Origin of the sequence: Bordetella sputigena (genome assembly GCF_965137885.1) — a bacterium.
Lineage (GTDB): Bacteria > Pseudomonadota > Gammaproteobacteria > Burkholderiales > Burkholderiaceae_B > Bordetella_C > Bordetella_C sputigena.
Window position 1 is genome coordinate 425,463 of sequence record NZ_CBCSCA010000002.1, and the last position, 57,671, is coordinate 483,133.

Genomic DNA, 57,671 nt, shown 5'->3' on the forward strand with positions numbered 1-57,671 from the left:
CGCCGCCAACTGGTCGACAAGATCAAGGAGTATGGTGCCCAGCAGAACTTCGATTTCGTCCTGCAGCAGCGCGGCATGTTCTCCTACTCCGGCCTGACCTCGGCCCAGGTGGATCGGCTGCGCGAAGAACACGGTATTTATGCCGTCTCCAGCGGACGGATCTGCGTTGCAGCGCTGAACAGCCAGAATATCGATGCCGTGGCCAAGGGTATCGCGCAGGTGCTGAAAGGCTAAGCCGATCATCCCGGTACGTCTGGGCACGCGCGCTTGGGGCTCCTTCGGGAGCCCCAATCTTTTTTGCGGGATATTCGGCCGCGAGTGCTCGCCCACCCCCTTGCGTTTTGGAGCTACGTCCCCCAAAATTCGATCCTGTATATCCATACAGGGAACAGGATCGCCCAATGGCCAGCAAACTTACCGAACGGCAACAGCAGATACTCGACCTTATACGCCAAGCGGTCGCGAGCACGGGATTCCCGCCCACCCGCGCTGAAATTGCGGCAGCGCTCGGATTCCGTTCGCCCAACGCAGCGGAAGACCATCTGAAGGCGCTGGCGCGCAAAGGCGCCATCGAACTGACCGCCGGCGCCTCCCGCGGCATACGGTTGAAAGAAACGCGGGCCGAAAACAGCCAGGCCATGCTCCCCATCCCATCGCTGGCGCAGCTCATGTTGCCGCTCGTCGGCCGCGTCGCGGCGGGCAGCCCCATCCTGGCCGCCGAACACGTCGAACGCGATGTCGGCGTCGATCCCGGCCTATTCGCCCAGCGGCCGGATTACCTGCTCAAGGTCCGCGGCATGAGCATGCGCGACATAGGCATCCTGGACGGCGATCTCCTGGCAGTCAAAAAAGCCAGCGACGCGCGCGACGGCCAGATCGTGGTGGCTCGCATCGATGAAGACGTCACCGTCAAGCGCTTGCACCGCCAAGGCGGCCGCATCGAACTCCTCCCGGAAAATCCGGAATTCGAGCCCATTCTGGTGCGGCCCGGACAGGAATTCGCGCTGGAGGGCATCGCGGTGGGTTTGATCCGCACCCAGGCGCTGCAATAAGGCTCCAGCGGGCGGCGGCCAGCCGGCGACAGGTGCTTGCCAGACAGCCAAACGAAAAGGCCTGGAGCTCGCGCTCCAGGCCTTTTTGCCAGGCTTGTGACTACGACCGCGTTTAGTGCTTGATAACCGGATCGGCCGATTCGGAGGAAGCCGCCGTCGGGGTCACCATCGGCTTGTCCTTCGCGTCCTCTTCCGAGATCGGGTCAGGCATACGCTCCAGTGCCCGCTCCAAGACCTTGTCGATCCAACGTACCGGCACAACTTCCAGCTGGTTCTTGACGTTGTCGGGGATTTCCGCCAGATCCTTGACGTTTTCCTCGGGAATCAACACGGTCTTGATGCCACCACGGTGCGCGGCCAGCAACTTTTCCTTCAAGCCACCGATCGCCAGTACTTCACCACGCAGCGTGATTTCGCCCGTCATCGCGACGTCCGCCCGCACCGGAATACCGGACAGCGCGGACACCATGGCGGTGGTGATCGCGATACCCGCGGACGGACCGTCCTTGGGCGTCGCGCCTTCGGGCACGTGCACGTGCATGTCGCGTTTTTCGAAGACGCTATCGGCGAATCCCAACCGACGCGCCCGCGAACGCACGACCGTGCGCGCCGCTTCGACCGATTCCTTCATCACGTCGCCCAGCGAACCGGTGCGCTGGATAGCGCCCTTGCCCGGCATGTCGGCGACTTCGATGGTCAGCAGATCGCCGCCCACTTCGGTCCAGGCCAAGCCGGTCACCTGCCCCACCTGGTTTTCCTTTTCCGCCATACCGAAGTTGTAGCGGCGTACGCCCAGGTATTCGTTCAGGTTCTCCGACGTCACCGCGATGACGCTGGCGGTGCCATTGGTGTCCGCGGCGGGCTTGCCTTCGCGCTCGGTCAACAATTGCTTGACGACCTTGCGGCATACCTTGCCGATCTCGCGCTCCAGCGCCCGCACACCGGCTTCGCGCGTGTAGTACCGCACGATGTCGCGCAAGGCGGATTCGTCTATCGACAGCTCCGTTTCCTTCAGGCCGTTGTTCTTCAACAGCTTAGGAATCAGGTGATCGCTGGCGATGTGCACCTTTTCGTCTTCCGTGTAGCCGGACAGGCGAATGACTTCCATCCGGTCCAACAGGGCCGGCGGAATATTCAGCGTGTTGCTGGTCGCGACGAACATCACGTCCGACAGGTCGAAGTCGACTTCGACGTAGTGATCCTGGAACGTGTGGTTCTGCTCGGGATCCAGCACCTCCAGCAGCGCCGACGAGGGATCGCCACGGAAGTCCATGCCCAGCTTGTCGATTTCGTCCAGCAGGAACAGGGGGTTGCGCACACCTACCTTGCTCATGTTCTGCAGGATCTTGCCCGGCATGGAGCCGATATACGTGCGACGGTGACCGCGGATCTCGGCCTCGTCCCGCACGCCGCCCAGCGCCATCCGCACGAACTTGCGATTGGTTGCCTTGGCGATCGACTGCCCCAGCGAGGTCTTGCCCACGCCGGGAGGACCGACCAGGCACAGGATGGGCGCCTTGACCTTATCGACGCGCTGCTGCACGGCAAGATATTCGAGGATGCGTTCCTTGACCTTTTCGAGACCATAGTGGTCATCGTCCAGGACCGTTTCGGCATTGCCTATGGAATTGTTGACCTTGCTCTTCTTGCGCCACGGCAGATTGATCAAGGTATCGATGTAGTTGCGCACCACCGTCGCTTCGGCGGACATGGGCGACATCAGCTTGAGCTTCTTCAGCTCGGCATCGGCCTTTTTGCGCGCTTCCTTGGGCATATGCGCCGCGACGATCTTCTTTTCCAGCTCTTCGATGTCGGCGCCTTCTTCGCCCTCACCCAGCTCCTTCTGGATGGCCTTTACCTGCTCATTCAGGTAATAGTCGCGCTGGCTCTTCTCCATCTGCTTTTTCACACGGCCGCGGATCCGCTTTTCGACCTGCAGGATGTCGATTTCGGTTTCCAGCTGCGTGAGCAGACCTTCCAGGCGTTCGGCCGTGCCGAAGATCTCCAGCATCTTCTGCTTTTGCTCGAGCTTCAGCGGCAAATGGGCGGCGATGGTATCGGCAAGCCGACCGGCATCGTCGATGCCCGCCAGGGACGTAAGGATCTCCGGCGGGATCTTCTTGTTGAGCTTTACGTACTGCTCGAACTGGGCCACGATGGCCCGGCGCAGGGCTTCCGTCTCGGAACCCTGGATGGGGTCGAGCTGGATGGGCACGACTTCGCAGGTAAAGTGCGATTCGACGTCATCCACCCGCGTGATGCGGGCGCGCTGCGCCCCTTCGACCAATACCTTCACGGTGCCGTCGGGCAGCTTCAGCATTTGCAGGATGCCCGCCACGCAGCCGATCTCATAAACATCCTCGGGCGACGGATCATCCTTGCCGGCGGATTTCTGCGCGACCAGCATGATGCTTTTACCGGCCTCCATCGCGACCTCGAGGGCGCGTATGGAGCGGGGGCGTCCGACAAAGAGCGGGATGACCATGTGCGGGAACACCACGACGTCGCGCAGCGGCAGCAACGGCAGGTCGATGGGTTCGGAAGGCAGGGTCTGAGTGCCAGACATAAAGAATTCCTTGGGATGATCAACGTAACGGCGATGCGGCGGAGTCAGTCAGCAATCCCGTCTATCGTCAGTTACGTCTGATATGGGAACAATAGCCGAAAAATCAAGTTTCCGGCCGGCGACCGCAAAAACGGTAAAAACCCGCCACGCCGGACGGGTCTTTCCGATTACGCGGCGGCGTCCCTGACCTCGCCCCGTTCCGGCTTGGATGCCTGGGCAGCATCGTCCGCATAGATGAGCAAAGGCTGACCGTCGCCTTCGATTACGTTGTCTTCGAGTACGACACGGCTGACATTGCCCAGCGAAGGCAGTTCGTACATCGTGTCCAGCAAGGCGGATTCCAGGATGGAACGCAAACCACGCGCCCCCGTCTTGCGCTTGAGCGCCTTGCGGGCGATGGCGCGCAAGGCGGCCGGACGCACGTCGAGCTCCGCCCCTTCCATCGCGAACAGCTTCTGGAATTGCTTTACCAAGGCATTCTTGGGTTCGGTAAGGATCTGGACCAGCGCGGCTTCATCTAGCTCATCCAGCGTCGCGACCACGGGCAGGCGGCCCACCAATTCCGGGATCAAGCCGAACTTGATCAGGTCTTCGGGCTCCGCTTCGCTGAACAGCTCGCCTACACCGCGTTCGGACTTGGCTCGTACCGACGCCGAGAATCCGATGCCCGATTTTTCCGTACGATCGCGGATGACCTTTTCCAAGCCATCGAAGGCGCCGCCGACGATGAACAGGATATTCGTTGTATCCACCTGGACAAAGTCCTGGTTGGGATGCTTGCGGCCGCCTTGCGGCGGCACCGACGCCACCGTACCCTCGATCAGTTTGAGCAGCGCCTGCTGCACCCCTTCCCCGGATACGTCGCGGGTGATGGACGGGTTATCGGATTTGCGCGAAATCTTGTCGATTTCGTCGATATAAATAATCGCGCGCTGCGCCTTTTCAACTTCGTAGTTGCAGTTCTGCAGCAGCTTCTGGATGATGTTTTCGACGTCCTCGCCGACATACCCCGCTTCGGTCAGCGTGGTGGCATCGGCCATGACGAAGGGCACGTTCAACATGCGCGCCAGGGTCTGGGCCAGCAGCGTCTTGCCGGAACCGGTCGGCCCCACGAGCAGAATGTTGCTCTTGGACAGCTCGACCTCATCGCCCTTGAGTTCGCCGTGGCGGATGCGCTTGTAGTGGTTGTACACAGCGACCGCGAGCGTGCGCTTGGGCGTGTCCTGGCCTATGACGTACTGATCCAGGAATTTTTTGATTTCAGTCGGGGTAGGCAGTTCCGAGCGAATAGCGGCGCGCGCCGTCGCCTGCGCTTCTTCCCGAATGATATCGTTGCAAAGATCGATGCATTCGTCGCAGATGAACACGGAAGGCCCCGCGATCAATTTGCGGACTTCGTGCTGGCTCTTGTTGCAGAAAGAGCAATGCAGCACCTTCGCGTCTGCCGATCCCTTTTTTTCAGGCATATATATCTCTGGTGACGATGGATGCCGCGCCTGCGCGCGCCACCCATCCTACGCTGGCTCGAAATAGCGGCGGTTCGGAACCAGGCCCGCGGACGCCTTAGCGATCCTCGGAGCGCGAGGCCAGGACCTTGTCCACCAAGCCATACGATACAGCATCTTCCGCGGACATGAAGTTGTCCCGCTCGGTGTCCAGGGCGATGCGTTCGACGGGCTGGCCGGTGTTCTCCGCCAGGATAAGATTCAGGCGCTCGCGCAGGTCAAGGATTTCGCGAGCCTGGATCTGGATGTCGCTGGCCTGCCCCTGGGCGCCACCCGACGGCTGGTGGATCATGATCCGGGAGTTGGGCAGGGAGTAGCGCTTGCCCTTCTTGCCCGCCGCCAGCAGGAATGCGCCCATGCTGGCCGCCAGACCGGTGCACAGCGTGGACACATCGGGCTTCACGAAATTCATCGTGTCGTAGATGGCCATGCCGGCATACACCGAACCACCGGGCGAGTTGATATAGAACGAAATGTCCTTGTCCGGATTTTCCGACTCCAGGAACAACAATTGGGCAACCACGAGATTGGCCGAATTGTCGTTCACCGGTCCGACCAGGAACACCACCCGCTCGCGCAACAACCTGGAATAAATGTCGTAGGCACGCTCGCCGCGTCCGGACTGCTCGATCACCATGGGGATATACCCCAGGGCGGTCGGCGTCACGGACTCGCCGCCGTACATGGAGGCGTAGAAATCCGTAAATCTATTCATCAAGCCATCCCCATCAACTGGTCGAAAGGCACTTGCTCGTCCGTGACCTTGGCCTTGCCGAGCACATAGGAAACCACATTGTCTTCCACCACGAGCGCCTCGATTTCCGCGCGGCGCTGACGGTCGGAAAGATAATAGCTGACCACCTGGGCCGGCTCTTCGTAATTCTGGGCGAACTCTTCGATGCGCGCGCGGACCTGTTCGGGCTTCGCTTGCAGTTGCGCTTCCTTGACCAATTCGGACACCAGCAGGCCCAGACGCACGCGACGTTCGGATTCGGTGCTGAAGGCTTCCGGCGGAATCGGTACCGAATCGGCGTTCGGCAAGCCGCGCTGCTTCAGTTCTTCGCGGGCAGCGGCGACACGGCTGCTGACATCGCTATCGACCAATGCCGCGGGCACATCGAACTTGGCGGCTTCGGCCAGCGCGTCCATGACACTGTTCTTGGTGCGCACCAGCAGGCGCGTCTTGGCTTCGCGCTCGACATTCTTGCGGATGTCGGCCTTCAGCTTTTCGACATCGCCTTCGGCCTGGCCCAGCGATTTCGCGAATTCGCTATCCACGGCCGGCAGTACGGCTTCCGCCACTTCCTTGACCGTGATGGTGAATTCGGCGGTCTTGCCGGCGACTTCCTTGCCTTGGTAGTCCTCAGGGAAGCTCAGCGGAAACACCTTGGTTTCACCGGCCTTCATGCCCTGCGCCGCGGCTTCGAATTCGGGCAGCATGCGGCCCTGGCCCAACACGAAGGGGAAGTCTTCCGCCTTGCCGCCATCGAAAGGCACGCCGTCGATGGTGCCGGCAAAGTCCAGAGTGACGCGGTCGCCGTCCTGGGCGGCACGGCCTTCGCGCGCTTCGTAGCTGGCGCGCTGCTTGCGCAGGACGTCAATGGTCTGGTCGACTTCGGCGTCCGTCACGGGGGCGTCGTAGCGGGTGACCGACAGGCTGCTCAGGTCGGGCACGGCGACTTCGGGATAGACCTCGAAATTGGCGGTGAACACCAGCGCATCATCACCCGCGCCTTCGGTCTTCGGCTCGATGGACGGAGCGCCCGCTACGCGCAGCTTTGCGGAATCGATGGCCTGTTCGAATGCACGACCCACCTGCGTATTGATCACGTCATAGCGGATGCCGGGGCCGTGGCTGCGCTCCAGCATGGTCATGGGCACTTTGCCGGGACGGAAGCCGGGCACCTTCGCGGTGCGCGCGACGCGCTTCAACTGCGCCTGGACTTCTTTCTCGATGTCCGCGACGGACACGGACAGATCGACGCGGCGCTTCAGGCCGGAGAGGGTTTCAACCACAGGCTGCATTAGAAAAGACCTATTTTGCGAGTAAATGGAAGATGGACAATCAACCGGTCATTTTACCGGAAACTCGTTTGTGCCCTCCAAGCCGGTCCGCAAGGTGGGGGACAGATAAGTGTGGGCGTTAATCCGAGCGCCAACAAAGCGCCGCCGCGTGCCGGCATCGGCCGGAAAGCTTGATGTCAGCTTGATAAAATCCCTGGCCTCTTACCACCCTCGCACCACGCCTTCCCCTATGCAATCACGCGCCCCCGGCGATACCCGTCCCCGCCTAAGCACCATGGCGGCCCTGATCTTCAGTTCCCGGTGGCTGCAGCTGCCGTTGTATCTGGGCCTGATCGTGGCGCAAGGCGTCTATGTGCTGCTGTTCATCAAAGAGCTTTGGCACCTGGTCAGCCACGCCACCACCTTCGGCGAACAGCAGATCATGCTGATCGTCCTCGGTTTGATCGACGTGGTCATGATCTCCAACCTGCTGGTCATGGTGATCGTCGGCGGCTACGAGACCTTCGTCTCGCGCCTGCGGCTGGAAGGCCACCCGGATCAGCCGGAATGGCTAAGCCATGTGAACGCCAGCGTGCTGAAGGTGAAGCTGGCGATGGCGATCATCGGCATTTCGTCCATCCACCTGCTGCGTACGTTCATCGAAGCGGGTGGACTGGGCAAGCCCGACGTTACGTTCACGGAAAGCGGCGTGATGTGGCAGACCATCATCCACTGCGTCTTTATTCTTTCCGCCATCGGCATCGCCTACGTGGACCGGCTGCTGGTTCCGCCCCATGCCGGCGCCAAGGAGCGCGGCACGCACTGACCGCGCGACTGCCGCCGCGGCGCCACCGGTCGGAGGGCGCGGCGGACGAGACAACGGCGTGCCCTGGGGCACGCCGTTGTCATTCCATACCTGGTATTTACTTGAGAATCTGGATGTTCATGGCGGCGGGGCCTTTGGCGCCCTGGCCGACTTCATACGTGACGCGCTGGTTCTCCTGCAGCGTCTTGTAGCCCTCGGTGCGGATCTGCGAGAAGTGCACGAAAAGGTCCTTGCTGCCATCGTCGGGCACGATAAAACCGTATCCCTTTTCCGCGTTGAACCACTTGACAATGCCCGTTGCCATATTTGCACCACCTGTGCTGATGAATAGAAGAGATGCGCCAGATTATCAAGGATGGGAAATCGGCAACTACAGTACCTATGGCGTACCTATGACGGCGACAGAGAACTAAGACCGCGTCGCTTGAATATCTCGCCGATCGAGTGTAATCGGGATATTTTTACCGGGTCAACCGCGCCCACCCCCAAAATCAGCAATTGGCGCGAATGCATGGCCGGAACCGATTGGGGGAAACCGAATGGACGAAAACCGATGGGCGGAACCGCCCCGGGGGCGCCGGCGTTGGCTGCAACGCCGCCCCCGGATCGTGCATGGCGGAGAGTTCTGGTGCGAAGGAGGGGACTCGAACCCCTACACCTGTTACGGCGTCAGGACCTAAACCTGGTGCGTCTACCAATTTCGCCACCTTCGCAAGCGCAGCCCGGTATTGTAGCTTGCTTGTTAAAATCGCGCCCCATGAACCCCCGCCTCGACGCTTTACACCCTTATCCATTCGAAAAGCTGCGCCGCCTGATGGCCGACGCCGGCTCGCCTCCCAGCGGGCTGGCGCCGATCAATCTATCCATCGGCGAGCCCAAGCACGACACCCCCGCCCGGGTCGCCCAAGCCATGGCCCAGGCCCTACCCGGCGGTCTGGCCTCGTATCCGACCACCAAAGGCGAACCGCGGCTGCGCGAAGTCATCGCGCAATGGCTGGCCAAGCGCTACGGCATACCGGCGCCCGATCACGATACCCAGGTCCTGCCGGTGCTCGGCTCGCGCGAGGCGCTGTTTGCCTTCGCTCAAACCGTGATCGACCCGACGGGCGACGATATCGTTATCTGCCCCAACCCCTTCTACCAGATATACGAAGGCGCGGCGCTGCTGGCCGGCGCCCAGCCTTATTACGTCAACGCCGATCCCGCGCGCAATTTCAGCCCGGACTGGAGCCAGGTGCCGGCGAATGTATGGCGCAAGACGCGCATGGTCTACGTGTGCTCGCCGGGGAACCCGGCAGGCAATGTGATGTCCATGGAAGACTGGCGCGAAATTCTGGAACTGAGCGACCGCTACGGCTTCATCGTTGCCTCCGACGAGTGTTATTCCGAGATCTACCTGAACGAAACCCAGCCACCGTTGGGCGGCCTGCAGGCGGCACACGCCCTTGGACGCACGGATTTCCGCAATCTGATTGCGTTCTCCAGCTTGTCCAAGCGATCCAACGTGCCGGGCATGCGTTCGGGCTTCATTGCCGGAGACGCCGCGCTGGTAGCCCGCTTCCTGCTCTACCGTACCTACCACGGCAGCGCGATGAGTCCGGTGGTAGCGGCGGCCAGCATCGCGGCCTGGACCGATGAAACCCATGTGCGGGAAAATCGCCGGCTCTACCGCGAAAAGTTCGATGCGGTCGTGCCCATTCTGCAACGCGCCATGGACGTGACGCGGCCGGCGGCTTCGTTCTATCTATGGGTGGCCACGCCCAACCCGGACACCGATTTCGCCTGCGATCTGTATGCCCGCACGGGTGTGACGGTGCTGCCGGGCAGTTATCTGGCGCGCGACGCGCACGGCCGCAATCCCGGCGTGAATCGCGTCCGCATGGCGCTGGTCGCGCCCCTTACGCAATGCGTCGACGCCGCCGAGCGCATCGCCGATTTCGTCAAATCTTCCGTTTAACTCCACAACAGCCAAGAACCATGACTCTCGACCTTCAAACCACCATCGAACAAGCCTGGGAAGCCAGGGCATCCCTGACGCCGACCGATGCCAGCGCCGAAGTCCGCGAAGCGGTCGAACACACCATCGATGCACTGGATGCCGGACGCCTGCGGGTGGCGGACAAAGCGACGGGTGAATGGATCGTGCACCAGTGGATCAAGAAAGCGGTGCTGCTGTCGTTCCGTCTGCAAGACAATGCGGTCATGGGCCAGGCCCCGCTGCAGTTCTACGACAAGGTTCCCCTGAAGTTCTCCGAATACGGCAACGCCGCCTTCCAGCACGGCGGCTACCGCGTGGTGCCGCCCGCCGTGGCACGCCGCGGCGCCTTCATCGGCCGCAATGTGGTGCTGATGCCGTCGTACGTGAATCTGGGCGCCTATGTGGACGAAGGCACCATGGTGGACACCTGGGCCACGGTGGGATCGTGCGCCCAGATCGGCAAAAACGTCCACCTGTCCGGCGGCGTCGGCATCGGCGGCGTGCTGGAACCGCTGCAGGCCAACCCGACCATCATCGAAGACAACTGCTTCATCGGCGCGCGTTCCGAAATCGTCGAAGGCGTGATCGTCGAGGAAAACTCGGTGCTGTCCATGGGCGTCTATCTGTCGCAGAGCACCAAGATCTTCGACCGCGCCACGGGCAAGATCAGCTATGGACGCATTCCTTCGGGCTCGGTGGTCGTGCCCGGCTCGCTGCCGGCGGCCGACGGCTCGCATAGCCTGTATTGCGCCGTGATCGTCAAGCGCGTCGACGCGCAGACGCGCGCCAAGACCAGCATCAACGATCTGCTGAGGGCGTAATGGCCGCGACCGCCGTACTCGATCTGGTCAAGGACCTGATCGCCCGCCCTTCGGTCACGCCGGAAGACTTCGATTGCCAGCAGATGCTGGCCCAGCGGCTGGAGCGCATCGGCTTTCGCTGCGAGAGCATCGTGTGCAACGACGTGACGAATCTCTGGGCGCGGCGCGGCACCACCGGTCCGCTGGTGGTGTTCGCCGGGCACACCGACGTGGTGCCGCCCGGACCGCGCGAGAAATGGAACAGCGATCCTTTCCAGCCGGTCGAGCGCGACGGTTTCCTATATGGCCGCGGCGCGGCCGATATGAAAAGCTCCATCGCCGCCTTCGTGGTGGCGGTGGAGGAATTCGTGGCCGCGCATCCCGAGCATGGCGGCTCCATCGCCCTGCTGCTGACCTCCGACGAAGAGGGCCCATCGGTGGACGGCACGGTGCGGGTGTGCGAATGGCTGCAGCAGCGTGGCGAAACCCTGGATTACTGCATCGTCGGCGAGCCGACTTCGGTCGACCACCTGGGCGACATGTGCAAGAACGGCCGCCGCGGCTCGCTGTCGGGCCGGCTGACGGTCAAAGGCATTCAGGGCCATGTCGCCTATCCTCACCTGGCCCGCAATGCCGTGCATGTCGTCGCCCCTGCCCTGGCAGAACTCGTCTCCATCGAGTGGGACAAGGGCAATGAGTATTTCCCCCCTACCACCTTCCAGGTCTCGAATATGTCGGCAGGCACGGGCGCGACCAATATCGTGCCCGGTGAAGCCTTGCTGCTGTTCAACTTTCGCTTTTCAACCGCCAGTACGCCGGAAAGCCTGCAAGCCCGCGTAACCGCGGTGCTGGACAGGCACGGCGTCGATCATCACATCGACTGGCAATTGGGCGGCGAACCTTTCCTGACGCCCAGGGGCGCGCTCAGCACGGCGCTGACCGACGCCATACGCGCGGAAACCGGCCTGGAAACCGAACTGTCGACGACAGGTGGCACCTCCGATGGGCGCTTCCTGGCCAAGATCTGTCCGCAGGTCATCGAGTTCGGCCCGTGCAACGCTACCATCCATAAAGTCAATGAACGCGTCGAACTCGACTCGCTCGTCCCCCTGAAGAATATCTACCGGCGCACGGTCGAAAACCTGCTGCTGCCGGCGTAACGGATCCCATGCCCTCTTCCCATCGTTCCGAATTGCAGACCGTACGCGATCTGATCCGCTATGGCGTCTCGCGGCTGAATGCCGGGCAAGTCAGCTACGGCCATGGCAGCGACAATGCCTGGGACGAAGCCGTCTATCTGGTCCTGCACACGCTGCACCTTCCGCTCGACACGCTGGAGCCTTTCCTGGACGCCCGCGTCCTGCCGGACGAGCGTGAGCAGGTGCTGGCCTTGCTGGACAAGCGCGTGGCCGAGCGCCTGCCCGCGCCTTACCTGACCAACGAAGCGTGGCTGCGCGGACGTCGCTTCTACGTGGACAAGCGCGTTATCGTGCCGCGGTCGCCGATCGCCGAACTGCTGGACGACAGCCTGTCGCCCTGGGTCGAGGACCCTGAAGCCGTGGAGTATGTGCTGGACATGTGCACGGGCTCCGGGTGCCTGGCTGTCCTGTCCGCGCTGGCCTTCCCTTTCGCCCACGTCGATGGCGTCGACATTTCCGCCAGTGCGCTGGAAGTGGCCATGCACAACGTCGGCGCGTATAACCTGCACGACCGCATCTCCCTGCATTGCAGCGATCTGTTCCAGAAACTGCCGGCACGCCAGTACGACGTGATCATCTGTAATCCGCCCTATGTGAACGCGGACTCCATGGACGCGCTGCCGCAGGAATACCTGCACGAACCGCATATGGCGCTGGCGGGCGGCCACGACGGCATGGACCTGATCAAGCGCATCATCGATGAAGCGCCGGCGCACATGGCGCCCAAGGGCATTCTGGTCCTGGAAATCGGCCACGAGCGCGCGAATTTCGAAGCGGCATTCCCGCATCTGGATCCGGTGTGGCTGGATTCGTCGGAGGCCTCCGACCAGATCCTGCTGTTGACCCGTGAGCAGTTGGCGCCGTGATACGTGGATCCGGAATCACCCTGCGCCGTGGGACGAAGGTCCTGCTGGACGGCGCGGACTTCGTCGTCAATCCTGGGGAACGCGTCGGCATCGTGGGCAAGAACGGCGCCGGCAAGTCCACGCTGTTCGCCCTGCTGACCGGCAATCTGGACCTCGACGCCGGTAGCCTGACCATGCCGCCGGATTGGCGCATTGCGAGCGTGCAACAGGAATTGCATGCCGACGATCGCCCCGCACGAGAATTCGTCATTGACGGCGATGTACCCTTGCGTACCTTGCAAGCCAGGCGCGCGGCCTTGGGCGACCACCAGGGTACCGAAATCGCCGAAACCGAAGCCGCGCTGATCGAAGCCGGCGCGTGGAGCGCGCCATCGCGCGCCGAGCAGTTGCTCGCGGGCCTGGGCTTCAAACCGGCCGAGTGGATGCAGCCGGTCGCCAGCTTCTCGGGCGGCTGGCGCATGCGGCTGGCGTTGGCGCGCGCGCTGATGGCGCCGTCGGACCTGCTGTTGCTGGACGAGCCGACCAACCACCTGGACCTGGACGCCATGCTATGGCTGGAAAAGTGGCTGGCGGCGTATCCGGGCACGGTATTGCTGATTTCGCACGATACCGAATTCCTGGACGCGGCGGCCAAGGCCATCCTGCATTTCGACCACGGCAAACTCGTGCGCTATCGCGGCGGGTATCAGGACTTCCTGGAACAGCGCGCGGAACGCCTGCGCCAGACGCGCATCGCCCACGAAAGACAAACCAGGGAGGCCGCGCGCCTTCAGGGCTTTATCGACCGCTTCAAGGCCAAGGCATCCAAGGCCAAGCAGGCCCAGAGCCGCGTCAAGGCGCTGGCGCGCATGCAAACGCTGGCACCGCTGCACGCGGAGGCCGGCATCGATATCCGCATTCCTTCGCCGGACCATATGCCGGATCCGCTGTTGATCCTGGAAAAGCTGTGCGCCGGCTATACCGACGCCAATGGCGACCCGGTCGATATCCTGCGCGACGTGACGTTGATGGTGCGCGCCGGCAGCCGCGTGGGGATACTGGGCGCCAACGGCGCGGGCAAGAGTACGCTGGTCAAGACCATCGCCGAAACCCTGCCTGTACGGTCCGGCGAGCGTCGCGCCTCGCGCGGCTTGTCCATCGGCTACTTCGCCCAGCATCAGCTCGATATGCTGGACCTGAACGCCACGCCGCTATTGCACCTGGCGCGCATCGCGCCGGATGCGCGCGAGCAGGAGCTGCGCAATTACCTGGGCGGGTTCGGTTTCTCCGGCGACGCGGTCACGGGGCCGGTGGGCCCGATGTCGGGGGGAGAGAAAGCGCGCTTGGCCCTGTCCCTCATCGTCTGGCAAAAGCCCAACCTGCTGCTGCTGGACGAACCCAGCAACCACCTGGACGTCGAAACGCGCGAAGCGCTTGCCGCCGCGCTGGCGGAGTTCGCGGGCAGCATGCTGCTGGTGTCGCACGACCGGCATCTGCTGCGCACCACCGTGGACAGTTTCTGGATCGTCGCCGACGGTACGGTACGCGAGTTCGACGGCGACCTGGAAGACTACCGGGACTGGCTGGCGGCGCGCGGCGCGCAGGAGAAAGCAGAGGCCGCGCGGGCGTCCACGGACATCGCGGCGCCGGCGGACCGCAAGCAACAGCGACGGCTGGAGGCGGAACAACGCCAGCGTATTGCAACGGCGCGCAAGCCGCTGGAAGCCAGGCTGGGCAAGGTGGACACGGAGATGGCCAAGGTGCGCACACGGTTGGACGCCCTGGACGCTTTGATCGCCGATGCGGATCTGTATTCCGACGCCCGCCGTAGCGAACGCCAGAAGGTCATGAGCGAACATGGCGAACTGGCGAAGCGGATGGACGAGCTGGAAGAGCAATGGCTGGAACTGCAGGAGGCCATTGAGGCGGTGGAGAAGGCCGGCTGAGCGCGGCTCAGCCAGCGATCACGTCGAGCTTGGCGATCCCGAGCGCCAGCGTCTTGGCGCCCACGTCACGAAACTGGATCTGCGCTTGTGCATCCTGGCCGGTACCGCTCAGGCCGATGATGGTCCCGTCGCCGAAGCGCGCGTGCCGCACGCCCTGCCCGATCCGGTAATGCCGGTCCCCGACGGTCACGCCCGATGTCACGCCGCGAGGCTGGCGAGGCGAAATGGTGCCGGTGGGCTTGCGGCCGAAGGCATCGCGGTCGGCGCCGCGCCAGTCCCTGCCGGCGGCGCCATAGTCATCGCCCATGCCGGCGCGCGGGGTCAGCCATTTCAGGTGCTGTTCCGGGATTTCGCCCAGGAAGCGCGAACGCATGGCATAGCGCGTCTGGCCGTGCAGCATGCGGCTCTGCGCCAGGCTCAGGTACAACCTTTCGCGCGCCCGCGTGATCGCCACGTACATCAGCCGCCGCTCTTCTTCCAGGCCGGCTTGTTCGAGCACGCTGTTTTCATGGGGAAACAGGCCTTCTTCCAGGCCTGTGATGAAGACGGCATCGAACTCCAGCCCCTTGGCTGCGTGCACCGTCATCATCTGGACGGCGTCCTGGCCTGCCTGCGCCTGATTGTCGCCCGCTTCCAGCGCGGCATGGGACAGGAAGGCCGCCAGCGGGGTCAGGTTTTCGCCGGGTGGGGCGAAGGCCGGATCAGCGCCAGCCGTAGCGGGTGTCATGGCGTCCTGGAACGCAGCCAGATCGGCAACCGGTTCACGTTGCGCGGGCACGCCGGCGGGCAAGCCGTCGAAATTCTCCTCGGTCGAGAACACCGCCGCGGCGTTGACCAATTCGTTCAGGTTCTCTATGCGCTCCGTGCCTTCTTTTTCGCCACGGTAGTGTTCGATGAGCCCGCTGGCTTCCAACACGTGCTCGACCATTTCGGGCAAGGGCAGCTCGCGCGTGTCGTCCGCCATGCGGCCGATCAGCGTGGCGAACTGCGCCAGGTTGGCGCCGCCCTTGCCCGCCACGCGGGCGACGGCCCCATACAGGCTGGTGTCGTGGGCGCGCGCGGCGTCCGCCAATTGTTCCAGCGTGCGGGCGCCTATGCCCCGCGCCGGAAAATTGACCACCCGCATCCACGACGTATCGTCATGCGGGTTGGCGATCAGGCGCAGATATGCGAGTGCGTGCTTGATTTCCTGGCGTTCGAAAAAGCGCAGGCCACCGTAGACCTTGTAGGGAATGCCGGCGGAAAACAAGGCATGTTCCAGCACGCGCGACTGCGCGTTGCTGCGGTATAGCACGGCGATTTCCCGACGCGCGCGGCCATCGTTGACCAACGCGCGGATCTCATCGACGACCCATTGCGCTTCCATGCCGTCGGACGGTTGTTCGATGACACGGACCGGTTCGCCTTCGCCCTGCTCCGTCCACAGGTTCTTGCCCAGCCGTCCGCTGTTGTGGTCGATCAGCGCATTGGCCGCGTCCAGGATATGCCCATAGGAACGGTAGTTCTGTTCAAGGCGTATGACCGTACCGTGGGCATAGTCGCGTTCGAAATCGGCCATGTTGCCGACGTTCGCGCCGCGGAAAGCGTAGATGGACTGGTCATCGTCGCCGACGGCGAAGATATACGCGCCACCGCCCGCAAGCAGCCGCAGCCACTTGTACTGCAGCGTGTTGGTGTCCTGGAATTCGTCCACCAGGATGTGGCGGAACCGGCGTTGGTAATGTTCCCGCACCGGCGCATTGCGCGACAGCAGCTCGTAGGCGCGCAGCAGCAGCTCGGGAAAATCGACCACCCCTTCGCGCTGGCACTGCGCTTCGTACAGTTGGTAGATTTCGATCAGGCGCCGCCGGTGGCTATCCCAGGCTTCGAGCTCGCCGGGACGCTGGCCTTCTTCCTTGGCGCCATTGATGAAGCGCTGCACGTCGCGCGGCGGGTATTTTTCATCATCGATGCCGTTGGCCTTGAGCAGCCGCTTGATCGCCGCCAGCTGGTCGGCGGTGTCGAGGATCTGGAAGGCCTGCGGCAGGCCGGCATCGCGGTGATGGGCACGCAGCAGCCGATTGCACAGGCCGTGGAAAGTGCCGACCCACAAACCGCGCGTATCGATAGGCAGGATCGCCGTGATCCGCGCCAGCATCTCGCGCGCCGCTTTGTTGGTGAAGGTGACGGCCAGCAGCGCGTAGGGACTGGCCAGGCCATTCTGGATGAGCCACGCCATGCGCGTGGTCAATACACGCGTTTTACCGCTGCCTGCCCCGGCCAGGACCAGGGCATGCTGCGGCTCGAGCGTAACAGCGGCGCGTTGTTCGGGATTTAACTTATCGATCATGCCGCATAGCGGCGGAGTCGGTCGGCGAACTGCTCCAGCCCTTCAATTCCGCTCTGCTGCGCCCGCTGGCACCAGGCCTGCAGATGGCTCAGCAGTTGTTCGCTGCTGGCGCTGGAGCTTTCCCACAAACGACCCAGTTCGCGACGCATCTGCACCAGCGTCGACAGCGACTGGCTGCCGGCGATCGCCTGGTCCACCTGGGCGACCTGCTCCGGTTGCAGCGCATCTTCAGAGCGATGCAGCCAGCGGCGCACGCGGCGCAGCGTGGACCAGCGGCACTCCGCGCTGTCAGGCGAACGCGACGTCTTGAGCTTGGCCAGTTCCTGGCGCGCGGCGCTCTTGATGATGTCGCCGTAGCGCGCCATGACTTCGTAACGGTGCGTGATCACGCCCTGCAGCGTGCTGAGATCCACCATGGGCTTGTTGGATGCCAGCTTAAGCTTGGGAGCGACCTTCTTGACCTTGGCCAGCCCGACGAACTGCAGGATGCGGATGTAGCCCCAGCCGATGTCGAACTCGTACCACTTGGCCGAAAACTTGGCGGATGTCCCGTAGGCGTGGTGGTTGTTGTGCAGCTCTTCACCACCGATGATGATGCCCCAGGGAAACACGTTGGTGCTGGTGTCCGGGCTGGCGTAATTGCGATAGCCCCAATAGTGGCCGATGCCGTTGACGACGCCGGCGGCCCAGAAGGGAATCCAGGCCATCTGCACGGCCCACACGGTCAGGCCGACAGCGCCGAACATGGCGATGTCCAGGGCCAGCATGATCATTACGCCCAACAGGCTGTGGCGCGCGTAGATATTGCGTTCGAGCCAGTCGTCCGGCGTACCGTGGCCGAACTTGGCCATGGTTTCGGCGTTGGTGGCTTCTTCGCGATACAGCTCGGCGCCGCGGAACAATACTTTCCAGATGCCGAACAGTATGGGCGAATGCGGATCGCCTTCGCGTTCGCATTTCGCGTGGTGCTTACGATGGATGGCGACCCACTCCTTGGTCACCATGCCGGTGGTCAGCCACAACCACAAGCGGAAGAAGTGCATGACCGCCGGATGCAGGTCCAGCCCGCGGTGGGCCTGGCTGCGGTGCAGGAAAACCGTGACTGCTACGATAGTGACGTGGGTGGCCACCAGCGTGAAAATAACGATCTGCCACCACGAAGCATGCAGGAAACCGCCTGCGGCGAAGGAAAGGATGTGATCCATATAGGGCGTAAAGACCTCGGCTGAAAAGCTACGTCAAGAGTTTAGCGTACCTTGCGCCCTTATGACAGCACGCGAGTTTGACCAAACACACTTGAAATTCCTGCAAAATTGTTGTTCGCCCCATCTTCTGTGCTCATCTTGACTCCTCTTTCAACGACCAGGCCCCCGCGCGCCCTGGGGAACGCGTTAAACGCCGGGGTGGCCGCCCCGAGGGCGGGAGCGGCCGGCGGCTGGCGCGCGCGGGCGGCACGTTACTTTTCCGCCACAACCCTTGCCCTGCTGGCCGGCCTGCCCGCCGCGCCCCGCGCGGAGGCCAGCCAGCGCAACAGCTGGACGGTCGGCGCTGGCAGCACCACGGTGCTGGCCGAATACTACGAAATCCAGGAATCCGATTGCCGGGCGATGCGCGCCCCGCCGGTCATCGTGAAGACGCGTCCCGCCCAGGGAAAACTGGTTATCAACACGACCATGGGCCAGGCCGACAAGCCGGCCAAATGCCGGCACGTGCAGGTACCGGTGACGCGGGTGCTCTACCATGCCGGAGCCCAGCCCGGGCGTGACGCCGTGGGCTGGGAGATTTTCTTCCAGTCGCGCGAGCTGGGGACCCGGGCCCTCCAGGGGACGGTGACCGTTACGGGGCGTCAGGCGCCTGGCCCGACGCCGGGTCAGCCGCCGGGTCGCTGACAGCGGCTCGCCCCGCCTCGGGTTCCAGGTCCGCCTCCAAGGGCTCGGCGACGACCGTGCCGGCGGTGGACTCCCCTGGCGATCGGGCCTCGCCCGTGGGTTCCTGCTCCCCGGCGGTGGCCTGCGCGGCTGCCGCGGGCCCCTTCCTGCGCTCGAACACGGCAGCGAAAAACCCGTCCGTGCCATGCACGTCCGGTCGCAACTGCATATAGGGACCGGTCAGGTTCAGGCCTTCGCAACGCGCGTTGATCAAGGCGGCGGCGTCCACTTGCTCGAAATCGGGATGGGTCGCCAGGAAAACCTCGGCCTGGGCTTCGTTTTCCTCCGGCAACAGGCTGCAGGTGGCATACACCAGCCGCCCGCCCGGCGCGACGCAACGGGCCGCGGCGGTCAGGATGCGCGCCTGCAGCACACCCAGCTCCTGCAGCGCCTCCGGGTGCTGGCGCCATTTCAGATCGGGATTGCGCCGCAGGGTCCCGATTCCGCTGCATGGCGCGTCCACCAGTACGCGCTGCGCCTTGCCGGCCAGGCGCTTGACGCGGGTATCGTTCTCGCTGTCAATGACGACCGGCACCACGTTGGACAGCCCGCTGCGAGCGAAGCGCGGCTTGGCCCGCGCCAGGCGCGCGGCCGAGACGTCGAAGGCGTACAGGCGGCCCGTCGAACGCATCAAGGCGCCCAACAGCAGGGTTTTGCCACCGGCGCCGGCGCAGAAATCGATGATCATCTCGCCGCGGCGCGGCGCCATGAGCAGGGCCAGCAGCTGGCTGCCCTCGTCCTGCACCTCGATGTCACCGGCCTCGAATTGCGGCCAGCGGTTTACCGGCGGCCGTCCGGCCAGCCGGATGCCCCAGGGAGAAAACGGCATGGCCCGGGGCTGGTAGCGCGCGGCCGGACCGTCGTTCAATCCGCGCAGGACGGCGTCGCGATCGGCTTTCAGCGGATTGACGCGTAGGTCCAGCGGGGCGGGACGATTCAAGGCGTCGACGAGCGCATCGGCATTCTCGTAGGCGCCCAGGCGCTCGTCGAGCCAGTCGGGCAGGCTGGCGCGCACGGCGCGCGGCAGGGTGGCCGGATCGATCAACAGTACGTGGTCGAGCCAATCGTTTTCCTCCGGCGCCAGAGCGTCGCGCAGGGACTCGCGCCCAAGCGTGGCCGCCAGGCCGAGTATCGCCAGGCGACGCGCCGCCGCGCCCACGCCGGTTTCCGCCAGCCGGCGATAGCGCCGCAGATTGCGCAGTACGTCGTAAGCGGCCTCGGATACCTCGGCCCTGTCGCGCCCGCCCAATGCAGGATGGGCCCGCAGCCAATGCGTCAACACCGCGTCCGCGGGGTGCGCCCACTGCAGCATTTCGCCCAGTACCTGCTGGACCTGGCCCAGCCGGACGGCGGCGAACGACGGGCGGGGGCGATCGGCCCCACCCGCCCGCTGCGCCGGGGGTTTCGCGCCTGCGCGATGCGGTTTCTTCATGTCGATTCCCTGGCGGGCCGTGGGCCCGCCGATAAAAGTTCGTTCAGTTTGCCGGCGCATCGCCGGCCACGTACATCAATTCGCCGGCGCGTCGCCGGCCGACCACATATAGAGGCGAGGAGGATCCCCCTGCACGACCACGCGGTGATCCGGCGTCAGGCTGACCCGGCCTTCCGACAGCCAGCGCACCGCCGCGGGAAACACGCGATGTTCCATGCCGAGTACGCGTTCGGCCAGACTTTCCGGGGTGTCCCCGCTCAGCACCGGCACGCAGGCCTGGGCGATGATCGGGCCGTGATCCAGCAGCGGCGTGACGAAGTGCACCGTGCAGCCATGGACCTGGACACCGGTGGCCAACGCCTGCCCGTGGGTATGCAGCCCGGGGAAAGCCGGCAGCAGCGATGGATGGATATTGACCAGCCGTTCCGCGTAGTGATTGACGAAACCGGGGGTAAGCACGCGCATGAAGCCCGCCAGGATCACATAGTCGGGACGATGCCGGTCGATCTCTTCCGCCAGCGCGGCGTCGAATGCTTCCCGGCCGGCGTAATCGCGATGGTAAACCGATGCGACCGGGATGCCGGCCTCGCGCGCCCACTGCAGGCCGGGGGCGTCAGGCCGGCTGGCAATGACAGCGGCGATTTCCGCCGGCCAGTTTTCCTGCCTGCAGGCCTGGACCAGGGCTTGCATATTGCTGCCGCGACCCGAAATTAGAATAACGAGCCGCCGCCGGCCCGGAGATGAAGCTGCCAAGATAGAAGTTCCACAGGAAAAAGAGCAAGCCCGGGCAAAATTGTAAACTCTCGTCCGTGAAACCCGCGCTGCATATCTTCCGCTCCCTTCCCCCGCCAGGCGCCCGCCGTCCCTGCGCCCTGACCATCGGCAACTTCGACGGGGTGCACCGCGGACACCAGGCCATGCTGGCGCGCGTGCGCGCCGCCGCCCGCGGCCGCGACCTGGTGCCGGCGGTCATGACCTTCGAACCGCATCCGCGCGAATATTTCGCCGCGCTGAATCAGCGTCCCGAACTGGCCCCGACCCGGATTACCGGCCTGCGCGACAAGCTGGATGCGCTGGCGCGGTTCGGCATCGAGCAGGTGGTGGTCGAACGCTTCAATGCGCGCCTGGCCGATATGGCGCCCGAGGTGTTCATCGAGCGCCTGCTGGTGCGCGGGCTGGGCGCGCGCTGGATCCTGGTCGGTCCGGACTTCCGCTTCGGCCGCAAGCGCAGCGGCGATATCGAATTGCTGCGCCAGGCGGGCAAGGCGCATGGCTTCGAAGTGGAAACGCTGGAAGACATCACCGACGCGCATGGCCACCGGATCTCCAGTTCCGAGGTCCGCACCGCCCTGGCGGTAGGCGATCTGGCGCGCGCCCAGGATCTGCTGGGGCACCCCTATCATTTGAGCGGACACGTCGTGCATGGCCGCAAGCTGGGCCGCACGCTGGGATTCCCCACGCTGAACGTACGGGTTACGCCGCGCTGCGCGGCCCGTTCCGGTATCTACGTCGTGCGCGTGCATGGCCTGGCCGCGCATCCGCTGCCGGCGGTCGCCAGCCTGGGGGTGCGGCCCACTGTGGAAAACCATGGCCGGGTGCTGCTGGAAGCCCATTTGCTGGACGTCCCCGCCCTGGATGCATACGGTAAACTCGTACGGATCGAGTTCCTGCAACAGCTGCGGGACGAAGAAAAGTTTCCCGACCTCCCCACCCTGACAGCCGCCATCGCCGAAGACGCGCGAAACGCGCGCGCCTATTTTGCCGTTCATGGACTATAAAAAGACGCTCAACCTGCCCGACACCTCCTTTCCGATGCGGGGCGACCTTGCGAAGCGCGAGCCCGCCTGGATCGCCGAATGGGAGGAAAACCACGTCTACCAGGCCATCCGCGCCGCCAGCAAGGGGCGCCCGCGCTTCGTGCTGCACGACGGGCCGCCCTATGCGAACGGCGACATACACATCGGTCACGCGGTCAACAAGATTCTGAAGGACATGATCCTGAAGAGCCGCAACATGGCCGGCTACGACGCGCACTATGTGCCGGGCTGGGACTGCCACGGCATGCCGATCGAAATCCAGATCGAAAAGAAATACGGCAAGAATCTGCCGGTGGCGGAAATGCAGTCCAAGGCGCGCGCCTATGCCCTGGAGCAGATCGAGCGGCAGAAAAAGGACTTCAAGCGGCTGGGCGTGCTGGGCCAGTGGGACCGCCCGTACATGACCATGGCTTTCCGCAACGAGGCCAATGAGATCCGCGCCCTGGCGCGCATCATGGAAAAGGGCTATGTGTTCCGCGGCCTGAAGCCGGTGAACTGGTGCTTCGACTGCGGCTCGGCGCTGGCCGAAGCCGAAGTCGAATACGCGGACCGCGTCGACCCGGCGGTGGACGTGGCTTTTCCCTTCGCGGACAAGCCGGCGCTTGCGCGCGCCTTCGGCCTGCCGTCGGTGGACGACGGCGCCATCGTGATCTGGACGACCACGCCCTGGACGATCCCGTCGAACCAGGCGCTGAACCTGCATCCCGAGATTGAATACGCGCTGGTGCGGCTGTCCGCCCCCCGGGCCACCGGCCCCCGGGCCACCGGCCCCCTGCTGCTGCTGGCCGCGGAACGCGTCGAAGCCTGTCTCAAGCACTGGGAACTGGAAGGCGAGATCATCGCCACCACCCGCGGCGAGGCCCTGGCGGGATTGACCTTCCATCATCCGCTTTCGCGCGCGGACGCGGGCTACGATCGCCTGTCGCCCATCTACCTCGGCGACTACGTCACCCTCGATACCGGCACCGGCGTCGTCCATTCCGCGCCGGCCTACGGTATTGAAGACTTCATCTCCTGCAAGACGCATGGCATGACCGATGACGCCATGCTGAGCCCGGTGATGGGCGATGGACGCTATGCGTCCACCCTGCCGCTGTTCGGCGGGCTGAGCATCTGGGATGCCAATCCCAAAATCATCGAAGCCCTGCGCGAAGCCGGCACGCTGCTGCATAGCGAAAAGCACAAGCACAGCTACATGCATTGCTGGCGCCACAAGACGCCCATCATCTATCGCGCCACCAACCAATGGTTCGCCGGCATGGACATCGCGCCGCGCGATGGCGGACCGACGCTGCGCGAATCCGCGCTGGCGGGTGTCGACGCCACGCGCTTCTATCCCGCATGGGGCCGCGCGCGCCTGCACGCGATGATCGCCAACCGGCCGGACTGGACCTTGTCGCGCCAGCGCCAGTGGGGCGTGCCGATGGCCTTTTTCGTGCACAAGGAAACGGGACAGCTGCACCCGCGGACGGTGGAGCTGCTGGAAGAGGTCGCGCGGCGCGTCGAACAAGGCGGCATCGAGACCTGGCAATCGCTGGATCCGCGCGAACTGCTGGGCGACGAGGCGGAACTCTATGAAAAGAGCCGCGATACCCTGGACGTATGGTTCGATTCCGGCACCACGCACTTCACGGTGCTGGGCGGCAAGGACGCCACCCAATCCGGTTCACACGGCGAAGAGCTGGCCTGGCCCGCCGACCTGTACCTGGAAGGCTCGGACCAGCATCGCGGCTGGTTCCACTCCTCGCTGCTGACCGGCTGCATGCTGTATGGCCGGCCGCCCTACAACGCGCTGCTGACGCACGGTTTCGTGGTCGACGGCCAGGGCCGCAAGATGAGCAAGTCGGTGGGCAATGTCATCGCCCCGCAGAAGGTCTCCGACTCCCTGGGCGCGGAAATCCTGCGCCTGTGGGTGGCGTCGACCGATTATTCGGGCGAGCTGTCGATTTCCGATGAGATTCTCAAGCGGGTGGTGGAAAGCTACCGGCGCATCCGCAACACGCTGCGCTTCCTGCTGGCCAACCTGGCTGATTTCGACGCGGTTTCCATGATGGTGCCGTATGCGGAACGCCTGGAGATCGATCGCTACGCGCTCGCCATGACCGCGCGCATGCAGCAGGAAATCGTCGACTGCTACGAGAAATACGACTTCCATCCCGCGGTATCGCGGCTGCAGAACTTCTGCTCCGAAGACCTGGGCGCCTTCTATCTGGACGTGTTGAAGGACCGCCTGTACACCACGGGCGCCACCAGCCTGGCGCGCCGCTCCGCGCAAAGCACGCTGCTGGAGATCACCCAGACCCTGGTGAAACTGATGGCTCCCGTGCTGTCGTTCACGGCCGAAGAAGCCTGGAAGGAATTGACCGGCAGCGCGCTCAAGCATCAGGCCGATGTGTCGCGCGCGACGGTGTTCGCGGAAGTCTTCCAGTCCCTGCCGCCGCTGGCCGAAGGCGACCCGCTGCCGGCAAAGTGGGACCGGCTGCGCGCCATACGCGCGGAAGTCATGCGCAAGCTGGAAGAAGTGCGCAGCGGCGGCGGCATCGGTTCCTCGCTGCAGGCGGAGATCGACATCACGGCTTCCGGCGACGACCTGGCCGCCCTGCAAAGCCTGGGCGACGATCTGCGATTCGTTTTGATCGTTTCGCGCGCGACGGTGCATGCCGGCACGGGCGAGCTGCAAATCGCCATCGTGCCCTCGTCGCACAGGAAATGCGAGCGCTGCTGGCACTGGCGCGCGGACGTCGGCACGGATCCGGAGCACCCGGAAATCTGCGGGCGCTGCGTCAGCAACCTGTTCGGTTCCGGCGAGGCGCGCGATCATGCTTGACGCCGGGGACCGCGTCGCCACGGCGCCCGCGGCGCGGCCTGTCCAGGGTCGCGGGGCGGGATTCTGGCTCGTCCTGGCCGCCGTTATCGTCATCCTGGACCAGGCCGCCAAGCTGTATTTCAATGGCAGCTACACCTACGGGCAGCGCGTCAACATCCTGCCGGTGTTCGACTTCACACTGGTATACAACCGCGGCGCCGCCTTCAGCTTCCTGGCCGACAAGACCGGCTGGCAACGCTGGTTCTTCACTGTGCTGGGGGTCGGCGCGGCCGCCGTCATCACATGGATCCTGGCGCGCCAGGGCCGCCGGGCGCAGCCGCGCTTCGCGCTGGCGCTGGCCTTGATCATGGGCGGCGCGCTGGGCAACGTGATCGACCGGATAGCCTACGGCCACGTCGTCGATTTCCTGCTTTTCTACTGGAAGGACTGGTACTACCCGGCCTTCAACCTGGCCGACGTCGCCATCACCTGCGGCGCCATCCTGCTGGTCCTGGACGAACTGCTGCGGATGCGCAAACCCGCTTAGCGCGTGTTTGCGTACCGCTCCGTTGCAGGCCCTTCTGGCGTCAACCGGCTGCGGTCGCGCATAATGGCCCAGTCTCTCCTACCCGCGGTTTCCTCCTCATGCTCGATCTCGCCCGCAAACGTATCGTCCTAGGCATGTCGGGTGGCATCGCCTGCTACAAGATCGCCGAGCTCGTGCGCCGGCTGACGGAACAAGGCGCGGCCATCGACGTCGTCATGACGGACGCAGCCACGCATTTCATTACGCCGGTCACCATGCAGGCCCTGTCGGGCCGCCCCGTTTACGTCAGCGAATGGGATGCGCGCATGGACAACAATATGGCGCACATCAATCTGACCCGCGGCGCGGACGCCGTGCTGGTGGCGCCGGCCAGCGCCGATTTCATCGCCAAACTGGCGCACGGCATGGCCAACGATCTGCTCTCCACGCTATGCCTGGCGCGCAGCTGTCCGCTGCTGATCGTACCGGCGATGAACCGCGAGATGTGGGCGAATCGCGCCACGCAGCGCAACGCCGGGCAGTTGCGCGAAGACGGTATCGAGATCCTGGGCCCGGCCGCGGGCGACCAGGCATGCGGCGAAATCGGCGACGGGCGCATGCTGGAGCCGCATGAGATCCTGGCCGACGTCATCGCCTTCTTCCAACCGAAAACGCTGGCCGGCAAGCATGTGCTGCTGACGGCCGGCCCCACCGTCGAACCGATCGACCCGGTGCGCGTCATCAGCAACCGCTCGTCCGGCAAGACCGGCTATGCGATCGCCCGCGCCGCGCGCGAAGCGGGGGCGCGCGTTACCCTGGTGTCGGGGCCGACCGCCCTACCCGCGCCGCGCGGGGTGGACGTCCATTCCGTACAGACCGCGCGCCAGATGCATGCGGCGGTCATGGCGCAAGCGCATCAGGCGGACGTTTTCATCGCAGTGGCGGCCGTCGCCGATTGGCGCGTGAAAAATGCCAGCGATCAAAAATTGAAGAAAGACGATACGGGTGGCGGCGCGCCACAACTCGAATTCGAACCGAATCCCGACATCCTGGCCGAGGTCGCCGCCTTGGACAACGGCCCGTGGTGCGTGGGTTTCGCGGCGGAAACCCAGGACCTGGACCGGCACGCGGAGGCCAAGCGCCGCCGCAAGGGGATCCCACTGCTGGTCGGGAATCTGGCGCATCGTGTCATGGACCTGGACGATACCGAGCTCGTGCTGTTCGACGAAAACGGCGCACATCCCCTCCCCCCCGCGGCCAAGCTGGACGCGGCGCGGCGCCTCATCGCGGAAATCGCCGCCCGGCTGCCCGGCTGAACGGGGCGCCGGCTATTCGGCCTGGACGGTGCGGCGAGCCCAGGCGTCCAGCGGCAGGGGCGGGTGCGGTTCGATGATGCGGCCCAGGATCTGGCGCAGTTCGGGCCAACCGCCTCGACTGCTCGGCCAGCGGCTGGGCAGCACGACGCGCCAGCCCGACCGCGGCGCGCCTTGCGCCATGACGAAACGGAAAGTGTAGTAGCCCGGCATGCCCATGCGCAGGTCCGTGACGACCAGATTGCCGGCGATGGCGTCATAGCGCAGCCAGCCATCAGTGAACCACTCCAGCCGGGCCAGCAAGGGGTCGGGGGGCACTTCGCGCCGCAAGCCAAGATTGAACGGCTGGCGCAGCTGTTCCGGATCGCCGCGGTCGAAAACACTGGTCACGGTTTCATAATACGTATCGTCCGGCCCGCGCGCGATGACACGCCAAAGCAGGCTGTTCAAGGGCATGGGCGCGGAAAACAGCGCGCTGGCGCGCTCGCCCCGCGCCGCCAGCGCGGTCCGGACGTGCTGCTCCACCATGCTCTTCGCGGCCAGCGTCCACGCCAGGTAAACCGCGGCGAAACCCAGCGCCCCGCCGCGCAGGCGGCTGACACGTTCGCCCCAGGCCAGGTTGGCCAGGAAGGCAATCAACAAGGGGAGCGTGAATATCGGATCGATGATGAAGATGCTGGAAATACTCACCGGTTGCAGCGGCAAGGGCCAGAAAAGCTGCGTCCCGTAGGTCGTCATCGCGTCCAGCAGCGGATGCGTGATCAGCACCAGCCACAAGGTCAGGAAGAGCCGTCCGGCGCTATAAGGCGCGGCGGGCCAGCGGCGCCGCACCAGCCATGCGAGCACGCCGGCCAGGCCCGTCAGCACGAAGATGGAGTGGGAGAAGCCCCGGTGATACGTCATCAAGGAAACGGGATCGGGGTACGGCACGAAGACGTCCAGATCCGGCAAGGTGGCCAGCACGGCGCCATACAGCAGCGCCTTGCGTCCCTGCACGCGCCCCATCAGCGCGGCCTGGATACTGCCCCCCATTACGACGTGCGTCAGCGAATCCATGTCTGCGTATCATTCCTTTGGACTGATGCCCGGCGCCGCCCCGCGCGGCCGCCGATGCACAAGGTAAGATACCGCATCCGAATGGCGGGGCGCGCATGGACCAATTCGTCGATCAGATTCGAAACTTCATCGAGACCAACCAGGACTGGGCGGGGCCGGTCACCGCCCTCCTGACCATGGCGGAATCGGTGGTCATACTCGGCTTGTTCGTGCCCGCCACAGCGTTGATGCTGATTACCGGCGGACTCGTCGGCAGCGGCTCCCTGGACGGCGTCACCATACTGGCGTGGGGCATCGCGGGGGCCATCATCGGCGACGCCTTGTCGTATTGGCTGGGGCGCGGCGTGGGCCCGCGGGTCTTGCGCCGCTGGCCGCTCAGCAACCACCGCCCTGCCGTGGCGCGCGCGCGCCTGTTCTTTTCGCGCTATGGCTTTGCTTCCGTGCTGGCTGGCCGTTTCATGGGCCCCATACGCAGCACCATTCCCACCGTCGCCGGTGTCATGGGCATGAGCCACGCCCGATTCCAGGCGGCCAACGTCCTGTCGGCCGCGTTGTGGATGCCCGCCATGCTGGCGCCCGGCTACCTGACCATGCGCAATGTCGACGACATCTCGGGCGCGAGCCACGTCGGCATGGTAATCGGCACGGCCATCTCGATTCTGTTGGGCGTATGGCTGCTGTGCATGGTCCTGCGCAAGCGTCGCGTACCGGCCGCCAGCCGCCGGACACGGGGCTAGGAGCTTGCATGGCCATCGATGGCGAGCCCAAGGACGGCGACTACGTCCGCTATGTCGAGCAATTGATCAACCGCGGCCAGGCGGCGCCGGGGGCCCAAACGCCCGCCACGCCGCCCGTGGGCGTCGCGCCTCCCGTGGGCACCCAGCAGGCCGGCAACCCCACGCTTGCAACGCGCGCTTCCGCGCGTCGCGGCGCATTTGCCGTGACTATCGTGGCATTGGCCATCGCATGGCAGGCGGTACGCATGCTGTTCGAGGCCCTGCACCGGCCGGGATTCGACCCACAAGACCTGGCGCCGGTGGCTTTTCTGATCATCTTCGCCGGCCTGCTTTGGCGCGCGGCCCGCGTCCAGCGCAAGCGCGCCGGGCAGCCGATGACACCGTTACCCCCGCTGACCACCATATCCAAGAACGGCCCAGGCAACACGGGCCGTTGATTTCCTGCCGCCGCCATAGCGGACGGTCTTGCCTTCCTGCATCCTATCCAATGAAATCCGTCGCCCTGAAGATCCTCGATGAACGCATGCGCGAATTCCTGCCCGCCTACGCCACGCCCGGCGCAGCCGGCCTGGACCTGCGTGCCTGCCTGGAAAGCCCGCTGACGCTGGAACCTGGCGCAACCGCGCTGGTGCCGACCGGACTGGCCATCCATATCGGCGACCCTGGCTACGCGGCCATGATCCTGCCTCGCTCCGGACTTGGCCACAAACATGGGATCGTGCTGGGCAATCTGGTCGGCCTGATCGACTCGGACTATCAGGGTCAGTTGATGGTGTCGACCTGGAACCGCGGCGACACCGCATTCACGCTGCAGCCCATGGACCGGTTGGCGCAAATGGTCATCGTGCCCGTGGCGCAGGTGGCGTTTGAAGTGGTGGGGGATTTCCAGGCCTCCGACCGCGGCGCCGGCGGCTTCGGCAGCACCGGCCGCGGCTAGGCGCGGCCGGCTAGGCGCGGGCCAACAGGGGCCGCCGGCCAAGCGACCAGGCGGCCCGGCGGCCTTATCGCTGCCCGAAGCTGGCGTCGACGAACAGATCCTTCAGTTCGCGCGGCTGGGAACGCCAGTATTGCTTGGGCGCATGCACATGCTGGCCCAGTTCCGCGGCGGCGTGCCATGGCCAGCGGGGGTTGTAGAGCATGCCCCTGGCCAGCGACACCATGTCGGCCTGCCCCTTCTCGATAATCTCGTTCGCCTGCTCTGGCTCGGTGATCAGGCCGACGGCCATGGTCGGCAGCCCCGTCTCGCGCTTGACGCGCTCGGCGAATGGCACCTGGTAGCCAGGCCCCAGCGCGATCTTCTGTGCCGGCGACATGCCCCCTGAGGACACGTCGATATAGTGACAGCCGCGCGCCTTCAGGGCGTGCGCGAACGCGACCGTCTGTTCGATATCCCACCCGCCGTCCACCCAGTCGGTGGCCGACACGCGTACCCCGACCGGCTTGTCGGCGCTGAAAGCCTCGCGCACCGCATCGTAGACCTCCAATGGGAAGCGCATGCGGTTTTCCAGACTGCCGCCGTATTCATCCGTCCGGTGATTCGCGATCGGCGACAGGAACTGGTGCAGCAGGTAGCCATGCGCGGCATGCAGCTGCACGGTGTCGAATCCCAGGCGGTCGGCACGGCGAGCCGCCTGGACGAATGCGTCCTTGACGCGCCGCAAACCGGCGCGGTCCAGGGCATGAGGCGGCTCTTCGCCCTCCTTGTAGGCCACGGCGGACGGTGCGTCGCATATCCATCCGCCCTGTGTGGACGGCACCTGATTACCGCCCTCCCAAGGGGTGCGGCTGGATGCCTTGCGGCCGGCGTGCGCCAGCTGCATTCCCATATGGATCGTCGAGTACCGGCGTATGGCGTTCATCACCTTGGCGATGGAGGCTTCGGTCTCGTCGTCCCACAAGCCCAGATCGGCCGCGGTGATACGGCCGCCGGGCTCCACCGCGGTGGCTTCGGTGAACAACAGGCCGGCCCCCGACAGGGCAAGGTGACCCAGATGGATCATGTGCCAATCCGTCGCCTTGCCGTTTTCGGCCGAGTATTCACACATGGGCGCGATGATGATGCGGTTGGCAAGCTGAAGCCGTCCCAGCGAGACGGGAGAAAAAAGCGTGGTCATGCGAGCTCCGTACGGGAAGGATCCAACGGTTATACCGCAGGCCCCCCGATGAGCCGCTGAAGCCCCTACGGCGGGTCCGGGCGGCGCCGGGCATAAGTCCTGCGTTCGGGACGCCAGCGGGATAACGATCGATAGTTCTTACCTAATAGGCCCCTAGTATCAATTTATTTGACCAGTAGGCCAGCAATATCGACAATAAGAACCATTCTCACAAGGAAGCACCATGACAGAGCTGATCTACGCAATATCGGGCGGCAAAGCGGCCCTGCAGCAAGGCGGTAAAGTGCCGACCGGATTGCGCCGCCTGATCGGCTCGGGACTGCTCGTGGCCGTGGGGTATATCGACCCGGGCAATTGGGCAACCGATATTGCGGGCGGCAGCCGCTTCGGCTATCACCTGTTGATGGTCGTATTCATGGCGGCCTTTCTGGCATTGGGCTTCCAGATCCTGGTTTCCCGGCTGGCGCTGGCCACGGGCCAGGACCTGGCCGCGCTGACCGTGCGCTATCTTCCTCGCCCGCTGGCGCGCGCGGCCTGGCTGGCGGGAGAAGCGGCCATTCTGGCGACGGCGCTGGCCGAGCTGATCGGCGGCGCCATCGCGCTGCGGCTGCTTTTCGGCATTCCCTTGACGGCGGGCGTCGCCATGACCGGCGCGGGCACTTATGCTGTTCTGCTGTTCGCCCGCAATAACGCCGAGCGTCACGAGCGGATCATCGGCGTCTTGCTCGCCATCGTGTCCGTGTCATTCGTATATTTGCTCTTTCGCGCCAACCCCGACTGGACGGCGGTTGGGCAAGGCGCCGCGCAGCCCGGCAACGCCCTGCGCGCGCCGGAAGGCTTTCTGATCGCGCTGGGCATCGTCGGCGCCACCTTGATGCCGCACAACCTGTATCTGCATTCGGGCGAATTGGCCGAACGCGGCCGCGACCTGCCCAGCGCGCTGCGCGGCGCGGCGATGCGGGTGGCGCGCAGCGACACCGTGTTCTCGCTGGGCATCGCTACTTTGATCAATGCGGCCATCATGATCGTCGCGGCGGCTTCCTTGTCCGGCTTCGGCCTTGAAGTAACCAGCCTGGACCAGGCCCATGCCGTGATCGGCAAGACCCTGGGCGTCGGGGCCGCGATCGTATTCGCCGTTGCCCTCTATGCCGCCGGGCAAAGCTCGACCATCACCGGCGTGCTGGCGGGCAAGGTCCTGTCCAACGGATTCAGCACAGGCGGCTGGTCTGACCGCAAACGTGCGCTGGTGACGCGGGCCGTTGCCGGCGCGGCCGCCCTGGGCATGCTGGCCTATACCGGCGGGCAGAATCCCGATCAGTTGCTGGTGATCAGCCAGGTGATACTGAGCCTGGCCCTGCCCTTCGCACTGGTGCCCTTGGTAATGCTGGCCGTGCGGCCCGACGTGATGGGCGCGTACGCGCTACGCGGAATCTGGCGCGTGCTTGCGGTGACCGCTACCGCCGGGATCATCGCGCTGGATGCCTATCTGCTGGTGATACAGGCCGTGCAGGGCTGATACGGTGAAATGGGCGCCGGTGCTTCGATGCATCGGCGCCCTGCCCTTTTCGCTGTCCGGTCTTTACGGCTATACGGTTTCCAGTTCACCCAGATAGGCCGCGCGCACCTTAGGATCGTTGAGAAAGGACCGCGCCGGGCCAGACAGCGTCAATTCACCCGACTCCATCACATAGCCGCGCTGACTGTATTCCAGCGCGAGGCGCGCATTCTGCTCGATGAGCAGGATGGTGACCCCCTCGGAGGCGATGGCGGAGACGACTTCGAACACCTTCTCCACCATGAGCGGCGCCAGCCCCATCGACGGTTCGTCCAGCAGCAGCAGCTTGGGGCGGGCGATCATCGCGCGTCCCAGGGCAACCATCTGCTGTTCCCCCCCCGACAAGGTACCGGCGGCCTGCTTGCGCCTTTCCGCCAAGCGCGGGAATTGCTCGAAGACCTTGTCGAGGTCGGCGCGTATGCCCGCCGCGTCGCGCCGCACGTACGCGCCCATCGCCAGGTTTTCCTCGATGGTCAGCTGGCCGAAAATACCGCGACCTTCGGGCACCATGACCAGGCCCTCGCGCACCAGCTCGTGCGAGCGTCGTCCCTGGATCGGCGCCCCTTGATAAAGCACTTGGCCACCGGCCACCGGGATAAGGCCGCAGATCGCGCGCAAGGTAGAGCTTTTGCCCGCCCCGTTCGCGCCTATCAGGCAGACGAGTTCGCCCGGATTCACCACCAGGTTGACGCCGCGTACCGCACGGATACCGCCGTATGCGACCTGCAAATCACGCAGCTCCAGCAAAGGTGTCTGGCTCATGCCGCTGCCTCCTGCGCCGCGCCGACGCCTAGATACGCTTCGATCACCTTGGGATTGCGCTGCACGTCCGCCGGCTTGCCCATGGCCAGGACCTTCCCGTACTCCAGGACCAGCACCCGATCGCACAACCCCATCACCAGCTTCATGTCGTGCTCGATCAGCAGCACCGTTACGCCATCGGCGCGGATCTTTTCGATAAGCCTGCGCAGCACGACGGTTTCCGAGGCGTTCATGCCGGCAGCGGGCTCGTCCAAGGCCAGCAGACGGGGTTCGGTGGCGAGCGCGCGCGCGATCTCCAGACGCCGTTGATCCCCATACGACAGGGACTTGGCGATGTCATTGGCGCGTGTGGCGATGCCCGTATATTCCAGCAAGGCGTGCGCGCGCGCTTCGATCGCGGCTTCTTCCGTACGCGTGCGGCGATTGCGCAGCACCGCGCCGACCAGGCCGGCGCGGGTCCGGACGTGGCGGCCGATCATGACGTTTTCCAGCGCGGTCAGATTGGCGAACAGGCGGATGTTCTGGAACGTGCGCGCCATGCCCAGGGCGGCGATCTCATGCGGTTTCGCGCCCACCAGGTTTTCGCCGGCGAACACGCATTGCCCGGCTTCCGGCACGTACAAGCCCGTCAGCACATTGAACAAGGTCGTCTTGCCGGCGCCGTTGGGGCCGATCAAGCCGTAGATTTCGCCGCTGCGGATGTCGAAGCTGACGTCCGACAGCGCCTGCAGGCCGCCGAAGCGTTTGCCCAGTCCGCGGGCCTCGAGCAAGGTAGCGTTCATGCCTGGCCTCCTTGTGCCGGACGGCTGAGTTCACGCTTGCGTACCGACGATGGCCACAAGCCGGCGGGGCGGAACAGCATTACGCAGACCATGGCGAGGCCGAACAGCAGCATGCGTATGGCTTCCGGATCGACGACGACGTCCCCGAAGATCGCCTGCTGGGCCGGGACGATGACGGCGCGCAGGAACTCGGGAAACACCGCCAGGATCACGGAACCCAGAATGACGCCGGGAATATGGCCCATCCCGCCCAGTACCACCATGCACAGCACCGAGATCGACTCGGTCAGGCTGAAGCTTTCGGGACTGACGAAGCCTTGCATCGACGCGAACAAGGCACCCGCCACGCCGCCGAACGACGCGCCCATCGCGAAGGCCAGCAGTTTGATGTTGCGGGTATTGATGCCCATGGCCTTGGCCGCGACTTCGTCTTCGCGTATGGCTTCCCAGGCGCGGCCGATGCGCGAATTCTGCAGGCGCACGCATACGAAGATGATCAGCAAGGTCAGCAGAAGCAGCAGGTAGTAGTACTTCTCGGGCCCGGTCACGCGTATGCCGAAGAGCGTTTCCGTCCGGTTGAAGGCGAAGCCGGCCACGCGGAAAGGATCCACCCGGTTCACCCCCTGCGGGCCGTTGGTGATGTTGATCGGCGCATTCAGGTTATTGAGGAACACCCGGATGATTTCACCGAAGCCCAGCGTAACGATGGCAAGGTAATCCCCTCGCAGCCTGAGCGTAGGCGCGCCCAGCAGTACGCCGAACAGGCAGGCCAGCGCGATGCTGAGCGGCAGGATGGCCCAGAACGGCAGGTGCAGGCCGAAATGCGGCGACGCCAGCAAGGCCCAGGTATACGCGCCGACGGCATAGAAAGCGATATACCCGAGGTCCAGCAGGCCGGCGAACCCGACCACGATATTCAGGCCCAGCGAGAGCATCACATACAGCAACGCGAAGTTCAGTATGCGCACCCAGCTTTGGCCCGCCATGCCCAGCACGAAGGGCAGGACGGCCAGCGCGATCGCCACGATCGCCATGCCCATCCAGGCGGCCGGCGATACGCGGCCGCGTGCAGCGATAGTTGTCATGCCCGATCTCCCACGCGTTCGCCCAACAAACCGGAGGGACGGAAAATCAGCACCAGCACCAGCACCAGGAAGGCAAACACGTCCTGGTAGTTGCTACCCATGAAGCCGCCAGTCAGGTCGCCGATGTACCCGGCGCCCAAGGCTTCGATCACGCCCAGCAATATGCCGCCGAACATGGCCCCGGCCAGATTGCCAATGCCGCCCAGCACGGCCGCGGTGAAGGCCTTCAGGCCCAGCATGAAGCCCATCGTATAGTGCGCCACGCCGTAGTAAGTCGTGACCATCATCCCGGCCACCGCCGCCAGCGCCGAACCGATCAGGAAGGCCGCGGAAATGACCGTATTGATGTTCACGCCCATCAGGCCAGCGACTTCGCGGTTCTGCGCGGTGGCGCGCATGGCGGTACCCAGCCGCGTCCTGTGAACCAGCAGCAACAGCCCGGCCATCATCAGCGCCGCGATGACGATAATGGCGATCTGCAGCGTGCTGATGCGCGCGCCGTCGATCTGGAACACCCTTGGTTCGAGTATCTGGGGGAAATGCGCATAGTCGCGGCCCCATATCATCATGGCCACGTTCTGCAGGATGATCGATATGCCGATGGCCGTGATCAAGGCCGCCAGCCGCGGCGCCCGCCGCAGGGGACGATAGGCGACTCTTTCCGCCAGCCAGCCCAAGCCCATACAGACCGGCACCGCGCAGATCGCGCCGGCGCCCAATATCAGCCAGGGCGACATGCCGGGATTCGCGCCAACCAGCGCCAAGGCAACGGAGGTCGCCACCATGGCGCCCACCATGACCACGTCGCCGTGGGCGAAATTGATCAGGCCGACAATGCCATACACCATGGTATAGCCCAGCGCGACCAGGGCGTAGACGCTACCCTGGGTCAGGCCGTTGATGAGTTGCTGAATGAAAATATCCATGGAATGCCAGGTGAAACATGAATCGCGCGGACAGGGGATGCCGCGCCTGATAAGCCCCGCGAAGGCGGGGCCGGGCCCGGCATCGCGCCGGGCCATCGCGCTTTATTGCGCCTGACTCACCATGGTCTTGACCATTTCCCACTTGCCGTTCTTGACCTGATAGACGGTCACGGACACTTCCTTGAGATCGCCCTTGGCGTCATAGGCGATGTTCTGGCTGGTCGCGCCGCTGCGGTGCAGCTTGCGCAACATGGGCAGGTACTTCTCCGGCTCCGCGGAGTTTGCCTGTTCCATGGCCGTGATCATGTTCCAGGCGCCGTCATAGGCGTAAGGCGCATAGACGCCGGGGTCCTCCTTGAAGCGCGCCTTGTAGGCCGTCGCGAAGGCCTTGCCGGCCGCCATCTGGTCCAGCGGCACGCCGGCCAGCGACGCATAGGTGCCCTCCGCCGCATCGCCCGCCAGCTTCAGGAAGGTTTCGCTGCGCGTCATCTCGCCGGAGACGAAAGGCATCTTCATGCCCAGGGTCGCCATCTGCCGCTTCATCGGGCCGGATTGCGCGTCGAGCCCGCCGAAGAAGACCGCGTCGGGCGCGACGCCCTTGATGTTGGTCAGGATGGAGGTGAAATCGTTGGCCTTGTCCGTCGTATATTCGCGGCGCACCACTTGGCCGCCCGCGGCTTTCACCGCTTTGTCGACCTGGTCGGCCAGGCCCTGGCCGTAGGACGTCCGGTCGTCGATGATGGCAATCTTCTTGGCATGCAGGTCCTTGACCATGAATTCGCCGACGGCAGCGCCCTGCTGCGTGTCGCTGGTCATCATGCGGAAGGTATTGTCGTAGCCCTGGTTGGTGTATTCCGGGGCCGTGCCCATGGCGATCTGCACGAGGCCGGCGTCATGGTAGACCTGCGATGCGGGAATCGTCGTGCCGGAATTGAAGTGCCCAAGGACGCCGTCGACATCTTCGTCGACCAGTTGCTGGGCCACCGTGACGGCGGTGCGCGGGTCGGCTTGGTCGTCCTTGGAGATGAGCACGAATTTGGCGGTCTTGCCGTCGAGCTTGATGCCCTTCTTGTTTGCCTCCTCGATAGCCAGGATCAGACCGTTCTGCATATCCTGGCCGTAGTGCGCCTGGGGACCCGTCAGCGGACCGGCATAGCCCAGCTTGACTTCCTGGTCAGCCGCGTGAGCGGCGCCGGCCATGCAGAATCCGGCGGCGACTGCCACGGCGAGCGATCGTATTGTTGTCTTAAAGCGCATCTGTTCCTCCTCGTAGGATAAGGCTTTGAGATCGGGCGGGATGATTTCCCGCCGTCCTTGCCGGCGCGGCTCGCGGATGACGCGATCCGTGCCGTTTAGTATTTATTTGACCATGGCAAGGGGATTTTCGATGGCGCCACGTACGGCAGGTATTGGCGATTACCCTCCCCGTACTCTCTGAAATCCCGTGCCGTGGAGCATGCAGAAGGATATGTCATGCAATGTGCCGGCGCGCCTCATCGCTACACTGATGAATCGCACCGGCGCTTTCGTTTTTTCAACGCGACGCCAGCCTGGGCGTGGAAATCGCATCAGCCTATGGTCATCAGGCTGGCATTTCCACCGGCGGCGGCCGTGTTGACGCTGATGGAGCGTTCGGCCAACAGGCGATCCAGCACATAGGACTGCCCCTGCGCCACCGCGTCCGACGACAAACCCTGCACGGATACGATCGGGCCCGGCCGCGTGGCCACGCGAGCCGCCAGGACGCGCAGCGCGTCGCTGTCGCCTTCGAAGAGCACCGAGTGGTAGTCCGCGCTTTCCGTGTCCTCATCCCGCATGAAGGCCACCCCATCGCGCTGTGCCGGCGGCAGGTTCTGGGCAAACAGGCGGGCAACGCTGTTGTCGGCGTACAGGACACGGTTGCCCGTGGCCTGGGCAGCCGCCCACTGCGCCCGCGCGCCCTGTTCCGACGCCGCCACGCACAACACGGTGCCGCGCGGCTCCAGGCGATAGGTGTTCGCCTCGCCGGTGGGTCCCGGCAGCGTCAAAACGACGGGCATCGCCGACGCGCCGCCCGCTACGGGCAGCCCGGCCGGGCGCACGGACAGCAGCCGGTACAGGTATAGCGGTCCGCCGGCCTTGGGCCCCGTGCCGGACAGGCCTTCCCCGCCAAAGGGCTGCACGCCGACCACGGCGCCGACGATATTGCGGTTCACGTACATATTGCCCGCATGGACGCGGGACGTGACATGGCCGATGGTTTCGTCGATGCGGGTATGCACGCCGAAGGTCAATCCGTAGCCGGTGGAATTGATATCGTCCAGCAGGCTATCCAGCTGATCGCGCTTGTAGCGGACCACATGCAGCACCGGTCCGAAGACTTCACGCTTGAGCTCGCGTACGCTGCCGATCTCGATCAGCGTCGGGGCGACGAAGGTACCATTGCGGCACGCCGCCGGCAGCGGCAACTGGGTAATCGTCTTGCCCGCGTTGCGCATGGTATCGATGTGACGCTGTATGCCTTCCCGCGCCTCGCCGTCGATGACCGGGCCGATATCCGTCGACAAATGATCCGGATTGCCGACACGCAGTTCCGCCATGGCCCCGCGCAGCATTTCCAGCACGCGGTCGGCGCTGTCCTCCTGCACGCACAGCACGCGCAGCGCGGAGCAGCGCTGGCCGGCGGAATCGAAGGCCGAGCTCAGGACGTCATAGACCACCTGTTCCGTCAGGGCCGAGGAATCCACCACCATGGCGTTCTGGCCGCCCGTTTCCGCGATCAGCGGAATGGTGTGGCCGGCATCATCCAGGCGCTCGGCCAGGCTGCGCGAAATCAGCCGCGCGACATCGGTGGATCCGGTGAACAGCACCCCGCGGATGTCCGGGCTGGCCACCAGCGCGGCGCCCACGGTCTCGCCGCGGCCAGGCAAAAGCTGGACGGCGTCCTCATGCACGCCCGCCGCGCGCAGGATGGCGACGGCCTGGGCCGCGATCAGCGGCGTCTGCTCCGCGGGCTTGGCGATGACGGCATTGCCCGCGGCCAAGGCTGCGGCGACCTGGCCGGTGAAGATGGCCAACGGGAAGTTCCAGGGGCTGATGCACAGCACCGGTCCCAGCGGCCGATGGGTCGCATTGTCGAATTCCCGTTCGGCCTGCTCCGCGTAATAGCGCAGGAAGTCGACCGCTTCGCGCACTTCAGCGATGGCGTTGGGCAGGGATTTGCCGGCTTCGCGCACGATCAGTCCCAGCAGCGTCTGCATCTGCTCTTCCAGCATCTGCGCCGCGCGCCGCAGGCACAACGCGCGTTCGGCGACCGGCGTGGATTGCCAGATGGAAGCTCCCTGCGCCGCGCGCCGCAGCGCCTCCTGCGTTTCCGCTTCGGACGCCTCGATGACCTGGCCGACCACGTCGCGATGGTCCGCCGGGTTGCGCACGGGCAGCGCGCGCGCGTCATCCCAGGCCATCGCGCCGACGGTGGGATAGGCGCGCCAGGCGGTCGCGGTGCTGGACAACAGGGCCGCGGACAGGGACGCCAGCCGATGCTCGTTGCTCAGGTCCAGACCCTGCGAATTGGCGCGGGCCCCGCCACGCACGCTGCCGTAGAGTTCGCGCGGCAGCGGGATCTTCTCGTGCGGCGCGCCCAGCGGCACGATGGCGGAGGCGGCTTCCACCGGGTCCTCGATCAATTCGTCGATCGATATGCTTTCGTCGCCGATCCGGTTTACGAAGGACGTGTTCGCGCCGTTTTCCAACAGGCGGCGCACCAGATAGGCCAGCAGCGTCTCATGTGTCCCGACCGGCGCATAAATGCGGCAGGGGCGATTCAGCTTGCCTTGCGATACGGGGCCGACCACTTCCTCGTAGAGCGATTCGCCCATGCCGTGCAGGCACTGGAACTCGTACTGGCCGGGATAGTAGTTCTGGCCGGCAAGCTGATAGATCGCCGACAGCGTATAGGCGTTATGCGTGGCGAACTGCGGAAACACCGCTTCGGGCGCCGCCAGCAGCTTGCGGGCGCACGCCAGATACGCCACGTCCGTATAGACCTTGCGCGTATACACCGGATAGCCTTCCAGTCCATCCACTTGCGCGCGCTTGATTTCGCTATCCCAATAGGCGCCCTTCACCAGGCGGACCATCAGGCGATGCCGGCTGCGGCGCGCCAGGTCCACCACGTAATCGATCACGAAGGGCGCCCGCTTCTGATAGGCCTGGATCACGAAGCCGATGCCGTTCCAGCCTTCCAGTTCCGGATCGAAACAAAGCGCTTCCAGCAGGTCCAGCGAGATTTCCAGTCGATCGGCTTCCTCGGCATCGATATTCAGGCCGATGTCGTAACCCCTGGCCAGACGCGTCAGCGAGCGCACGCGCGGCAGCAGTTCGGTCATGACCCGATCACGCTGCGCCCGCGAATAGCGCGGATGCAAGGCGGACAGCTTGATCGATATGCCGGGCCCCTGATAGATCCCGCGGCCCGCGGCGGCCTTGCCGATGGCGTGTATGGCCTGCTCATAGGAGGCGTAGTAGCGGTCGGCGTCGGCCGATGTGGTGGCCGCCTCGCCCAGCATGTCGTACGAATAGCTGAAGCCCTTGGCTTCCATCTTGCGGTTATTGGCCAACGCCTCCGAGATGGTCTGTCCGGACACGAACTGTTCGCCCATCATGCGCATGGCGATGTTCACGCCCTTGCGGATCAGCGGCTCGCCGCCCTTGCCGATCAGCCGCGTCAGCGCCCGCGAAAGCGATTGTTCACTGTTGACGGCCACCAGCTTGCCGGTCAGCATCAGGCCCCAGGTCGCCGCATTGACGAACAGGGACGGCGATTCGCCCATATGGGAACGCCAATCGCCGCGCGCGACCTTGTCGCGTATCAAGGCGTCGCGCGTGGCGCGGTCGGGGATACGCAGCAGGGCCTCGGCCAGGCACATCAACGCCACCCCTTCCTGGCTGGAGAGGGAGAATTCCTGAATCAGGCCCTCCACCCCGCCGCCGGTGCGCTTGTCCCGCAAGGCCTGCACCAGGCCGGCGGCCATGGCGTGGATTTTTTCCGGATGGGGCATGCGCGCCTGCCCCAGCAGCAAGGGCACGCATTCCGGCTCCGGACGGCGATACGCTGCCGTGATGGCGGCGCGCAGCACGGACTGCGACTGTACGTCCTGGCCGAATTCGAAAAACGGCGGTACCTGGGCCAGCGGCTGCAGTTCGGCTTCCTCGACCGCTGCGTCGGCGCCGGCGAAATGCGCGATCTCCGCCGGCAGTTGCCCGCGCTCGATTTTTTCGAGATAGGCGACGATGGCCTGCTTGTGCAGCCAATGCGGCGTGCATTTCAGTTTGGATGCGGCGTCCTTGAGACGGTCGCGCAGTGCTTCGTCTACCTTGACGCCCAGAGTGGTGGTGCCCATGCTGCTTCGGTACTCGCTGTTGGAAGATAGGGGCCTGCCTACCGTCCGCGGGGACGGTGCGCGGCTCACGCCGGCATGCGTTTCCGCATCCGGGTTGACCGCGATGATAGGCGGGTTATACCTTTGTATGTATTAAGGTTAACCCCTAGATTCTACAAGCTTTCCTGCGTCGCGCGGGGGCGCTTTCCGTAGCGACCGCGTGCCAGCCGGCCGCCCTGAATAGCCTCAGGAGCTCGTGCAGCCCTGCAATTGGACAGCCGGGTCGGCGGACGACGCGCGCGCGCCGCCAGACCGGATCGCGCTGGCGATGGTCGCGGCCAGCGCCACGGTGGCCTTCTGTTGGGCGGCGACCGCGTTGCCCGGGGCCGTGCCGCCCAGCGGCAGCTGAACCACGCTGCGGCAGAGCAGGCCCTGCCCCTGCAGGTTCACGGGGCGCACTCGCCAGGTAGCATCCAGCACCGCGGACCCACCCGCGGCGGCATCGAAGCGCTGGACGTCTACCTGGACCCGCCAGACGGCGGCGCTGCTGGGAGCGCTGATGGTCTGCACGTCCAGCACCCCGAGGTCCCGCACCAGGTTGTACGAAAGCGCGCCACGGATCTCGTCAGGGAGCGGCGCGGTCCATCGATCCGAGTAATACGCCGACACCGCGCCGTCGGGTTGCCGCATCATGATCTGCGGCTGATCCGCCTGCGACGGTACCGTGACGGGCAGGACCTCCAGCAGATAAGGCGGCTGGCCGTCGCGCGCCGCCGCGGGCGTCGCGGGTTCCGGCGCCAGCAGCGTGTAGTAATTCACGGGAGGCGAAGCGGCGCAGCCGGCCAGCGCCGCCGCGGTCAGGGTGGGTGCGAGCACCCGTCCAATGGCGCGATTCATCGTGGGCTCCTGGTGGCACCATAGTTAGGCAGCGGGTCCGGCCCGCGACCGCGCAGCAGCGCTTCCGGATTGGTCTGCAGATAATCGGCCAGGGCGCGCAGCGAGCGCGCCGCCCGCGACAGTTCTTCCATCGCGCGCTGGGCATTCACCGGCAAGGCCGAATCCGGCGCCAGTAGATTGCCCAGATCCGCGAGCGACTTGTTGGCCTGCTTCAGCAGCGCTTCCGCCTGCGGGGCCACCTGCTTGTCCAGCTTCGCCATCAGGCGCGCCGAGCCTTCCAGCGTCCGCTGCAGATCTATCCCGATCTTGTCGAACGGAATCTTGTCCAGCTTCGCGGCGACGTTGGAAATCTGCTGCTGCAGCTGATCGAAATTGCCTGGCTGGGTCGGAATGTCGGCCGGCGTGTCCATATGGAAGTTGACCGGCTTGGCATTCGGGAACACGTCCAGCGCCACGTATAGCTGCCCCGTCAACAGATTCGAGGTGCGCAGCTGCGCGCGCAAGCCATGCTGGATCATCCCGCCGAGCAGGCGTCCTCCCGGATGGATGACCTTGGTGCCTTCCACTTTCTTGTCCTCCTGCTCGGAGAACTCGCGCACCCTTTCATAAACGGGCCCCAGGCGCTGCGGGAAAAGATTGGCGTGGACCAGCGCGAAGAACCGCTTGGATTCCCTATCGAAATCCATGGTGATCGAATCGACCTGTCCCAGCTGCACGCCATTGAAGTCTATCGGCGCGCCGACGCTCAGCCCGCGTATGGACTGATCGAAACGCATGACCACGGGGAACGGGTCGCCATCCGGCGTCGCTTCGGCCTCCGCCTGCGTGCCATACAGCTTGAACACCGCATCGGCCTTGGCGGGCGTAGTGCCGGCATCATCGTCGGACTGCGCGAACGCGATACCGCCCACCGCCACCGATAGCAGCGACTGGGTGCGAACTTTCAGGCCGTCGGCATTCACGGTGAAATCCACCCCGCTGGCATTCCAGAAATGCGTATTGGCCGTGACGAATTTGTCGTTGGGCGCATCCACGAAAATCTGGATGTTGACGAAGTGCCCCGTAGGATCGAGCTGATACCCGATCACCTGCCCGACACTGATGCGCCGGTAATAAACCGGCGATCCCACATCCAGCGAACCGAGGTCCGTGGCGCGGACCGTGAACCGCTTGCCGGGACGATCGTGCGTCACTTCAGGCGGCGTTTCCAGGCCGACGAACTCGGTCTTTTCCTCGTCGGGCAGCGGTTTGCCCCTGGCATCCTTGCCTGTCGTGGCGTCCACGCCAATATAGGCGCCCGACAGCAAGGTGCCCAGGCCCGATACCCCGCTGACGCCCAGGCGCGGCTTCACGACCCAGAATTGCGTGCCTTCGCGGGCGATGCTGGCGGCGTCCTTGACCAATTCCGCCTTCACGATCACATTGGTGCGGTCTTCGCTAAGGCGTATGCTGCGGACCGTGCCGATGTTGACGTCCTTGTAGCGCACCTGCGTCTTGCCGACTTCCAGCCCTTCCGCCGATTTGAAGGTGATGGTCACCGTCGGCCCCGATTCCAACCAGGTGCGTGCCACCAGCGACAAGCCGGCGACGGCGGCGACGAACGGGACTAGCCAGATCCATGAAATACGGCGCTTGCGCCGATTGACCACCGGAGTCCGGATCTGCTGATTTTCTCCGGACGATGCTGGGTCGGACATGCTGCTGCTTCCTTATTCCTTTTGTTCTTGAATGGCATGGTCCACGGCGGGCCCGCGCGATGCACTTCCCGTTACTTGCACAGCCTGCGGCGGCGTCGGCCCGACAGCCGGCGCCTTCCCCCGGCCCCGGCGCGCGCGATCCCATCCGCGCCTGGGGTCGAAGCTCATGGCCGCCAGCATGGTCAATATGACGACCATGCCGAAGGCGCCCGCGCCCGGCCCGGCGCTAATTGTCATCAACCCCTGGAATTGCGCAAGCGCCGCCAGCAGTATCACGACGAAGACGTCCAGCATCGACCATTGCCCTATGAATTCGACCATCCCATACAGGCGGGTACGCTGGACCAGACTGTAGCCGCTGCCCCTCTGCACTTGCCATGCCAGCACGCCGAGCGCCAGCAACTTGGTCATCGGGACCATCACGCTGGCGACGAACACGATCAGAGCAATATCCCAGGATCCTGTCTGCCAGAGTTCGATCACGCCGCCCAGGATAGTATGCGCACTATCCCCCAGAAGAGAATCAATATTCATGACAGGCAGCACATTGGCGGGGATGTAAAGAATCGCCGCGGCAATGAGCAATGCCCAGGTACGGGCCAGATGGTCGGGCTTGCGTAAATGCACGGGGCTATGACAACGCACGCAATGATGGGCGTGCTCCGCGTCAGCCACGGGCAGCGCCTGGACCTGCCCGCATACATGGCACCCGGCCAACGCCCGGTCCGCGCCGGCATGCGGCATATGCGCTTCCACCAGTCCGGCCCGCTCCGCGTAATGCCATAAGGACTTCGGCGTGAGTCGCCCCAACATGGTCAACAGCACGGTCAAGGCGGCGAAGCCGGCCATCCCGATGCCCGGCGTGACCGACGCCATGCCGGCCAACTTGACCACGGCCACCAGCACGCCCAGGACGAATACCGGAACCATGCTCCACGGCTCCAGCATACCCAACAGCCGGGTGGCGAAGGTGAACGCCGGAGGCCGCGACCCGACGGACAGCGGATACAGCACCCAAACCAGCAATACCAGTTGCAGCAGCGGCAGCAGCAGACCGGCCAGCCCCGTCATGATCGCGACGACCTCATGGCCTTGCTGCCAGGTGACCATGACGGCGTCCGGCAAGGACGCGGCTTGCACCATGCCCTGCACCTGCATGATGGCGACGGGATAGGCGTTGGCGATGACGAAAATAATCAGGGCGGCAAGCGCAAGCGCCAGCCACCCTGAAGGTTGCAGCCCGCTGTAGCGCCATAACACGGTGCCGCAGCGGCCGCACGTCGCTTGCTCACCCTGGCTCAGCTCCTGGCGGCGATAAACACTGCCGCAACTTTCGCAGGAGATGAGCGGGTGTTCCGAGGCCATCAATCCGCCAATGCGACTTCCTGCGCGTCAGGCGCGTCCGAGGCCGGCTTGTCGCCGAAGGTCAGCGCGACCTTGCCGTCCTGATCCAGATCGACCGTCACCGTGCCGCCGTCGACCAACTTGCCGAACAGCAGCTCGTCCGCCAAGGCGCGGCGTATGGTGTCCTGAATCAGGCGCTGCATGGGACGGGCCCCCATGAGCGGGTCGAAACCTTCCTTCGCCAGATGCTCGCGCAGCGCCTCCGTGAAGACGGCGTCGACACGGCGTTCGTGCAACTGATCTTCCAGCTGCATCAGGAACTTGTCCACGACGCGCAGGATGATCTCGCGCGACAGCGGCGCGAACGGGATGATGGCGTCCAGGCGGTTGCGGAATTCCGGCGTGAACATGCGGCGGATTTCCGCCATTTCGTCGCCGACCACGCGCGCATTCGCGAAGCCGATGGACGGCCGGTTCAAGGTTTCCGCGCCCGCGTTGGTCGTCATGATAAGGATGACGTTGCGGAAGTCGGCCTTGCGTCCGTTGTTGTCGGTCAACGTGCCGTGGTCCATGACCTGCAGCAGGATGTTGAAGACATCCGGATGCGCCTTTTCGATCTCGTCCAGCAGCAACACGCAATGCGGCTGCTTGGTGATGGCTTCCGTCAACAGGCCGCCCTGGTCGAAGCCGACGTATCCCGGCGGCGCGCCTATCAGGCGCGACACCGCATGCCGTTCCATGTATTCCGACATATCGAAGCGCAGCAACTCCACGCCCATGGTGAACGCCAACTGCCGTGCGACTTCGGTCTTGCCGACGCCCGTCGGACCCGAAAACAGGAAAGCGCCGATCGGCTTTTCGGGCTTGCCCAGTCCGGACCGCGCCATCTTGATGGACGCGGACAGCGCTTCGATGGCGGCATCCTGGCCGAACACGACCGTTTTCAGGTCGCGGTCCAGCGTGGCCAGCTTGCTGCGGTCGTCGTTCGAAACCGACTGGGGCGGAATACGCGCAATCTTCGAAACGATATTTTCGATATCCACCTTGCCGATGACTTTCTTCTGGCGCGAACGCGGCAGCAGACGCTGGGCGGCGCCGGCTTCGTCGATGACGTCGATGGCCTTGTCCGGCAGATGGCGGTCATTGATATGGCGCGCCGACAACTCGGCCGCCGCCAACAGCGCCGCCGCCGAATAGCGTACGTTGTGGTGTTCTTCGAAACGCGTCTTCAGCCCGCGCAGAATCTGCACGGTCTGTTCGACGCTGGGTTCGCTGACGTCGATCTTCTGGAACCGGCGCGACAGCGCATGGTCCTTTTCGAACACCCCGCGATATTCCGTATACGTGGTCGCGCCGATGCACTTGAGCTGGCCGGAAGACAAGGCCGGCTTGAGCAGATTGGACGCGTCCAGCGTCCCGCCCGAGGCCGACCCCGCGCCGATCAGGGTATGGATTTCGTCGATGAACAGGATGGCGTCGGGATTACCGCGCAGCTGCTTCAGCACGCCCTTGAGGCGCTGTTCGAAATCGCCACGGTATTTCGTGCCGGCCAGCAATGCACCCATGTCGAGCGCATAAACCTGCGCGGACTGCAAGATTTCCGGGACTTCGCCCCGGGTAATGCGCCACGCGAGCCCTTCCGCGATCGCGGTCTTGCCCACGCCGGCCTCACCCACCAGCAAGGGGTTATTCTTGCGGCGCCGGCAAAGCACCTGGATCACGCGTTCGACTTCGGTTTCACGGCCGATCAGCGGATCGATGCGGCCCGCCAGCGCGGCCGCGTTCAAATCGGTCGCATACTGATCCAGCGGCGACTGGCGCGACTCGCCCTGTTCTTCCGGATTGGGCTGCTGCTCCTTCTGGGACGCAGCGGATTCGACCTGGGGCTGCTTGGTGATTCCATGCGAAAGGAAATTCACGACATCCAGGCGGGTGACGCCCTGCTGCTGCAGGTAATAAACAGCGTGCGAATCCTTTTCGCCGAAAATCGCGACCAGCACGTTGGCGCCGGTCACGGGCTTCTTGCCGCTGCCGCCGGCGGAAACATGCATGATCGCGCGCTGGATCACACGCTGGAAACCCAGCGTAGGCTGAGTGTCCACTTCGGCGCCGCTGGGGATCACCGGTGTGTTCTCGTTGACGAACTGGCGCAGGTTGCGGCGCAGATCATCCAGATTGGCGGCGCAAGCGCGCAGCACTTCCACCGCGGAAGCGTTGTCGAGCAGCGATAACAGTAGATGCTCTACTGTAATAAATTCGTGCCGGGCCGAACGGGCCTCGACGAAAGCCATATGCAGGCTGACTTCAAGCTCTTGGGAAATCACGCTTCCTCCATAACGCATCGAAGCGGACAAAAACACAATTCATATTCTATGCCTATCGGGGCGTAACGCCAGCGATTTCAAATTCGATCCGATCGTAACGGCCGTGGCTGTCCATTGCCGTAAGCGTATACCGACCGTCGCGCCTCAACGACACCTTGAAAGGATGACCGGCCTGGCCTTGACCCAGCACCTGACCGTCCAACATCCACCATACATCACCTTCCGCCCCTGCCGCGTCCACGTCGACGTCGATAAGACGCCGCCCCGGAATCGGCCGTAATACCGAGCCATCCGCCAAGCCCAGCACCCGCAGCGGAGCCTGGCCGGGATTCGCGTATCCCGCGAACGAGGGAGGAACGGTGTTGTTCAAAGCCCACGCCAAACGTTGTTCGGGACAATTCTTGGCGCCCATGTTTTCAAAACGACTACCCAGCGGCCAACAAATCACGACCGCCTGCACGCTGGAAGGCCTCACACGTGCGCGTGGCGGCCCTTCGGGCAATGCTGATACCACGTCCCGCAACAAAGGTGCCGCAACGTTGGCACCAAAAAATCCGGGATTGGGCGTGCCGTCCGGCCTTCCCACCCACACACCGATGGTCCAGCTATCCGTGACTCCCACCGCCCAGGCATCACGGAATCCAAAGCTGGTGCCGGTTTTCCAGGCCAAGGCCTTGCCTGGCGCACCACTCTGGTGAAACGGACGGTCCGGGTGCCCCCCGCCCTCCAGGATATCCCGCACGATCCACGCCGCCCCGGCGCTGATCATGCGCGTTTCCTGCAGCGGTTGACGCGGGTCCAGCCGCGGCCGGCCCGCCAGGCCATCACGCGCCAAGGCACGATAAGCGCCCACCAGTTCTTCCAAGGTGGTGCCGCCCCCACCCAAAATCAAGCTTAAATTAGGCGCCGCGCCGGCGGGCATGCGCAGGCGCACCCCACCGCTAAGCATAACCGAAGCAAAATGCGCGGGACCGACACGGTCCAGCAGATCGACCGCGGGCACATTCAGCGAGCGCTGCAACGCCTGCGCCACGCTGACCGGCCCCGAAAATGCCGCCTGGAAATTGCCCGGCGCATATCCCCCGAAGGACATAGGGACATCCAGCAGCAGGCTTTCCGAATGGATCAGACCGTCATCCAGGGCAACGCCGTAAAGAAATGGCTTGAGGGTCGAGCCTGGCGAACGTACCGCCGTGACCATATCCACGTGGGCGTAGCGGGTATTGTCGCCGTAGTCGGCAGAGCCGGCGTAGGCCCGCACCGCCAGACTGTCGTTGTCCATGACCAGCACCGCCATGGACACCTTGGGCGGCAGCGCGTCGACGCGATCCAGTAGCATTTGCTCGACGCGGGACTGCAGTTCGGCATCAATGGTGGACGCGATGACCTGCCCGGAATGACGGTCCTTCGTCGTGCCAGCTTCCGGCGTGCAGGAAGCGCAAGCGGACGCGGCGGAAGAAGCGGTCTCGCGCACCAGGCGCTGGGCCGCCAGCGGCGCGAGCCAGTGCGCGCGCAGAGGCGGCGCCATGACGGGCTCCATCCTGGCGTCCGTCACCTGAGCGAGGCTCCAATACCCCAGCGCCGCCATACGCTCCAGTACCTTGTCGCGAGCGACGCGCGCCAGCTCGGGATGGCGATCGGGCCGCAACAGCGACGGCGATTGCGGCAAGGCGGTCAACAAAGCCGATTCGCCGGCGCTAAGATCGCGCGCCGATTTGCCGAGCCACAGACGGGCCGCCATCTCGGCTCCCTCGACGATCCCGCCCATGGGCGCGCGGCTCAGATACATCGCAAGGATTTCATCCTTGCTGTAATGCATTTCCAGTTGGAGCGCGCGAAAACCCTGGCGCAGTTTGGCGCCTATGCTGCGTGAAGGACGGCCCGCGAGGGCGGGATCGATAAGCCGCGCCACCTGCATGGTCAGCGTGGATCCGCCGGACACGATATGGCCGGATATCAGCCATTGCCACGCGGCGCGCGCCACGGCGACGGGATTGACGCCGGGATGCCAGTAGAACCAGCGATCCTCATACGCCAGCAGGGTTTGCAGATACAACGGGGAAACATCGCGCGGCTGCACCGGATAGCGCCAGATGCCGTCGCGACTGGGATAGTTGCGCAATGGCGTGCCGTCGGCGGCGGCCACCACGACGGCGCCGTCGGCATACGGCCGCGGCAACGGATACAGGCGATCCAGGGCGAGCAACGCCCCGCATGCAAGCACCGCGACGGCCGCGGCGACAGCGACGGCACGCCGCCAGCCGGCGCCGCGGTGGCTCCCGCGCCTCCGGCCCTGGCCGTCACTGCTGCCCAGGTCCTGGCCGCGGCCGGCGATTGCCCGGCCATCCGGGGTCGTCATGGACCGGAGGCGCCGCGGTCGCGTATCTCGATGTCGCCCCACGACTCGCCCACGCCACGGACTTCAGGGCGATACATGTCCTCCGCGACGGTCGAGGGGACCGCGTACCTGCCCGGCGTCACGACCCGCAGCAGATAAAAGATGTCGACCGGTCCCTGCCCCAGCGCCACCGCCGCCACGTACCGGTCATCGCGGAACTCCGTGTGCTTGATGCGCGGATCGGAGAGCGCATCGGCCACGCGGTGTTGCGCGATGGTCCATTCGTTCATGTCGGGGTTCTGCGACAGGTTCAGGTTCTCGACTTCCAGGCCAGCGGGCACACGGTCGGTGATCAGGCCATCCGGTATGGCGCGAGCCGCATCGGCACGTATCCAGGCTACCAGCATGTCGCCGGTCTGCAAGGTACCACCGTCCCAAGGCCTGCCATCGGGGCGGTACCACTTGCGTTGCAGGCGGATGACGTTGGCACGCGGCGCCGGGGGCTGCATGGCGCTGCCTTGGACATCGAATTCCGCGAACACGGGCCGGCTGCCGGTGTTGGTCAGCTGCATGGCGCCGATGTCCTTGGCCGCCAACGAAACGGTACGGTCGTCGGTGCCTTGCAGCACCGTGCGGTCGATACCGTTGGCCAGCGTGGCCTCCCACGAACCCGCGCTGGCCACGCCGCTGGCGCGCGCGGCCAGCAACAAGGCCATTTCCTCCTGCGTGGAGAAGTATGACCGTCCGTTCAGCCGCGCGGCAAGGTCCGTAAGCAGCACTTCGCGGCGCGCGTGGCGCAGGTCGTACTGCTGCATCAAGGCATAGGACAGTGCCAGGTCGCGCACGGCACTACCGTAATCGCCCATCCATTCATCCACGCCGCCGAACGACGTACCTACTCCGTAGGGACGGCTCATCGCGGCATCCAGCGCGGCACGCTGGCGATCGGCATCCCCCATCAGTTTGAAGGCCGCGGCCAGCTGCACCAGCGGCAGGGGCGAACGGGCCCGCTCCTGGTAGTTGTCGAACAGTTGCCGCACGGTCGCCAGCGGCGCCTTGCCATCCCGGGCCAGTACCAGCGATGCGGCGGCGAGTCCGGCAAAACGCCGATGATCGTCGCGCAGCACGCTCTGTGCGTCGGCGGGGATGCGGCCGCTGCGCACCGCGGTGCGCAGCACCGCCGACCAGGTTCCGAAGCCGGAAGGCGCCTGTTGCACCTGCTGCAGCAGCCAGCTGCGCGAGCGGTCCAGCGTCGCATCGGGCACGCTGAAGCCCCGTTCCCGCACATCCTGCAGGAAGCCCACGGCGTACGCGGTCAGCCATACGTCGCGGCTGCCCGAAGGTCCGCCCCACAAGGAATACGCGCCGCTGCTTCCACGCATGCCGGACAGGCGTTGCAACGCCCTGTCGACGCGCTCCTGACGCGCGGCGGGCGCGAAATCCTTCACGCCATAAGCGCGCGCCGTATCGGCGTCCATCAGCAGCCAAGGCAGGGCGGCGCTGATGGTTTGCTCCGTGCAACCGTACGGATAAGTCAGCAAATTGCCGACGATGCGCTGCACGTTGAACGGCGGCCTATCGGACACGGTGAGGCTGACGGTTACGGAGTCCGGGTAATAACCGGCGATCCATGCCGCGTCCGGCCGCGCGGTTTCCCCAGGCATGATCCGCAGCCGGCGCACCTGGCGCTCCGGCGCTTGCGCCGGTTCGACCTGCAACACCGATTCACGCACGATACGGATGGGGTCAGCGCCGTCCTGGCTGGACACGGACACCCGCATCAACCCCAATCCATAGGATCCGGTGGTCGTGGCGGTATAGCGCAGCGTCGTGCGTTGCTGGTTCTTCAACGTGACGGTGCGCTGTTGTCCGTCGGCGATGGCCAGGGGATCGAGCGCTTGCAGCGTGACCGCGAAAGTCTGCGTGCGGCCCGTAAGATTGGTGACGTCCAGCGCGATCGCCGCGCGGTCGCCCGGCGTGATGAAGCGCGGCGTGCTCAATTCGGCGACGACAGGCGCGGCGACGATCATCTCGGCGTCCGCGCTGCCATAACTATCGCCGGTGAATGCCACCGCCATCAGCCGGAGGGTCCCGTTGAAATCCGGTATGTTCAGAGGGATTTCCGCCTCGCCCCTGGCGTCCAGCTTCACCGGACCGGAAAACAGGTCGACCAGCTTTACCTTCTTGGGCAGGTTGCGCGTATCGCCGCGCATGGCGGCGTCGCCGCCCCACTTCAAGCGGCCCTTGGTGCCGTCCATTTTCTCGATCAACTTGCCGTACATGTCGAGCAGATCCGGCGCATAACGGTGCTTGCCGAAGAAAAAGCCGTACGGATCGGGGGTCGCATAGTTGTCTATGTTCAGGATGCCGACGTCTACCGCCGACAAGGTGACCGTGGCTTGCGAATTGGCCGCGCCATCCACTTTGACGCGCACCGTCTGGCGCGTTTCGGGGCGGATCTTCGGCGGCGCCTGCAACGCGACGTTCAGCTTGCGCGCCGAGGTGTCCAGCGGCAGCGGCGCCAAGCCTACCGCCCGCGCGGGGGTGACGCGATCGCCCTGGCTGCCGGGCCGGAAAACCACGGCGCCGACATATAGATCGTGCCGCTTCCAGGCCGGATCCACCGGGATGTCGACCTCCGTGCCGGTGGCTTTGGCATCGACCCATTTGGACCACAGCATGCGGTCGCCCTCAACCGTGATCAGGGCATGGCCATCGTGCGGCGGCGTGATCGTCAGCTTGACGGTATCACCGGGCTTGGCGGGCAGGCCTTCCATCTTCATGCGTACGCGATCCGGACGGTTGCCGGCGGCCTCGTCACCCTGCGCGCCCCAGCCCGCGTAGAAGCGATAACGCAGCGTCTGGCCCGTTTCGGGATCCGAGATTTCCAGGCGGTAGCGGCCGTAACCGACCGGCACATTGAAGGTCTCGCGGCCGGCCAGCGACAGCAGGCGCGAATCGGCGAGTTCTTCCGTTTCCGTGTAGCCGCTGTTCCACCCCCGCTGCTCGTCGTAACGCCAATAGTATTGGCGCTCTTCGCGGTACAGCCGCATCTGCGCCTGCGCCAGCGGCTGGATCTTGCCGTCGGCGTTCACACGTATCGCCTCGAAGCCGGCGGGGGTGTTCTCAGCGGCCACATCGCCATCGAATAGCGGGCGCACCGCGATCAGCACCGGGGCGGGCCAGATGGAGCGGGTAATGGACCGGACGACCGGCCGCCCCCCCGACTCCAGCAGACTGGCGGAAACACGGACTTGCAGCGGCGAGTTGGCCTTCTGGCCAGAGAGATCGACATCGATCGCGCCCTTGCCTGCATCGTCCAGCTGCGATTCCGGCAATTCTTCATAATGGCGCAGCTTATCGTCGGCCACGTCGCCAAAAAGGAAGCCCGGCCATTGCGCCGACAAAGCGTAGCGATCGCGCCGTACGGTGAAGTTCGAAAGCAGGCGATTGCCGGCCGCCGGCGCGCCATACAGATAATCGCCCTGCACGTCGACGTGCAGCGACTCGCCGGTGGGCAACACGCCGTCAGGCGCGGTCAACACCAGCTTCATGCGTTCGGGCAGGAATTCCTCGACATGGAAGGCCCATGTGGCGTCGGCATTGCGCGCGCCGGGGTCCACGCGCATCTCCAGCAGCCAGGTCCCGGTCTGGGCGTCGGCAGGCAATTCAATGGCATGCTGGATATAGCCCTGTACCGATGCATCGGGTCGCCAGAGGGCGGTTTGCACCACCCGGCCATCCGGCCGCTTCAGCGTGGCGGTCAGCGGCGCGGACTTGGGCAGCCGTCCGTCGGCATCCCGCGCCAAGACAGACACCTGCAGCGTTTCGCCAGGCCGATACAGATCGCGGCCGGCATAAATGAACAAACTGTTGTCCACCGAGGGCAGACCGCCGACGTCGAATTCCGACAGGTCGAGCGCGGGCTCGGCCAGCGACAGCACAGTCATCTCCTTGCCGCGCGTCGCGCGCAGCACGCTGGCGCGCGCATAGTCCCCATCGAAGCGCACATGCCCTTGCGCGTCGGCATTGGTCTTGGCCAGCACCTTGCCGGCCCCATCGATCAATTCGACCGTGTCGCCGGAGATCGGCTCGCCTGAACGCAGCGATACCGAAAACGCCTCGATGCGATCCGCGTAGCGACGCGCATGCAGGCCGATGTCGCTGACGTAGAAATACGTCGTCTGGTATTCGCTGCGAAACCGTCCAGGCTCGCTCATCACCGCCACATAGATGCCGGATTCCTGCAGCTCCTTGATGTTCTCGACAGGCAGAAAGGTCACATGGCGCCGATTGGGCTTGTCGTCCGTCAGGAAGCGGCCCTGGTAGACGCTGGAGGCGATTGTGTTCAGGCGATCCAGGTCCCAGCTGCTGACGGCCCCCTTCATAGACACCGAGTTGTTGTAGCCCTCATCCTGATCGGCGTCCTCCGCCGAATCGCCAGCGTTCCGGCGGCTGCCGAGCAGGATATCGAAGAAGGCAGGCACATGTTCCGGCGCGACGCGCAGGAACTGCACATCGACTTCCGGCATGTTCACCGTGGCGACGGGCAGACCGCCGTTCTGTCCGGCCGGAAGCACGACGCCCCGGCTGGCAAAGTAGAAAGCCGGCGGCATGGCGTCGGTATCCAGCTGGCAATGCGCGCTTTGCCCCAGCGTCGAGCCATCGGCGGCGGGCAGATCGGCCGCCAGTTTGACGGTGTAGCGGCGCTGCGGCTGGATATAAGGGAAGTAGACGACGCGCGGATTGTCGCCCACTACCCAGCTGCCCTGCACCGGTTTGCCGGAGACGCTGCTTTCGCCCTTTTCGATCGCGCGCGACGGCGCTGGCGTATCCTTCGCCGCGCCGTCGTCGTCGGATCGACCCGCTGCCTGCACCGCGCCACTGTCGATGACCTGCAGGTACCGGCCCAGATCCTTCTTGCGATCCACGGGTTGGGTCAGCGTGACGGAAAGCGCCAGGCTGCCTTGATACTGGCGCGCGCTGCAATTCAAGCCCGCGAACGGGTCGGCGCCCACGGTTGCGGCGGCGGGAGCGGCGATCGTGGCGGTATTGCCGGGGGAACTGCCGGCGGAGTTGCCCGCCGCGCCCGCGGAGGCGCTTCCACCGGTACCGGCGGCGGTGGCGCTTGGGCCCTGCCGGGTGGAAGTATCAGCCGGCGGCGCGTTGCCCGAAGAGGAATAATGAACCAGCCATGCGGCGGCCAGAATAATGATGACGGCCAGAATGGCCACGCCCGCCAAAAGGCGGGCGCGCTTGCGCTGCTCCACGATACCCCTCTCCCATGTGTCGACTACGAAGTCCGCGGCGCCGTTTATGCCACGACAGGCCGCCGGTTTGGCATTGCTTATTGATTTATCGGCCCGGACCGGCCAGGCATTACGTTAAAGAGGCTCCATTACGCACTGCAAGGGGTGCTGTTTCGCCCGCGCATATTGGGCGACCTGGGCCACTCGGGTGGCGGCGATATCGCGGGGATATACACCGCATACGCCACGCCCTTCGTTATGGACTTGCAGCATGATACGGGTCGCTTCGTCCTCGCTCTTGTTGAAAAACTTCTGCAGGACGCCGACGACGAATTCCATCGGCGTGTAGTCATCGTTGAGCAATACGACCTGGTACATGGGAGGCGGCGCCGTGCGCGCGCTCTCTTTCTCCACGACCAGGTCATGCTGAGTATCCGTACTTGTGCTCATAGCGGCGGCTATTTTATTTAACGGTAGATATGCCGGTATCGAAAACCGGGTATTTTTACATGTCGAAATGCGTAGTTTCCATACTTGACGGGCCAAAGAAAAGCAGCGCATTATCCGAGGATTCTAAGTGCTTTCAACTGTTTGTTAGCCTTGGAAAGGGGGGGAGACGGCCCTGCCGGGGAGCCCTTCTGTCAACATATGATTCAAGAGGCAGTCCGCATGTCTGATACGACCGCAACCGCTGTCCAAGGGGACAACCCAAAATCCACGGGTACCGTGAAGTGGTTCAACGACGCCAAGGGATTCGGTTTCATCACTCCCGACGACGGCGGTGAAGACTTGTTCGCGCACTTCTCGTCTATCCAGATGAATGGGTTCAAGACCCTTAAAGAGGGCCAAAAGGTGGCATTCGAGATCATCCAAGGACCCAAGGGCAAACAGGCTTTGAACATTACCGCGGCCTGAGCGATCAGTCGCGGGCTTGTAGGCGTCTTCGAGTACCATACGAAGGCGGGGCGGCTGACGCCCCGCCTTTTTTGCGTACTCCTTTCGTAGCCATCATGCATAACGGTGCTGTCTTGCTGCAAGCCAAAAATCACTCGAAAGGGCGCCATGCGGCGCTGGCCGCCCTTCTTGCCGTCGCCACGCTGCTCGCCGGCGCCCTGCCCGACCCGGCGCGCGCCCAGCAGTTCGCCGAAGCGCAGCCACCCCTTCCCAAGACCCAGCTGTCGGCGGGCATACACGTGATCCAGGCGGAAGTCGCCAACACCGACGAGACGCGCCAGCGCGGCCTGATGTTCCGCAAGCAGCTCGAGGGCAACGACGGCATGCTGTTCGTGTTCGAGCGACCCGACCGGCAATGCTTCTGGATGCATAACACGCCCCTGCCCTTGTCCATTGCGTTCATCGCCGATGATGGCACGATCGCCAATATCGAGGACATGGCGCCGGAAACGGACGATACCCATTGTTCCCGGAAACCGGTCCGCTATGCCTTGGAAATGGCGCAAGGTTGGTTTGCCAGTCATGGAATCAGCACCGGTCAGAAAATCGACGGCCTGCCTTAAATGTATTGAGAAGAATACATAATAAAAAAGCGAGCAGCCATTGCTCGCTTTTTTTCTTCCGATAATCAGGCTTAATCCGCTTGATAATACCGGAGGCGAACGGAAGAGCGGGTCCGTAAACCCGCTGCCAGCCCTTTTTACACCCGCTCCAGGATCACCGCGATGCCCTGGCCCACGCCGATGCACATGGTGCACAGGGCATACCTGCCGCCCGTACGGACCAGCTGATTGATGGCGGTCGTGGCCAGGCGGGCGCCGCTGGCCCCCAGCGGATGGCCCAGCGCGATCGCGCCGCCATTGGGGTTCACGCGCGGATCATTGTCGCCGACACCCAGTTCCCGCAGCACCGCCAGGCCCTGGGCGGCGAAGGCCTCGTTCAGCTCGATCACGTCCATCTGGTCCAGCTTCAATCCGGTCAGGGCCAGCACCTTGCGGGTCGCCGGCACCGGGCCGATGCCCATGATGCGGGGCGGCACGCCGGCCGTCGCCATGCCGACGACGCGAGCGCGCGGCGTCAAGCCGTGCCTGCGCAGCGTGCTCTCACCGGCCAGCAACAAGGCTGCCGCGCCATCGTTCACGCCGGACGCATTGCCCGCCGTCACGGTCCCGCCTTCCCGCACCACACCCTTCAGGCGTCCCAGCGCTTCCATGCTGGTTTCGCGCGGATGCTCGTCCTTGGTGACCTGGATCGGATCGCCCTTCTTTTGCGCGACGGAAACCGGCGTCAGTTCGGCGTCGAAGTAGCCCGCCTCCTGCGCCTTGACGGCCTTTTCCTGGCTGGCCAGCGCGAAGCGGTCCTGGTCTTCGCGGCTAACCTTGAATTCGGTAGCGACGTTCTCAGCCGTTTCCGGCATGGAGTCCACGCCGTACTGGGATTTCATCAGCTTGTTGACGAAACGCCATCCGATGGTCGTGTCATAAATCGCGGCATTGCGGGAGAACGCGGTATCGGCCTTGCCCATGACGAACGGCGCGCGGCTCATGCTTTCCACGCCACCCGCCAGCATCAGCCCGGCCTCGCCGGCGCGGATGGCGCGAGCGGCGCTGCCCAGGGCG

General features: G+C 64.6%; 44 protein-coding genes and 1 tRNA gene (2 of these 45 cut by a window edge). 19 read left to right on the forward strand and 26 right to left on the reverse strand.

Going from position 1 to position 57,671, the window contains the following annotated elements; genetic code table 11:
• On the forward strand, positions 1-234 hold the 3' portion of the coding sequence (locus ACNA0R_RS05100; protein ID WP_415824858.1) for an amino acid aminotransferase. 972 nt of this gene lie to the left of the window's left edge; 234 of the gene's 1,206 nt are visible here — the last part of the coding sequence; its start codon lies off the left edge, out of view; its stop codon occupies positions 232-234.
• Between the two features lie 167 nt (positions 235-401).
• Positions 402-1,052, forward strand: a complete 651-nt coding sequence (gene lexA / locus ACNA0R_RS05105) for a transcriptional repressor LexA (protein WP_415824859.1) — start codon at positions 402-404, stop codon at positions 1,050-1,052.
• Positions 1,053-1,164: 112 nt separating this feature from the next.
• On the opposite strand, the gene lon is transcribed toward lexA, so the two are convergent.
• The 4 genes from lon to tig form a co-directional block, all read right to left on the reverse strand.
• Positions 1,165-3,618: an endopeptidase La gene (gene lon / locus ACNA0R_RS05110; RefSeq protein WP_415824860.1), complete on the reverse strand. Its 2,454-nt coding sequence runs from the start codon at positions 3,616-3,618 to the stop codon at positions 1,165-1,167.
• 167 nt (positions 3,619-3,785) lie between these two features.
• Positions 3,786-5,084 (reverse strand): ATP-dependent Clp protease ATP-binding subunit ClpX, encoded by a 1,299-nt coding sequence (gene clpX / locus ACNA0R_RS05115; RefSeq protein ID WP_415824861.1) that lies wholly within the window; start codon positions 5,082-5,084, stop codon positions 3,786-3,788.
• A gap of 97 nt (positions 5,085-5,181) precedes the next feature.
• Positions 5,182-5,838, reverse strand: coding sequence for an ATP-dependent Clp endopeptidase proteolytic subunit ClpP (clpP, locus tag ACNA0R_RS05120; RefSeq protein WP_415824862.1), 657 nt, complete (start codon positions 5,836-5,838; stop codon positions 5,182-5,184).
• Positions 5,838-7,148, reverse strand: coding sequence for a trigger factor (tig, locus tag ACNA0R_RS05125; RefSeq protein WP_415824863.1), 1,311 nt, complete (start codon positions 7,146-7,148; stop codon positions 5,838-5,840). The genes clpP and tig overlap by 1 nt, the downstream gene beginning before the upstream one ends.
• A 229-nt stretch (positions 7,149-7,377) precedes the next feature.
• On the opposite strand from tig, the gene ACNA0R_RS05130 reads away from it, so the two are divergent.
• A complete protein-coding gene (locus ACNA0R_RS05130; protein WP_415824864.1) occupies positions 7,378-7,953 on the forward strand; it encodes a TIGR00645 family protein in 576 nt (191 codons plus the stop codon).
• Between the two features lie 97 nt (positions 7,954-8,050).
• On the opposite strand, the gene ACNA0R_RS05135 is transcribed toward ACNA0R_RS05130, so the two are convergent.
• On the reverse strand, positions 8,051-8,257 hold the full coding sequence (locus ACNA0R_RS05135) for a cold-shock protein (protein ID WP_086065757.1): 207 nt from the start codon (positions 8,255-8,257) through the stop codon (positions 8,051-8,053).
• A gap of 322 nt (positions 8,258-8,579) precedes the next feature.
• A tRNA-Leu gene (locus ACNA0R_RS05140) sits at positions 8,580-8,666 on the reverse strand.
• A gap of 44 nt (positions 8,667-8,710) precedes the next feature.
• Here ACNA0R_RS05140 and dapC point away from each other — a divergent pair.
• From dapC to ACNA0R_RS05165, 5 genes are read left to right on the forward strand one after another with little or no spacing between them, the layout of a single operon-like run.
• Positions 8,711-9,910: a succinyldiaminopimelate transaminase gene (gene dapC, locus ACNA0R_RS05145; protein ID WP_415824865.1), complete on the forward strand. Its 1,200-nt coding sequence runs from the start codon at positions 8,711-8,713 to the stop codon at positions 9,908-9,910.
• A gap of 20 nt (positions 9,911-9,930) precedes the next feature.
• On the forward strand, positions 9,931-10,752 hold the full coding sequence (gene dapD / locus ACNA0R_RS05150) for a 2,3,4,5-tetrahydropyridine-2,6-dicarboxylate N-succinyltransferase (protein ID WP_415824866.1): 822 nt from the start codon (positions 9,931-9,933) through the stop codon (positions 10,750-10,752).
• Complete coding sequence (gene dapE / locus ACNA0R_RS05155) at positions 10,752-11,891, forward strand: succinyl-diaminopimelate desuccinylase (RefSeq protein WP_415824867.1); 1,140 nt, start codon at positions 10,752-10,754, stop codon at positions 11,889-11,891. The genes dapD and dapE overlap by 1 nt, the downstream gene beginning before the upstream one ends.
• An 8-nt stretch (positions 11,892-11,899) precedes the next feature.
• Positions 11,900-12,796: a 50S ribosomal protein L3 N(5)-glutamine methyltransferase gene (prmB, locus tag ACNA0R_RS05160; protein ID WP_415824868.1), complete on the forward strand. Its 897-nt coding sequence runs from the start codon at positions 11,900-11,902 to the stop codon at positions 12,794-12,796.
• Positions 12,793-14,721, forward strand: a complete 1,929-nt coding sequence (locus ACNA0R_RS05165) for an ABC-F family ATP-binding cassette domain-containing protein (RefSeq protein ID WP_415824869.1) — start codon at positions 12,793-12,795, stop codon at positions 14,719-14,721. Before prmB ends, ACNA0R_RS05165 begins: the two co-directional genes overlap by 4 nt.
• 7 nt (positions 14,722-14,728) lie before the next feature.
• On the opposite strand, the gene ACNA0R_RS05170 is transcribed toward ACNA0R_RS05165, so the two are convergent.
• Complete coding sequence (locus ACNA0R_RS05170) at positions 14,729-17,050, reverse strand: UvrD-helicase domain-containing protein (RefSeq protein ID WP_415824870.1); 2,322 nt, start codon at positions 17,048-17,050, stop codon at positions 14,729-14,731.
• Complete coding sequence (locus tag ACNA0R_RS05175; protein ID WP_415824871.1) at positions 17,047-18,255, reverse strand: DesA family fatty acid desaturase; 1,209 nt, start codon at positions 18,253-18,255, stop codon at positions 17,047-17,049. The genes ACNA0R_RS05170 and ACNA0R_RS05175 overlap by 4 nt, the downstream gene beginning before the upstream one ends.
• A 198-nt stretch (positions 18,256-18,453) precedes the next feature.
• On the opposite strand from ACNA0R_RS05175, the gene ACNA0R_RS05180 reads away from it, so the two are divergent.
• Entirely contained in the window at positions 18,454-18,939 is a 486-nt protein-coding gene (locus ACNA0R_RS05180; protein ID WP_415824872.1) for a hypothetical protein, read from the forward strand.
• On the opposite strand, the gene ACNA0R_RS05185 is transcribed toward ACNA0R_RS05180, so the two are convergent.
• Together ACNA0R_RS05185 and purN are read right to left on the reverse strand one after the other, a co-directional pair.
• Positions 18,887-20,290 (reverse strand): RsmB/NOP family class I SAM-dependent RNA methyltransferase, encoded by a 1,404-nt coding sequence (locus ACNA0R_RS05185; protein ID WP_415825026.1) that lies wholly within the window; start codon positions 20,288-20,290, stop codon positions 18,887-18,889. The two genes, ACNA0R_RS05180 and ACNA0R_RS05185, sit on opposite strands and share 53 nt — an antisense overlap.
• Positions 20,291-20,485: 195 nt before the next feature.
• Complete coding sequence (purN, locus tag ACNA0R_RS05190; RefSeq protein WP_415824873.1) at positions 20,486-21,100, reverse strand: phosphoribosylglycinamide formyltransferase; 615 nt, start codon at positions 21,098-21,100, stop codon at positions 20,486-20,488.
• 119 nt (positions 21,101-21,219) lie between these two features.
• Between purN and ACNA0R_RS05195 the strand changes: the two genes are divergently transcribed.
• The 4 genes from ACNA0R_RS05195 to coaBC all read left to right on the forward strand — a co-directional run bounded on the left by ACNA0R_RS05195 (position 21,220) and on the right by coaBC (position 26,875).
• Positions 21,220-22,188 (forward strand): bifunctional riboflavin kinase/FAD synthetase, encoded by a 969-nt coding sequence (locus tag ACNA0R_RS05195; RefSeq protein ID WP_415824874.1) that lies wholly within the window; start codon positions 21,220-21,222, stop codon positions 22,186-22,188.
• Positions 22,178-25,054, forward strand: coding sequence for an isoleucine--tRNA ligase (gene ileS / locus ACNA0R_RS05200; protein ID WP_415824875.1), 2,877 nt, complete (start codon positions 22,178-22,180; stop codon positions 25,052-25,054). Before ACNA0R_RS05195 ends, ileS begins: the two co-directional genes overlap by 11 nt.
• Positions 25,047-25,580, forward strand: coding sequence for a signal peptidase II (gene lspA / locus ACNA0R_RS05205; protein ID WP_415824876.1), 534 nt, complete (start codon positions 25,047-25,049; stop codon positions 25,578-25,580). Before ileS ends, lspA begins: the two co-directional genes overlap by 8 nt.
• A gap of 98 nt (positions 25,581-25,678) precedes the next feature.
• On the forward strand, positions 25,679-26,875 hold the full coding sequence (gene coaBC / locus ACNA0R_RS05210) for a bifunctional phosphopantothenoylcysteine decarboxylase/phosphopantothenate--cysteine ligase CoaBC (RefSeq protein ID WP_415824877.1): 1,197 nt from the start codon (positions 25,679-25,681) through the stop codon (positions 26,873-26,875).
• A 12-nt stretch (positions 26,876-26,887) separates the two neighbouring features.
• Here the strand turns inward: coaBC and ACNA0R_RS05215 are convergent, their stop codons facing one another.
• Positions 26,888-27,928, reverse strand: a complete 1,041-nt coding sequence (locus ACNA0R_RS05215; protein ID WP_415824878.1) for a metal-dependent hydrolase — start codon at positions 27,926-27,928, stop codon at positions 26,888-26,890.
• Positions 27,929-28,023: 95 nt separating this feature from the next.
• Here ACNA0R_RS05215 and ACNA0R_RS05220 point away from each other — a divergent pair, with 95 nt between their 5' ends.
• Genes ACNA0R_RS05220 through dut form a run of 3 tightly spaced genes read left to right on the forward strand, consistent with a single transcriptional unit; the run spans position 28,024 to position 29,602 of the window.
• A complete protein-coding gene (locus ACNA0R_RS05220; protein ID WP_415824879.1) occupies positions 28,024-28,665 on the forward strand; it encodes a DedA family protein in 642 nt (213 codons plus the stop codon).
• 8 nt (positions 28,666-28,673) lie between these two features.
• Positions 28,674-29,102, forward strand: coding sequence for a hypothetical protein (locus ACNA0R_RS05225; RefSeq protein WP_415824880.1), 429 nt, complete (start codon positions 28,674-28,676; stop codon positions 29,100-29,102).
• A 50-nt stretch (positions 29,103-29,152) separates the two neighbouring features.
• Positions 29,153-29,602: a dUTP diphosphatase gene (gene dut, locus ACNA0R_RS05230; RefSeq protein WP_415824881.1), complete on the forward strand. Its 450-nt coding sequence runs from the start codon at positions 29,153-29,155 to the stop codon at positions 29,600-29,602.
• Between the two features lie 64 nt (positions 29,603-29,666).
• Here dut and ACNA0R_RS05235 read toward each other — a convergent pair whose 3' ends face one another.
• The gene (locus tag ACNA0R_RS05235; protein WP_415824882.1) at positions 29,667-30,779 is read right to left on the reverse strand and encodes an NADH:flavin oxidoreductase/NADH oxidase; all 1,113 of its coding nucleotides are present in this window, start codon (positions 30,777-30,779) and stop codon (positions 29,667-29,669) included.
• 223 nt (positions 30,780-31,002) lie between these two features.
• Between ACNA0R_RS05235 and ACNA0R_RS05240 the strand changes: the two genes are divergently transcribed.
• Complete coding sequence (locus ACNA0R_RS05240; protein ID WP_415824883.1) at positions 31,003-32,295, forward strand: Nramp family divalent metal transporter; 1,293 nt, start codon at positions 31,003-31,005, stop codon at positions 32,293-32,295.
• 69 nt (positions 32,296-32,364) lie between these two features.
• Here the strand turns inward: ACNA0R_RS05240 and ACNA0R_RS05245 are convergent, their stop codons facing one another.
• The 13 genes from ACNA0R_RS05245 to clpS all read right to left on the reverse strand — a co-directional run bounded on the left by ACNA0R_RS05245 (position 32,365) and on the right by clpS (position 55,548).
• Entirely contained in the window at positions 32,365-33,096 is a 732-nt protein-coding gene (locus ACNA0R_RS05245; protein WP_415824884.1) for an ABC transporter ATP-binding protein, read from the reverse strand.
• A complete protein-coding gene (locus ACNA0R_RS05250) occupies positions 33,093-33,878 on the reverse strand; it encodes an ABC transporter ATP-binding protein (RefSeq protein ID WP_415824885.1) in 786 nt (261 codons plus the stop codon). Before ACNA0R_RS05250 ends, ACNA0R_RS05245 begins: the two co-directional genes overlap by 4 nt.
• Entirely contained in the window at positions 33,875-34,918 is a 1,044-nt protein-coding gene (locus ACNA0R_RS05255; protein ID WP_415825027.1) for an ABC transporter permease subunit, read from the reverse strand. Before ACNA0R_RS05255 ends, ACNA0R_RS05250 begins: the two co-directional genes overlap by 4 nt.
• A 41-nt stretch (positions 34,919-34,959) precedes the next feature.
• Positions 34,960-35,889: a branched-chain amino acid ABC transporter permease gene (locus ACNA0R_RS05260; protein ID WP_415824886.1), complete on the reverse strand. Its 930-nt coding sequence runs from the start codon at positions 35,887-35,889 to the stop codon at positions 34,960-34,962.
• Between the two features lie 102 nt (positions 35,890-35,991).
• A complete protein-coding gene (locus ACNA0R_RS05265; protein WP_415824887.1) occupies positions 35,992-37,146 on the reverse strand; it encodes a branched-chain amino acid ABC transporter substrate-binding protein in 1,155 nt (384 codons plus the stop codon).
• 311 nt (positions 37,147-37,457) lie between these two features.
• Positions 37,458-41,270, reverse strand: coding sequence for a trifunctional transcriptional regulator/proline dehydrogenase/L-glutamate gamma-semialdehyde dehydrogenase (gene putA, locus ACNA0R_RS05270; RefSeq protein WP_415824888.1), 3,813 nt, complete (start codon positions 41,268-41,270; stop codon positions 37,458-37,460).
• A gap of 225 nt (positions 41,271-41,495) precedes the next feature.
• A complete protein-coding gene (locus ACNA0R_RS05275; RefSeq protein ID WP_415824889.1) occupies positions 41,496-42,146 on the reverse strand; it encodes a PqiC family protein in 651 nt (216 codons plus the stop codon).
• Positions 42,143-43,843: a PqiB family protein gene (locus ACNA0R_RS05280; protein WP_415824890.1), complete on the reverse strand. Its 1,701-nt coding sequence runs from the start codon at positions 43,841-43,843 to the stop codon at positions 42,143-42,145. The genes ACNA0R_RS05275 and ACNA0R_RS05280 overlap by 4 nt, the downstream gene beginning before the upstream one ends.
• 12 nt (positions 43,844-43,855) lie before the next feature.
• The gene (locus tag ACNA0R_RS05285) at positions 43,856-45,208 is read right to left on the reverse strand and encodes a paraquat-inducible protein A (protein WP_415824891.1); all 1,353 of its coding nucleotides are present in this window, start codon (positions 45,206-45,208) and stop codon (positions 43,856-43,858) included.
• On the reverse strand, positions 45,208-47,511 hold the full coding sequence (gene clpA / locus ACNA0R_RS05290) for an ATP-dependent Clp protease ATP-binding subunit ClpA (RefSeq protein WP_415824892.1): 2,304 nt from the start codon (positions 47,509-47,511) through the stop codon (positions 45,208-45,210). The genes ACNA0R_RS05285 and clpA overlap by 1 nt, the downstream gene beginning before the upstream one ends.
• A gap of 52 nt (positions 47,512-47,563) precedes the next feature.
• The gene (gene pbpC / locus ACNA0R_RS05295) at positions 47,564-49,825 is read right to left on the reverse strand and encodes a penicillin-binding protein 1C (protein WP_415825028.1); all 2,262 of its coding nucleotides are present in this window, start codon (positions 49,823-49,825) and stop codon (positions 47,564-47,566) included.
• Positions 49,826-49,866: 41 nt separating this feature from the next.
• On the reverse strand, positions 49,867-55,119 hold the full coding sequence (locus tag ACNA0R_RS05300; protein WP_415824893.1) for an alpha-2-macroglobulin family protein: 5,253 nt from the start codon (positions 55,117-55,119) through the stop codon (positions 49,867-49,869).
• A 114-nt stretch (positions 55,120-55,233) separates the two neighbouring features.
• Positions 55,234-55,548 (reverse strand): ATP-dependent Clp protease adapter ClpS, encoded by a 315-nt coding sequence (clpS, locus tag ACNA0R_RS05305; RefSeq protein ID WP_415824894.1) that lies wholly within the window; start codon positions 55,546-55,548, stop codon positions 55,234-55,236.
• A 219-nt stretch (positions 55,549-55,767) separates the two neighbouring features.
• On the opposite strand from clpS, the gene ACNA0R_RS05310 reads away from it, so the two are divergent.
• Positions 55,768-56,013: a cold-shock protein gene (locus ACNA0R_RS05310; RefSeq protein WP_006220277.1), complete on the forward strand. Its 246-nt coding sequence runs from the start codon at positions 55,768-55,770 to the stop codon at positions 56,011-56,013.
• A gap of 95 nt (positions 56,014-56,108) precedes the next feature.
• On the forward strand, positions 56,109-56,615 hold the full coding sequence (locus tag ACNA0R_RS05315; RefSeq protein WP_415824895.1) for a DUF192 domain-containing protein: 507 nt from the start codon (positions 56,109-56,111) through the stop codon (positions 56,613-56,615).
• Between the two features lie 137 nt (positions 56,616-56,752).
• Here the strand turns inward: ACNA0R_RS05315 and pcaF are convergent, their stop codons facing one another.
• Positions 56,753-57,671: the 3' portion of a 3-oxoadipyl-CoA thiolase gene (gene pcaF, locus ACNA0R_RS05320; RefSeq protein WP_415824896.1), read on the reverse strand. It continues 287 nt past the right edge of the window; only the last 919 of its 1,206 coding nucleotides appear in the window; its start codon lies off the right edge, out of view; the stop codon is at positions 56,753-56,755.

Bases quoted from the DNA above. Each gene is read 5' to 3' on its own strand.
- lexA (WP_415824859.1), top strand. From the start codon at position 402: ATGGCCAGCAAACTTACCGAACGGCAACAGCAGATACTCGACCTTATA.
- lon (WP_415824860.1), bottom strand. From the start codon at position 3,618: ATGTCTGGCACTCAGACCCTGCCTTCCGAACCCATCGACCTGCCGTTG.
- clpX (WP_415824861.1), bottom strand. From the start codon at position 5,084: ATGCCTGAAAAAAAGGGATCGGCAGACGCGAAGGTGCTGCATTGCTCT.
- clpP (WP_415824862.1), bottom strand. From the start codon at position 5,838: ATGAATAGATTTACGGATTTCTACGCCTCCATGTACGGCGGCGAGTCC.
- tig (WP_415824863.1), bottom strand. From the start codon at position 7,148: ATGCAGCCTGTGGTTGAAACCCTCTCCGGCCTGAAGCGCCGCGTCGAT.
- ACNA0R_RS05130 (WP_415824864.1), top strand. From the start codon at position 7,378: ATGCAATCACGCGCCCCCGGCGATACCCGTCCCCGCCTAAGCACCATG.
- ACNA0R_RS05135 (WP_086065757.1), bottom strand. From the start codon at position 8,257: ATGGCAACGGGCATTGTCAAGTGGTTCAACGCGGAAAAGGGATACGGT.
- dapC (WP_415824865.1), top strand. From the start codon at position 8,711: ATGAACCCCCGCCTCGACGCTTTACACCCTTATCCATTCGAAAAGCTG.
- dapD (WP_415824866.1), top strand. From the start codon at position 9,931: ATGACTCTCGACCTTCAAACCACCATCGAACAAGCCTGGGAAGCCAGG.
- dapE (WP_415824867.1), top strand. From the start codon at position 10,752: ATGGCCGCGACCGCCGTACTCGATCTGGTCAAGGACCTGATCGCCCGC.
- prmB (WP_415824868.1), top strand. From the start codon at position 11,900: ATGCCCTCTTCCCATCGTTCCGAATTGCAGACCGTACGCGATCTGATC.
- ACNA0R_RS05170 (WP_415824870.1), bottom strand. From the start codon at position 17,050: ATGATCGATAAGTTAAATCCCGAACAACGCGCCGCTGTTACGCTCGAG.
- ACNA0R_RS05175 (WP_415824871.1), bottom strand. From the start codon at position 18,255: ATGGATCACATCCTTTCCTTCGCCGCAGGCGGTTTCCTGCATGCTTCG.
- ACNA0R_RS05185 (WP_415825026.1), bottom strand. From the start codon at position 20,290: ATGCTGCAGTGGGCGCACCCCGCGGACGCGGTGTTGACGCATTGGCTG.
- purN (WP_415824873.1), bottom strand. From the start codon at position 21,100: ATGCAAGCCCTGGTCCAGGCCTGCAGGCAGGAAAACTGGCCGGCGGAA.
- ileS (WP_415824875.1), top strand. From the start codon at position 22,178: ATGGACTATAAAAAGACGCTCAACCTGCCCGACACCTCCTTTCCGATG.
- lspA (WP_415824876.1), top strand. From the start codon at position 25,047: ATGCTTGACGCCGGGGACCGCGTCGCCACGGCGCCCGCGGCGCGGCCT.
- coaBC (WP_415824877.1), top strand. From the start codon at position 25,679: ATGCTCGATCTCGCCCGCAAACGTATCGTCCTAGGCATGTCGGGTGGC.
- ACNA0R_RS05215 (WP_415824878.1), bottom strand. From the start codon at position 27,928: ATGGATTCGCTGACGCACGTCGTAATGGGGGGCAGTATCCAGGCCGCG.
- ACNA0R_RS05220 (WP_415824879.1), top strand. From the start codon at position 28,024: ATGGACCAATTCGTCGATCAGATTCGAAACTTCATCGAGACCAACCAG.
- ACNA0R_RS05225 (WP_415824880.1), top strand. From the start codon at position 28,674: ATGGCCATCGATGGCGAGCCCAAGGACGGCGACTACGTCCGCTATGTC.
- dut (WP_415824881.1), top strand. From the start codon at position 29,153: ATGAAATCCGTCGCCCTGAAGATCCTCGATGAACGCATGCGCGAATTC.
- ACNA0R_RS05235 (WP_415824882.1), bottom strand. From the start codon at position 30,779: ATGACCACGCTTTTTTCTCCCGTCTCGCTGGGACGGCTTCAGCTTGCC.
- ACNA0R_RS05240 (WP_415824883.1), top strand. From the start codon at position 31,003: ATGACAGAGCTGATCTACGCAATATCGGGCGGCAAAGCGGCCCTGCAG.
- ACNA0R_RS05245 (WP_415824884.1), bottom strand. From the start codon at position 33,096: ATGAGCCAGACACCTTTGCTGGAGCTGCGTGATTTGCAGGTCGCATAC.
- ACNA0R_RS05250 (WP_415824885.1), bottom strand. From the start codon at position 33,878: ATGAACGCTACCTTGCTCGAGGCCCGCGGACTGGGCAAACGCTTCGGC.
- ACNA0R_RS05255 (WP_415825027.1), bottom strand. From the start codon at position 34,918: ATGGGCATGGCGATCGTGGCGATCGCGCTGGCCGTCCTGCCCTTCGTG.
- ACNA0R_RS05260 (WP_415824886.1), bottom strand. From the start codon at position 35,889: ATGGATATTTTCATTCAGCAACTCATCAACGGCCTGACCCAGGGTAGC.
- ACNA0R_RS05265 (WP_415824887.1), bottom strand. From the start codon at position 37,146: ATGCGCTTTAAGACAACAATACGATCGCTCGCCGTGGCAGTCGCCGCC.
- putA (WP_415824888.1), bottom strand. From the start codon at position 41,270: ATGGGCACCACCACTCTGGGCGTCAAGGTAGACGAAGCACTGCGCGAC.
- ACNA0R_RS05275 (WP_415824889.1), bottom strand. From the start codon at position 42,146: ATGAATCGCGCCATTGGACGGGTGCTCGCACCCACCCTGACCGCGGCG.
- ACNA0R_RS05280 (WP_415824890.1), bottom strand. From the start codon at position 43,843: ATGTCCGACCCAGCATCGTCCGGAGAAAATCAGCAGATCCGGACTCCG.
- ACNA0R_RS05285 (WP_415824891.1), bottom strand. From the start codon at position 45,208: ATGGCCTCGGAACACCCGCTCATCTCCTGCGAAAGTTGCGGCAGTGTT.
- clpS (WP_415824894.1), bottom strand. From the start codon at position 55,548: ATGAGCACAAGTACGGATACTCAGCATGACCTGGTCGTGGAGAAAGAG.
- ACNA0R_RS05310 (WP_006220277.1), top strand. From the start codon at position 55,768: ATGTCTGATACGACCGCAACCGCTGTCCAAGGGGACAACCCAAAATCC.
- ACNA0R_RS05315 (WP_415824895.1), top strand. From the start codon at position 56,109: ATGCATAACGGTGCTGTCTTGCTGCAAGCCAAAAATCACTCGAAAGGG.